This window comes from Streptomyces sp. AC627_RSS907 (genome assembly GCF_019049165.1).
Genome location: NZ_JAGMUE010000183.1, coordinates 2899 through 59812, shown reverse-complemented (window position 1 = coordinate 59812; position 56914 = coordinate 2899). Strand labels below are relative to the sequence as shown.

The window sequence follows — 56914 nt, the reverse complement described above, 5'->3', positions numbered from 1 at the left end:
CCGGCCGGCGTCGAGGTAGGTGAGGTGGTCGTCGTCGATGCCCTTGCGCATCTTCATCGTGACGGGCAGGTCGCCGGCGCCGCTCACGGCCTCGCGGAGGATGGCGCGCAGCAGGTTGCGCTTGTACGGGAGGGCCGATCCGCCGCCCTTGCGGGTCACCTTGGGCACGGGGCAGCCGAAGTTCAGGTCGATGTGGTCGGCGAGGTCCTCCTCCGCGATCATGCGGACGGCCTTGCCGACGGTCGCGGGGTCGACGCCGTACAGCTGGATCGAGCGCGGCGTCTCGCTCGCGTCGAAGTGGATCAGCTGCATGGTCTTCTCGTTGCGCTCGACCAGCGCCCTGGTCGTGATCATCTCGCTCACGAACAGGCCCTTGCCACCGGTGAACTCCCTGCACAGCGTGCGGAAGGGCGCGTTGGTGATGCCGGCCATCGGCGCCAGGACGACGGGCGGCGCGACGGTGTGCGGGCCGACCTGCAACGGCGGGGTGACAGTGCTGGGGGCGGGCGTGGTGGGCGTGGACATTCCCCCATTGTCCCGCACCCGGAACGGTGCCGGCCGCACCCCGGGCGAGGATCACGCCTGCCGCATCGCCCCGCCGGCGGCGCCGCACCGGCGGCCCTCCCGTGCCGCCGGTGCGGGACGGCGCGGCACCGACCGCGTCACCGCGCCGCCCCGACTCGCGTCCCATCCCGACTGGACGTACCACCCCGACTCGGCGTCCCACCCCGACTCGGCGTACCACCCCGACTCGGCGTCCCACCCGGACTCGGCGTCCCACCCCGACTCGGCGTCCACCGCCGAGGGCCGACCGGCAGGACCATGTCACCGCATCCCCCACCCTCGGCGTCCGCGGGCGGGGGCCACCGGCGGGATCCCGGCGCCGGACGCCCCGTCTCGCGGCGTCCGCCGCCGGGAGGTCACCGGCGGGACCGTCTCACCGCACCGCCTCCGGCAGCCGCTCCGTCACCTTCGGCCAGTGCCTCACGACCGCCTCCTCCACCCTCGGCAGCGCCCGCTGACCCGCCAGCGCCAGGGCGATCGCCGCGGCCACGCCCGCCCAGGCGAGCGGACCCAGCGGGGTGCAGCCGAAGAGCTGGCTGGCGCCCGGGGTCTGGACCAGGGCGACCAGCGCGGCGGCTGAGCCGAGCGAGGTGACCTGCACCAGGCGGCTGCCGCGCCGGTCGGCCAGGGTCTGGGCGAGCTGGGTGCCGACCACCGCGCACAGCGCCATCGTCGTGGAGCGGTGCCGCGAGCCCGGGGTGAAGCGGCCGAACAGCCAGGCCGCGGTCGCCCCGAGCGCCGTGGTCATGGCCCGGTGCCGGATCTGGCGGATCAGCGGGGCGCCCAGCACCGCCGTGCCGAGCGGCGCGCCCGCGTCGGCGTCCTCCTGCGCGGGGTCCCCCGTCTGCGTCACCGCCACCGCCATCGCGGGGAACAGGTCGGTGAAGAGGTTGACCAGCAGCATCTGGCGGGTGGACAGCGGGGCGGCGCCGCCGAGGACGGTGCCGAGGATGCCGAAGCCGACCTCGCCCGCGTTGCCGCCGATCAGGATGGCGATGGCGTCGGCGACGCTGTGCCACAGCGCCCGGCCCTCCCGGACCGCCTCCACCAGGACCAGCAGGTCGTCGCCCGTGACGACCAGGTCGGCGGCGTTGCGGGCGGCGGCCGAGCCGCGGGCGCTGATGCCGACGCCGATGTCGGCGGCCCGGATGGCGGCCGCGTCGTTGGCGCCGTCGCCGACCATGCCGACGACCCGCCCGGCGTCCCGCAGGGACTCGACGACCTGGAGCTTCTGCTCGGGCGCGACCCGGGCCACCACGTCCGCGTCGCGCAGCATGCGGGAGCGGGCCGAGCGGTCGGCGGCGGCCAGCTCGTCACCGGTGACCACGACCGCGTCCTCGGGCCAGCCCAGGTCGACGGCGATGGCGCGGGCGGTCTGCGGATGGTCGCCGGTCAGCACCACGGGCCGTACGCCCGCCTCGCGCAGCCCGCGCACCAGCGCCGGGGACGTCTCGCGCGCCACGTCGGCCAGGGCGAGCAGCCCCGCGAACTCCAGGTCCGACGGCTGCTGTTCGAGGACGTCGGCCGGCTTCTCGCCCCTGCGCAGGGGACGGGAGGCCACCGCGATGATGCGCAGTCCGTCGCGGGCCAGGGTCTGCGCCCTCTCGGAGGCCTGCGGCGGCAGGTCGGCGCAGGCGGGCAGCACGGTCTCCGGGGCGCCCTTGACCACCAGCACCGGCGCTCCGTCGCCGTCCCGTCCGACGGCGGCGGCGTATCCGCGCGAGGTCTCGAAGGGCAGGCCCTCGTCCTGCGCCCACCGGGGGTCGTCCCCGGCCGCGTCCAGGACGGCCTCGTCGGTGGCGTGGGTGGGCCGGGTGCCGTCGCCGTCCAGGCGGGGGCAGGCGCGCGCGGCGATCCGTACCGTGTCGGCGGCGTCCGGGTCGCCCGCCGTGCGGACCGTGCCGTCGGTCCCCGCGACCCGTGTCAGCCGCAGCCTGTTCTCGGTGAGCGTGCCGGTCTTGTCGAAGCAGATGGTGTCCATGCGGCCCAGCGCCTCCAGCGTGCGCGGGGTGCGCACGAGGACGCCCCGGCGGCTGAGCCGGCGGGCCGCCGCCAGCTGGGCCACCGTCGCCACCAGCGGCAGCCCCTCGGGCACGGCGGCCACCGCCACCGACACGCCACCGGCGACGGCCTGCCGGATCGGCGCTCCGCGCAGCAGCGACAGGCCGGTCACCGCGGCCCCGCCCGCCAGCGTGAGGGGCAGCGCCTTGCGGGTCAGCTCCTGGAGCCGCGCCTGCACTCCGGCCGCCGAGGGCGTACGGGCCGCCAGGGCCACCGCCCGCGCCGCCTCGGTGTGGTCGCCGATGTCGACGACGACGGCCCGGGCGCGGCCGGCGACCACGGTCGTGCCCTCGAAGACCATGCAGTACCGCTCGGCCACGGGCGCGCGGGGCACCGGGTCCACGCACTTGTCGACGGGCAGCGACTCCCCGGTCAGCGCGGACTCGTCCACCTCCAGCCCGTCCTCCCACAGCAGCCGGGCGTCGGCGGGCACGACGTCGTCCGCCTTCAACTCGATCACGTGGCCCGGGTGCAGCCGGGCCGCGTCCATGATGGTCGGCTCCCCCTCCCGGGAGGGCTCCTCGGTGACCCGCGCCTTCTGCTTCTGCTCCGCCAGCAGCCCGGACAGCGCCCGCTCGGCGCGCAGCCGCTGGAACCCGCCGACCAGCGCGTTCAGGTCGAGCGCGCCGACCACCAGCAGGGCGTCCACGACCGAGCCGAGGATCGCGGAGGCGGCGGAGCCGACGGCCAGCACGGGGGTGAGCGGATCGTCCAGCTCCCCTCGCACGGCCCGCGCCAGCTGCCACGACCAGCGTGCCGGGGCCAGCGCCCGCACCCGGCCGGCCCGTCCGGCGACCGCGCGCAGCCGGCCCGTGGCCTGCTCGACGACGGTCGGTTCGGGCTCCCTCTCGTGCTCCAGCTCCAGCCGCTCGCGTACGTCGCCGGGGTCCAGCGCGTGCCACGCCACCCGCGCCCGGGGGTGCGGCGCACGGGCCGTCGCCACGCCGAGCGCCGCGCGCGCCCCGGACAGCAGGGCCGCCGCCGCGCTCGCGTCGACCGGGGCGTGCCGCAGCCCGGGCAGCGCGGAAGCGGCGCCCCCGTTCCCGCCCTTGCCGCGTGCCTCGCCCACCGCCACCAGCAGCCCGGACAGCGCGGCACCGGACCGGGCCAGGGTCTGCGACCGGTGCCCGACCTTCCGGGCCGCCGGCACCGCGCGCAGCAGCCGCCACACGTCGGCCAGGCCGCCCGGCGCGAGGACGTCCGCGCTCCACGCCACGGGGCTGTCCGCGTCGGCCAGCGCGACCGCCACGTCCCCGCCGAGCAGCCCGGCGCACACCGCGTCGTCGTCACCGGGCCGGGGCCGTACGACGGTGATGACACCGCCCTCGGCCCGCAGTCCGTCCACGACCTCGCGCAACGGCCGCTCGGCGGACACCACTTGGTCCGCGAGGCCGGTGAAGTCGGCCAGTGCCGGGTCCTCCACCATCACCACGCGCAGGCCCGCGCGCCGCGCCGCGTCCAGTACCTCCTCCGTCCACGGGTCCGCGCCCGTGCCCGGCACCCGCAGCGCACTGGGATGCAGGACGACGGTGCCGGCCATCTCCAGCTGCCGCAGCCGTTCGGGGTCGCGTACGAGCACGCCCTTGCGGGAGAGGGCGGCGCTCAGCACGGCGTGGAAGGCGGCGGGACCGTAGCGCGCGGCCTTGGGCGAGCCGGCCAGCACCGCCTCGGCGGCCTCGGCGACGTCGTGCTTGACGAGCAGCGTGGCCACCGCGCCCGCCACGCTGCCGGTCGAGGCGTGGGTGGCGTACTCCTGGGCGGGCGAGGTCCGCAACGGCGGGCGCAGGGCGGGGTCCGCGGACAGGCTGCCCCGGGCCGGGACGCACAGCCGGTCGTGCACGACCTCGAAGGCCGCCGTACGGGCCACCGCCTCGGTGAGCTGGCAGGCGCGCAGCACGCCGTCGAGCACCAGGGAGGTGGGGCTCTGGCCCGCGCCGTGGACGGCCGCGTTGGCGACGGCCATCGCCACGTCCATGCGGCGGTCGCCGAGCCGTTCGCGCAGCCGGCGGCGGAAGGCGGGGTTCTCGCGCAGCAGCGTCGCCGCGGCCGTCACCAGACGGGGCGAGGGCGGCAGCCGCAGGCGTGCGGCGGTCACGGCGGCGGCGATGCCGAGCGCGTCGGCCCCGAGGGCGGTCGCCGCGACGCGGACCGAGGCCGGGTCGCCGGGGTGGAGCGGCTCCTCCACCGGGTCGCCCTCGCCGCCCCGGGTTCCCGCCCGGGCCAGTCCGTGTTCTTCGGCGAGCTCGACTGCCCGGTCCACCACCCGGTCGGTGAGTGCGTCCTCGGTCGCGGTCACGACCAGCCGGGCGAGGCCGGTGTCCCAGTAGGCGAGCACCACGTCCGGGTGCTCGGCCAGGGCCGCCGCCACCCGCCGTGCCACGCGTTCCGTGCCGCCCGCCCGGCGCACCGCGTCCGTCGCGGCCGGCCGGAGCGCGAGGTGCGCCCGGGGTCCCGCCCGCCAGTCCCGGGTGCCGCCCGGCAGCGCGGCGCGGACGACCCGTGCCGCCCGCCCCGCGAAGTCGGCGCCGCGTACACCCGCTCGTGCGGTGCCCGCCAGCGCGCCGGCCGCGGCTCCCAGGGCGGGCGCGGTGCCGCGTGCGAGCAGCCGCGGCCCGGCCAGCACGGGCCCGGTGACGGCACCCTGGGCGAGGGTCAGAAGTCCACCGGCCATCGTTGCCTCTCAGTCCGCCTTTCGCGTACGCGACGCGGAGGCCGTACGGCTGCGGCTCCCGGCCGGGCTCGCGGGCCGGGTCGAGGACGCCCTGGTCCCGGACTGGCTCCTGGCCCGGACGGGGGACGCGGTCTTCTTCGCGGTGGTCCTCCCAGCGGAGGACGTCTTCTTCGCGGTGGCCTGCTGGGCGGCGGCCTTCTTCGCGGCCGTCTGCCTGGCGGAAGCCTGCTTGGCGGTCGTCTGCTTCGCGGTGGCCTTCTTCCCGGTGGCCTTCTTCGTGGTGGTGGCCCGTCCCGCGGCCGCCTGCTTCGCCGTGGCCTTCTTCGCCGCGGCCTGCTGGGCGGTGGCCTGTGTGGCGGCGGTCCGCTTCACGGCGGCCTGCTTCGCGACGGCCTGTTTGGCCGCGGACTTCTTCGCGGCGGTCTGCTTGGCGGTGGTCGTCTTCGCGGTGGTCGTCTTCGCGGCGGTCGTCTTCGCGGTGCCGCCGCCCGGGGTGGTCTCCCCTGCCGCGGTGCTGCTCTTCCCGGCCGCGACGCCCTGCTGCGCCCGCGTCCGCACGGGGCTCCTGGCGGCGGCGCCCTGCGTCCCCGCGCTCTTGGTCACGGTGCCCTTCACGGTGCTCCGCGCCCCGGCCTTCTCGCCCTCCGCGGCGGTGCCGTCCCGGTCCTGCTCGCCACGGGGCCGCGTCAGCCACGCCACCGCCGCTCCGGTGACCGCCACCGGCCACTCCACCAGTCCGGCGATGCCCAGCACCCCGGCCCCCGTGTAGACGATCACCCGCCGTCCCCGCGGTGACACGGCACCGATCCTGTCCAACGTGCCCTCGGCGGCCCTGCCGACCGTTTCGGCGCCGGGCACCTTCCGCAGCACCGAGGCCGCCGCGTGCAACGGCCGCGGGAGCTTCTGCGCCGACTTCTGCTCAGCCATGACTGTTCGTCCTCGCCCTGTGCGAACTGTGGAAACCCTGGGAACATCACCTTCCGCACTTCTCCGGGTTCCCGCACTTCGAGCGCTCATCCCGACGACGCCGCGACCACTCGGCCATCGGCCGCCGGTTCTCCTCCGAGTGGGCGACCGGCCGAGGGGGCGGGACGCGCGCCCCCCGCGCCGGCGGCTCGGCGACGGCCGTGAAACGGCGATCGCCCACCCTACGGCCGACCGGAGTCGGACGGAGGGTGGGCGATCGCCCGGGGCCCGAGGACCGAACCCCCGGTACGGCGACGGCAGCGCGCGTCAGCAGCCGATCAGACGCGAGGCGAGGTACCCCTCGATCTGGTCCAGCGACACGCGCTCCTGCTTCATCGTGTCCCGCTCGCGCACCGTCACGGCGTTGTCGTCCAGCGTGTCGAAGTCGACGGTCACGCAGAACGGCGTACCGATCTCGTCCTGGCGACGGTAGCGGCGCCCGATGGCACCGGCGTCGTCGAACTCGATGTTCCAGTTCTGCCGCAGCGCCTGCGCGAGGCCCTTGGCCTTGGGCGACAGCTCCGGGTTGCGGGACAGCGGCAGCACGGCGACCTTCACCGGGGCCAGCCGCGGGTCGAGGCGCAGCACCGTGCGCTTCTCCAGCTTGCCCTTGGCGTTCGGGGCCTCGTCCTCGATGTACGCGTCGAGCAGGAAGGCGAGCATCGCCCGGCCGACACCGGCCGCCGGCTCGATGACGTACGGAGTCCAGCGCTCGCCGGCCTCCTGGTCGAAGTAGGAGAGGTCCTGGCCGGAGGCCTTGGAGTGGGCACCGAGGTCGTAGTCCGTCCGGTTGGCGACACCCTCCAGCTCGCCCCACTCGCTGCCGCCGAACTGGAAGCGGTACTCGATGTCGGCGGTGCGCTTGGAGTAGTGGGAGAGCTTCTCCTTCGGGTGCTCGTACCAGCGCATGTTCTCTTCACGCATGCCGAGGCCGGTGTACCAGTTCCAGCGCTGCTCCATCCAGTACTCCTGCCACTTCTCGTCCTCGCCCGGCTTGACGAAGAACTCCATCTCCATCTGCTCGAACTCGCGGGTGCGGAAGATGAAGTTGCCGGGCGTGATCTCGTTGCGGAAGGACTTGCCCATCTGGGCGATGCCGAACGGCGGCTTGCGGCGCGAAGTGGTCTGCACCTGGGCGAAGTTGGTGAAGATGCCCTGCGCGGTCTCGGGCCGCAGGTAGGCGACGGAGCCGCTGTCCTGGGTGGGGCCGAGGTGGGTGGAGAGCAGGCCCGAGAACTGCTTGGGCTCGGTGAAGGTGCCCTTGTTGCCGCAGTTGGGGCAGTTGAGGTCCGCGAGCCCGTTCTCCGGGGCGTGGCCCTTCTTCTCCTCGTACGCCTCCTCCAGGTGGTCCGCGCGGAACCGCTTGTGGCAGGAGGTGCACTCGGTCAGCGGGTCCGTGAAGGTGGCGACGTGGCCGGAGGCCACCCACACCTCGGGGGCCAGGATCACGGACGAGTCGAGACCGACGACGTCCTCGCGCGAGGTGACCATGTAGCGCCACCACTGGCGCTTGAGGTTCTCCTTGAGCTCGACACCCAGCGGACCGTAGTCCCAGGCGGCGCGCTGTCCGCCGTAGATCTCACTGCAGGGGAATACGAAGCCACGGCGCTTGCTCAGGCTGACGATGGTGTCGATCTTGTCGGCGGCCACGGTGCTCTCTTCATTACGACGACGGGCGACGAAGCGAGATGCTTCCAGAGAATGACTCAGGGTACCGGCGTGGCCCGCCCCCCGGCCAAATCGGGGGCACCCCTCTACCCGGTCCGGGGCTTGTTGACAACCGTTTCCACATTTGTTGAAAATGGGTGTCATGAACGTACGACGACGCACCATATCCGGCATAGCGGTCACCGCGGCCGCCGCACTCGGTCTCGGGACCCTCTCCGCCTGCTCGAGCGACAGCGCGGCAGCGGGCAACACGGACAAGTTCGACGTCGTCGCGTCGTTCTACCCCATGGCGTTCCTCGCCGAGCAGATCGGCGGCGACCACGTCAGCGTCACCAGCCTGACCCAGCCCGGCCAGGAACCGCACGACCTGGAGATCAGCGCCAAGCAGCGCGCGCAGCTGGAGGAGACCGACGCCGCGCTCTTCCTCAAGGGCCTCCAGCCCTCCGTCGACGAGGCCATCGCCCAGTCGGGCGCCAAGACGAAGATCGACGCGACCACGCTGACCACCCTGGAGGAGCACGGCGCCGAGGCCGGCGGTCACGCGGACGAGCACGGCCACGAGGACGAGCACGGTCACGCCGAGGGCGAGGGCGGACACGCCGAGGACGAGCACGGCCACGACCACGCCACGGAGGGCGGCAAGGACCCCCACATCTGGCTCGATCCGGTCAAGTACGCCGAGGTCGCCAAGGGCGTCGGCAAGGCCTTCGAGAAGGCCGACCCCGACCACGCCGCCGACTACCAGAAGAACACCGAGGCCCTGGTCAAGAAGCTCGGCGACCTGGACACCGCGTTCCAGACCGGCCTGAAGAACACCAAGACCAAGGTCTTCATCACCACCCACTCCGCCTTCGGGTACCTCGCCGAGCGCTACGGCCTGACCGAGGAGTCCATCAGCGGCCTCAGCCCCGAGTCCGAGCCCAGCGCCGCGCGGGTCAGGGAGCTTGAGAAGATGGCCAAGGCGGACGGCGTCTCCACGGTCTTCTACGAGACGCTCGTCAGCGACAAGACCGCGAAGACCGTCGCCAAGGACGCGGGTCTCAAGACGGACGTCCTCGACCCGATCGAGGGCATCACCGACAAGTCCCGCGGAGACGACTACTTCCAGGTCATGAAGGCCAACCTCGAGGCCCTGCAGAAGGCCTTGGGTACCACCAAGTGAGCGACCACCGGAGGGCGACGGCATGAGCGAGCCCGGCCATGAGCCTGTCATAGCGGAGCCTGTCATAGCACTGCGCGGCGTCCGCGCCGACCTCGGCTCGCGCCCCGTCCTGCGCGGCATCGACCTCACCGTGCGCCGCGGCGAGGTCGTCGCGCTGCTCGGCGCCAACGGCTCGGGCAAGTCCACGGCCGTGCGCAGCGTCATCGGCCAGGTGCCGGTCACGGCCGGGGAGGTCGAGCTGTTCGGCACCCCGCGACGCCGGTTCCGCGACTGGGCGCGCGTGGGCTATGTCCCGCAGCGCACCACGGCCGCGGGCGGCGTGCCCGCGACGGTGACCGAGGTGGTCTCCTCCGGCCGCCTCTCCCGGGCCCGCTTCGGCATCCTGCGCAAGGCCGACCACGAGGCCGTACGCCGGGCCCTCGACCTGGTCGGCATGGCGGACCGGGCCAAGGACTCCGTGAACGCCCTCTCCGGCGGCCAGCACCAGCGCGTACTGATCGCCCGCGCGCTCGCCGCCGAACCCGAACTGCTGATCATGGACGAGCCGATGGCGGGCGTCGACCTGGCCAGCCAGGAGGTGCTGGCCGAGACGCTCAGGAAGCAGGTCGCGGCCGGCACCACCGTCCTCCTCGTCCTGCACGAGCTGGGCCCCCTGGAGCCTCTGATCGACCGGGCCGTGGTGCTCCGCGACGGCTGTGTCCTGCACGACGGCCCGCCCCCGAAGGCCGTCGGCCAGCACGCGCTGCCCGGCCACGACCACGTGCACCCGCACGCCCCGGCGGGCGCCGAACCGATCCGCACCGGCCTGCTGAGCTGAGAAGGCGACGACTATGGAAATCCTGAACTACGCCTTCATGCAGCGGGCCCTGCTGGCCGCCGTCCTGGTCGGCATCACCGCCCCCGCCGTCGGCATCTACCTGGTCCAGCGCCGCCAGGCCCTCATGGGCGACGGCATCGGCCACGTCGCGATGACCGGCGTCGGCCTCGGTTTCCTGCTCTCCTGGTCCCCGGTGTGGATGGCGACACTCGTCTCCGTCCTCGGCGCGGTCCTCATGGAGCTGATCCGCTGGTACGGCAGGACCCGCGGCGACATCGCCCTCGCGATGCTCTTCTACGGCGGCATGGCCGGCGGCGTGATGTTCATCAACCTCGCCCCCACCGGCTCCAACGCCAACCTCACCTCGTACCTCTTCGGTTCGCTGTCGACGGTGAGCGAGTCCGACGTCACGGCGATCTGTCTGCTCGCCGCCTTCGTGGTGCTCGTCACCCTCGGCCTGCGCCGCCAGTTGTTCGCGGTCAGCCAGGACGAGGAGTTCGCCCGGGTGACCGGCCTGCCGGTGCGCGCGCTGAACCTGCTGACGGCCGTCACGGCGGCGGTCACGGTGACGGTCGCGATGCGCGTCGTCGGTCTGCTGCTGGTGTCGGCCCTGATGGTCGTCCCGGTCGCCGCCGCGCAGCAGCTCAGCCGCAGCTTCGCCGCCACCTTCGCGATCGCCGTCGCGATCGGCGTCAGTGTGACGATCGGCGGCACGGTCACGTCGTACTACCAGGACGTGCCGCCCGGCGCGACCATCGTGCTGCTCACCATCGGCGCGTTCGTTCTGCTGACCGTGCTGGCGGCGCCGCTGGCCCGGCGACGCGCGCGGGCGGCCGTCGCGGCGCGGCCCGCCGCGGATCCGGCGGAGTGCAAGGTTCCGGCCACCCGGGGGGCCGCCGACGAGATCGGCGTCTGACCGCCGGCGGGCCGGGCTGGCACAATGGCCCGGCAAGCCGCAGACGTGAGGAGGAATCCGGTGACGACCGCTGGACCGCCCGTGAAGGGCCGCGCCACCCGGCAGCGGGCCGCCGTGTCGGCGGCGCTGGAAGAGGTCGAGGAGTTCCGCAGCGCTCAGGAACTCCACGACATGCTGAAGCACAAGGGCGACTCGGTCGGGCTCACCACGGTCTACCGGACCCTGCAGTCCCTCGCCGACGCCGGTGAGGTCGACGTCCTGCGCACGGCCGACGGCGAGTCGGTCTACCGCCGCTGCTCCAGCGGCGACCACCACCATCACCTCGTCTGCCGCACCTGTGGCAAGGCGGTCGAGGTCGAGGGCCCCGCGGTGGAGAAGTGGGCCGAGGCCATCGCCGCCGAACACGGGTATGTCAACGTGGCGCACACGGTGGAGATCTTCGGCACCTGCGCGGACTGCGCGCGTGCCTCCGGCGGTTGAGCCGCCCGGGGCCCGGGGCTTGACCCCGGGTCCCTTTTCGGCTTGACGGTGTCGTCCTCAAGCGCCGGAGGGGCTGGTTTTCCCCTCCATGGCGAGGAGTTCCTCGTTGGGGATGGCTCCGCCGAAGCGACGGTCCCGCGACGCGAACTCCAGGCAGGCCCGCCACAGGTCACGCCGGTCGAAGTCGGGCCACAGCACGTCCTGGAACACCAGCTCCGCGTACGCGCTCTGCCACAGCAGGTAGTTCGACGTCCGCTGTTCGCCGCTCGGCCGCAGGAAGAGGTCCACGTCCGGCATGTCCGGGTAGTACAGGTACTTCGCGAGCGTCTTCTCGTTGACCTTCGCCGGGTCGAGCCGCCCGGCCCGCACGTCCTCGGCGAGGGCCTGCGCGGCGTCGGCGATCTCGGCGCGTCCGCCGTAGTTCATGCAGAAGTACAGGGTCAGCCGGTCGTTGTCCTTGGTCTGCTCCTGGGCGACCTGGAGCTCCTTGGCCACCGACTTCCACAGCTTGGGCATCCGCCCCGCCCAGCGCACCCGCACCCCGAGTTCGTCGAGGGTGTCGCGGGACTTGCGGATGAAGTCCCGGTTGAAGTTCATCAGGAAGCGCACCTCGTCCGGCGAGCGCTTCCAGTTCTCGGTGGAGAAGGCGTACAGGGAGATGTTCCCGACGCCGATCTCGATCGCTCCCTGGAGGACGTCCATGACCTGCTCGGCACCGACCTTGTGTCCCTCGGTGCGGGGCAGCCCGCGCTGCTTGGCCCAGCGCCCGTTTCCGTCCATGACGATCGCCACGTGCTCGGGCACCAGCTCGCCGAGCTTCGGGGGCCGCGCGCCGGACGGGTGCGGCTCCGGCGTCCTGTAGTCCCGGCGCTGACGCCCCAGGAACCCGCGTACGGCCATGTGTCTCTCGTCTCCTTCAGGATTTCTCGACGTATCGCAGGGAGCGCAGGCCGCGCTCCAGGTGCCAGTGCAGGTACGCGGACACCAGCCCGCTCCCTTCCCGGACGTACCGTGACTCGCACGCGTCCGCGGTCCCCCAGTCTCCCGTGAGCAGCGCCCCGAGCAGTTCCAGGGCCTGCGGCGAGGGTACGACGCTGCCGGGTACCCGGCAGTCGGCGCAGACGGAACCGCCCGAGCCGACCGAGAAGAACCGGTTCGGGCCCGGCATGCCGCACCTCGCGCAGTCCCCGAAGGTCGGGGCGTACCCGTTGACGGCGAGCGAGCGCAGCAGGAACGCGTCCAGCACGAGGTGCGGCGCGTGCTCGCCCCGGGCGAGGGTGCGCAGCGCGCCGACCAGCAGCAGGTACTGCTGCACCGCCGGCTCGCCCTCGTGGTCGGTGAACCGCTCGGCCGTCTCCAGCATGGCGGTCCCCGCGGTGTACCGCGCGTAGTCGGTGACGATGCCACCGCCGTACGGCGCGATGGTCTCGCTCTGCGTGCACAGCGGGAGCCCGCGCCCGACCAGCTCGCTGCCCTTCGAGAAGAACTGCACGTCGACGTGGGAGAAGGGCTCCAGCCGCGCCCCGAACTTCGACTTCGTCCGGCGCACCCCGCGGGCCACGGCGCGTACGCGTCCGTGACCGCGTGTGAGCAACGTGATGATCCGGTCCGCCTCACCCAGTTTCTGGGTGCGCAGCACGATGCCGTCGTCGCGGAACAGACTCATGCCGACCATTCTCGCGCATGCTTCAAGGCACCTCGCCACGGCTTCGGGCGTTGGTGTACGCCGTCGCCGCGCTGAGCCGCTCGGCCGGGGTGGCGTGGCGTACGTCACCCGGCGCCGCGTCCCACTCCCGGCCGCCGCCGTACGGCCGCATCTGCACGTACGGCCCCTCGTGCCCCATGACGACGCCGACCCGCCCGGTACGGGTGTCGACGGCGTAGGAACCGACCGGGACGATCATCGCAGGACCGCCGCGAGGCGCTGCGCGGTCTCGACGGAACACCGCCCCAATTCGATGAGCGGACAGGGGGCCTCCCGCGCAAGACTCACCGGGTCGAGCCCGAGTGACGGCAGAACAATTCCTGCCCTCGCGAGCGCTGCGCGCAATTCTTTCACCACTACCTCCGCTTCTTCGACGCAGAGCGCCGAGTGCCGTGCCTCCACCGTGGTCCCCTTCCCTTTGCGGTTTCACTCTTCGTGTCCCAAGAATGCCTCTCTGTATCTACACTCGACAGGAGTCTGTGCACTACAAGTACGGTTCAGCGCAGGGGGATTGGCTATGGCCAACGGTTCACGACAGGCGGCATGGGAATTCTTCGGGATTGAACTAAAACGCCGACGAGAGGACGCCGGAATCACCCAAGTCGAGCTGGGGGCACGGGTATTCGTATCCGGCGGATACATCGGCCAGTTCGAACAGGCTATTCGGAAGCCTCAGTTGGATGTGGCCCAGCGCATTGACGAGGCGCTGCAAACCGACGGTATTTTCGAGCGGTTGTGCCGGAAGCTGATCGACGATCCGCGGTATGCGGATTACTTCGCGGGGGTCGTCGAGCTGGAGCGGCTGGCGACGAGGATCTGCGAGTTCGCGCCGACGGTTGTTCCGGGCCTGCTCCAGACGGAGCAGTACGCACGGGCGGTGACGATCGCTGCCAACCCGTTCAAGTCCGACGCCTACGTCGACGAGATCGTCACCGCCCGTCTGGAGCGGTCACTGATCCTCGACGACGCCGCACGGCCCGAGTACTGGGTGACGTTGCACGAGAACGTGCTGCGGATTCCGGTGGGCGGTCCGCAGGCGATGGCGGCGCAACTGGAGCAAGTGGCACGGCTGATGCGGGAGCGGACGGCGGTGGTGACGGTGCTGCCGTACGCGGCGGGGGCGCATGCGGCCATGGGTGGGATGCTGAAGCTGATGCACTTCGAGGACGCACCTCAGGTCGCCTATACAGAGACGGAGTATTCAGGGACCCTTATCGACAATCCAGCCGTGGTGGTGCACACCCAGCGCACATACGATCTGCTCAGGGTCGCCGCGCTGTCGCCGGAGGCGTCCCTGGCCCTGATCGAATCGGCGGCGGAGGACTTCAGACGATGCGCGAGTTCGACCTGAGCAACGCCCGCTGGACGAAGAGCAGCTACAGCAACGGCCAAGGCGGCGACTGCGTCGAAGTCGCGTACGACTTCCCCGGCGCCGCCCGCTGGCGCAAGAGCAGCTACAGCAACGGCGAGGGTGGCAACTGCGTCGAGGTCGCCGACGGAGTCCCCGGCGTCGTGCCCGTCCGGGACAGCAAGGTGGCCGGTGGGCCGGTGGTCGTCGTCGGGTCGGCGGCCTGGACGGAGTTCGTACGCACCGTGGGGGCCACTCGCTTCCTTGCCAGTGTCGTGCCTCCGCGACCCGAGTAAAGGGCGCTGCGCGTCGCCTTCGGCGATGGGCCTGCGGCCCACCCTTGACTCGGCTCGCTCCAGCACGAGGGAGAAGCGAGCGAGCGGCCCGGAAAGACGGGTGGCCGAGGCACGTCGGCCCCTTCCGTCGGCCACCCCGTCCCCGGCGTGAGGGGTGCGCACCAGCGCCTCGCATGCACGCCGGGCCGCCTCAGCGTCCCACGGCCGGTGGGCGGCTGCGTCCGCGTCCCGGCGCGCGGAGCCCTCGCCCTCCCGGGGCCCCTCCCAAAAACCGATGACAAAATCGCGATTCTGTCATCGGTTTTCAACACGGGTCCCCCACCCCCTGCCATCCACCACCCACCGGGCGGCAGTCGCCAAGCCCGCCCGGCGTGCTGGCGAGGCGCGGACGCGCCCCTCACGCCGGGTGACGAGGCAACCCGCCCAAGGGACCGGCGGGCCCGGGACACCCACCCTCCCCGGCCGCCCGCACGCTTCTCCCCCGTGCTGGAGCGAGCCGAGTCAAGGGTGGCCCGCAGGGCCATCGGCGCAGCCGACGCGGAGCGGCAGCGGAGCGCCCTTTACTCGGCTCGCGGAAGCACGACACTGGCCAAGAAGCGGGCGGCCCCACGGCCACCCCGCCAACAGACGGTGCCGCCGCCCACGCCTCCCGATCCCGGCCCTTTCGATCTCACGGACGATGCCGACAACGCTCCCATGCGCGAGAGTTGTCCGCAGACCCGCAACGAATGAAGGGGGCACCCCATGTCGTACCCGGAGCCGCGCTACCTCGGCGAGAAGGGCGAGATCAACGCCGTGTTCAGGACGGCCGACACCCCGCCCGACGTCGTCTCCCCCGGTGGCACGACCACCCACTACCTCGCCAGTCACGCCTCCACCGGAGGCGAGTTCGGGTTGTACAAGGTGGACATGGGGCCCAAGGCACCCGGGGCCAGGACGCACTTCCACCGGAGCATCTCGGAGTCCTTCTACGTCCTGTCCGGCGAGGTCGAGCTCTACAACGGCGAGCGCTGGGTCACCGGACGCCAGGGCGACTTCCTGTACGTGCCGGTCGGCGGACTGCACGCCTTCAAGAACGACAGCGACGACCCCGTGTCCATGCTGATGCTCTTCTCCCCGGGCGCACCGCGCGAGGAGTACTTCGAGCGCGTCGCCGAGTTCGCGCAGCGCGGCGGCGAGGAGCTGAGGGAGTTCCAGGTCCGGCACGACAGCTTCTTCGTGTGACGTCCCGGGGAGAACCCCGACAGCCGTACGGGGGTAATCCCCCCTGCGTTTCAGGTTGTTGCCCGGATGGGGAGGGCCTCGGACATCCGCGAGGCTCGTCGCATGACGCAGCGCACGCGCACCATCCGCAACGCCGCCATCGTCGGCGTGTCCACGGCTCTCCTCGGCATCACCGCACCCGTGACCGCCTCTGCCACCGCCGGCCCGTCCGAGCCCCTCGCCTGGACGGCCTGCGAGGGCACCGGCCTCGACCCCCGTCAGCAGTGCGCCACCCTCCGGGTCCCCATGGACCACGCCGACCCGGACGGCCCCCGCATCGACATCGCCGTCTCGCGCATCCGGAGTGAGAATCCGGATGCCCGGCGCGGCGCCCTGATGCTCATCGCCGGCGGGCCGGGTGGCTCCAGCCTCAACGACCCCTCCGGTAAGGGCCAGAAGCTGCCGCAGAGCGTCCGGGACACCCACGACCTCATCGGGTTCGCACCCCGTGGGCTCGCCCCCTCCACCCCCGTCGACTGCGGGCTGGAACACGGCGACCTCGCCACCTCCAGGCTCCGCCCCTGGCCCGCCCCCGACGGCTCGGTGGACGCGAACATGGCCACCGCCCGCCGCATGGCCGACGCCTGCGCCCGCAACGGCGGCGAGCTGATCAAACACCTCAGCACCGCCAACGAGGCCCGCGACATCGACCTCCTCCGGGCCGCGCTCGGCGAGCGGAAGATCTCCGCGTGGGGGACGTCGTACGGGACGTACGTGGGGGCGGTGTACGCGCAGATGTTCCCGCGTCGCACCGACCGCGTGGTGCTGGACAGCGTCGACAACCCCGACCCCACCCGCCTCAACCGCGCCTGGCTGGCCGCGCACGAGCAGGGCGTCGACGACACCTTCCCGCACTTCGCGGCCTGGGCGTCCCAGCCCGGGAACCCCGACCGCCTGGCGCGCAGTGCCGCCGACGTGCGGCCGCTGTTCCTGCGGCTCGCCGCCCGGCTGGACCGGGAACCCCTGCCCTGGCCCGGAGCCAATCCGGAAGAGCTGAACGGCAATGTGCTGCGCCAGACCATGCTGGACAGCCTCTACTCCCCCAGCCGCTATCCGACGCTCGCCCGGCTGATGCGGGCCGCGCGGCAGGGCACCGTGCCGCCCGCGCCCGCGGTGCCGCCCGAGGCCGTGCTGCAGAACGTCACCGCCGTCGGCGCCGGGACGCTGTGCAACGACGTGGCCTGGCCCAAGTCCCAGGCCGTGTACGAGAAGGGTGTCGCCGAGAGCCGCGCCAAGTACCCGCTCACCGCCGGAATGCCCCGCAACGCCATGCTGTGCGCCGCCTGGCCGTACCCGCCCCGTGAGGCACCGGTGCGGATCACTGACGAGGGGCCGTCCAACATCCTGCTGCTCCAGAACGAGCGGGACGTCGCCACCCCCCTCGACGGCGCCCTGAAGATGCGGGAGGCACTCGGTCCGCGCGCGGTCATGGTCACCGTGAACTCCACCGGCCACAACCCCTACCTCGCCAACGGCAACGCCTGCGGCGACGACACGGCCTCCCGCTTCCTGGCGACCGGGCAGCGGCCCGCCACAGACACCTACTGCGCCTGACGGTCACCCGGCGTCACCAGGCCCGACTCGTAGGCCACGATGACCAGTTGCGCCCGGTCCCGCGCCCCCAGCTTGCCCATGATCCGGCTCACGTGGGTCTTCGCGGTCAGCGGGCTCAGTCCCAGGGAGTCGGCGATCTCCGTGTTGGTGAGGCCGCGCGCGACGAGGGCGAGCACCTGGCGTTCCCGGTCCGAAAGGCGTTCGGGGCCGCCGCCCGCCACCGGCGCCGACGGGCTGCGCAGAAACTGCTCGATCAGCCGGGCCGTCGGACCGGGCGACAACAGCGCGTCACCCGCCGTCACGACGCGGATGGCGTCAAGAAGTTCGGCGGGCCTCGTGTCCTTCACCAGGAAACCGGAGGCGCCCGCGCGCAGGGCCTCCACGATGTTCTCGTCGGTGTCATAGGTGGTGAGGACCAGCACCTTCACGCCCGCGAGATCCTCGTCGGCGGCGATGAGCCGGGTCGCCTCGATGCCGTCGAGGTCCGGCATGCGGACATCCATGACGACGAGGTCGGCACGTCGGGCACGGGCCAGTTCCACGGCCTGGCGGCCGCTGCCGGCCTCGCCGACGACCTCCATGTCGGGGGCCGACGCGATGAGCAGGGCGAACGCGGCACGGACCAGGTTCTGGTCGTCCGCGAGCAGTACGCGTATGGTCATCCGTCTCTCCCCGGAGTCATGGTCGTCGGCGCACCGACCGGTACGGGCGCGGCGGGCGTGGGCAGGACCGCCGTCACCTCGAAGCCGCCTCCCACGCCCTCGCCCCGCGGCCCGGCGTCGAGTGTGCCACCCACGCTGCGGGCCCGCTCCCGCATGCCGACAAGGCCGAAACCGGGGGTGCCGGCGGGATCAGGCCCCATGCCGTCGTCGGTCACGGACAGGTGCAGGCCGTCCCGCTCGGCATGCACCTCGACCCACACGGACGGTTCCGGTCCCGCGTGCCGCACCACGTTCGTCAGCGCCTCCTGCACGATGCGGTAGGCGGCGGCGCCGACCGCGGGCGGCACGTCACCGGCGCGCAGCGACAGCTCCACCCGCGCTCCCGCCACCCGGGCCGCCCGCGCCAGGTCCGGCAGGCCGTGCAGTCCGGGCAACGGGCCACGGGCGTCGGGCGCGTCCTGGGCCCGCAGAACCTCCAGCGTGGTGCGCAGTTCACCCCGCGCCGACCGGCAGGTCTCGGCGATGTCGTCGAGAGCCTTGGCGACGGCGGCCCGGTCCAGTCGCCCGGGGTCGGCGGTCAGCACATGGGCGGCGACCGACGTCTGCACACCGATGAGAGTGATGCTGTGCGCCAGCAGGTCGTGCAGGTCCCGGGCGACACGCAGGCGTTCCTCGGCGACGCGGCGCCGGGCCTCCTCCTCACGGGTGCGTTCCGCACGTTCGGCACGCTCGACGATGGAGGCGACGTACTGGCGGTAGTAGCGGACATCGATGCCGCAGAAAAGGATGGCGACGACCCAACCGGAAATGCGGATCAGCTCGACGGCCTGGTGGGCGTTGACGGTGAGCATGATGCTGACGGACACGGTGAGCACCGCGACACCGGTCACGACCGTGCGCAGGGGGCGGCCGGTCACGGCGAGCGTGAACAACGCGACGTAGGAGACGGGCCCTGGCGCGGCATGGTTGTTGTCCAGAGCGTGGTACGGCCCGACGAGGGCCACCACCGCGGCCAGCACCAGCAGAGGGTGACGGCGCCGCCACACGATCGGGACGTGCGCGGCGAGCAGCAGCGCCCAGCCCAGCGGGTCCGGGCGGCGGCCCTCGTCGGTGAACAGCGCCAGACAGACGGCACCGGCGAGGAGGACCACGGCGAGCACGGCGTCGTTGCGGGCGCCGTGCGGGACGGTGCGGGGATCGCGGTTGATCACGGCCATGATCCGCTCGCCCACACGGGGCCGGGCCGCCGAGGAAGGGGTGGTTGCCTGCACGCGCCCATCCTCCGCAACGGGCGCGCCCCTCCGGGAGAGGAGGGGCGCGCTCCGGTCCCCGGACGGGTCAGACACCGACCCGCTCCCGATCCCCCGCCGGCACCGGCTCCCCGGGAACCCGGGACAGCCGGCCCGGCCACCACACCCGGCGGCGCAACGCGACGCTCGCACTGGTGACCAGATAGGTGCGGACGAGGAAGGTGTCGAGGAGGACACCGACCGCGATGACGAAGCCCAGCTCGACCAGTTGCACCATCGGCATGCTGGCGAGCACCGCGAAGGTGGCCGCGAGGACCAGCCCGGCGGAGGCGATGACACCGCCCGTGGTGCGCAGCGCGGTCAGCGCGGCCTCAGTGGGTTCGGCCCCGCCGAGAGACTCCTCGCGCATGCGGTGCATCAGGAAGATGCCGTAGTCCACGCCGAGGGCCACCAGGAACACGAAGGACAGCAGGCCGAGGCCCGGATCGGTGCCCTCGAAGCCGAAGACCGGCCCGAAGACGAGTCCGCCGATGCCGAGGGCCGCACCCCACACGGCGACGACGGCGGCGACCAGGATCAGCGGCGCGACCAGCGACCTCAGCAGCACCACCAGGATCAGCAGCACGGACAGCAGCACGATCGGCACGACGACGACGGTGTCCCGGGCGTTGGTGTCCTCCAGGTCGATCTGCTGGGCGCTGGGGCCACCGACGTAGGAACCGTCGAGGGTGTCGCGCAGAGCCTCGATGGTGGCGGTCTCGGCCGCCGACTGGGGCGGGGCGGAGGCCAGTACGGTGAGCTCGGTCCAGCCGTCGCCGCTGCGGCCCCTCTCGGCGCTCTCGACGCCACGGGTGTCGCGGGCCGCGGCGAGGGCGGCGTCGGCGCGGCCGGTGGGGGCGATGACGGTGATGGGCTGGGTGCCGCTCTCCGGGTAGGCGGCGGCGAGCGTCTCCATCGCGGCGATCGCCTCGGGCCTGGTGGTGAAGGAGTCCTCCTGCTTGATCGAGCCGGGCAGGCTGAAGGACCCGAGCGCGAGCGCGCCGAGCAGGACGGCGCCACCCACGAGGACGGCACGGGGCCGGCGTTCCGCGGAGCTGCCCATGGCGGCGAACAGCGACCGGCGGGCCTTGGGAGCGCTGCCGTAGTGGGGGACGAGCGGCCAGAAGACACGGCGGCCGAGCAGCACCAGGACCGCGGGCAGCAGGGTCAGCATGGCGGCCAGCGCGCAGAGCACGCCGACGGTGCCGAGCGGGCCCATGCCCCGGCTGGAGTTGAGGTCGGCGGCGAGCAGGCACAGCAGTCCGGCGGCCACGGTGCCGGAGGAGGCGAGCACGGCGGGGCCGCAGCCGCGCAGGGCGGCGAGCATGGCGTCGTACGGCCGCTCGACGCGGCGCAGCTCCTCGCGGTAGCGGGAGACGAGCAGCAGCGCGTAGTCGGTGCCGACACCGAAGACGAGGATGGTCATGATGCCGGCGCTCTGCCCGGAGACGGACGTGCCGAACCACTGGTTGAGGCCGTAGGCGACGCCCATGGAGAGGTAGTCGGCGATTCCGGCGACGGCGAGCGGGACCAGCCACAGGAACGGGCTGCGGTAGATGAGGATCAGCAGCAGGGCGACGACGGCCGCGGTGGTGTAGAGCAGCGGGCCGTCGAGCGAGTTGTAGACCTCGGCGGCATCGGTGGCGAGCGCGCCCGCGCCCCCGACCTCGACGCCGAGCCCGTCACCTCCCTGAGCGACGTCGCGCACGGCGTTGACCAGCTCGTCGCGCGCCTCCTCGTCCTGGCCGGGCTCGTTGCTGGCGACCGGGTACATGAGGGTGGTGCCGTCCTCGGACGGGATGCCCGTCGGCCGGCCGGTCAGCCGGTGCGCGTCCGCGATCTCCTTGATCTGCTCGGCGGCGGTGGCCCGGTCGGCGGCGGTCAGTCCGGCGTCGCGGTGGTAGACGACGACCATCTCGGTGGCCTCACCGCCCGGCAGCCGGTCCTGGATCTTCGCGACCTGCGTCGAGTCGGCACTCGCCGGCAGGTAGTCGACGGCCCGGTCGCGCTGCACGTCCGACAGCTTCGACGCGAACGGCGAGGCGAGCGCCAGTACGGCGACCCACAGCCCGAGCACCAGCCAGGGCACGGCCCGCCGTCGCCTCCCGCTCGTTCCCCCACGTGTCCTCGCGGCCCCCATGAGACGCCGCCTCCCTCCGGTCGGTTGTCTGAGTCGTTCTCCAGACTCCCGGCGGCGGGGCGCCGACACGTCGGACGTGAGGCCGAATTGGCGGCTACCGCCCCGGGTGACCCGGGAGCGGCGTTACTCCCCGGGGAGTATCGGGCCACCGGCCCCGCGGGTCAGCCCCGGTCGACCATCCAGTTGCCGTCCTCCTCGGCGTCCACCCTCACCTCGAGTTCACGCAGGCCCATGCCCGCGTCCCACAGTTCCCGGAAACGCTTCAGCCGGTCCCGCACGTAGTCCTGGCGCGCGATGAGCCGGGTCCTGACGTTGACGTCGCGCAGGTCCTGCTCGATCTCGAACGACACCTCCTCGTCGTAGAGGATGAAGTCGTTGGTGGTGCCCCGCTGGAGGTGCGGGGGCAGTTCGGGCAGGACCGCCGCGCGTACGTCGATGCGCCGCAGCTCCTGCTCCTCGCACAGCCGCAGCAGCCGGTCGTCGAGCTCCCGCGCGCTCTCCAGCAGGAACAGCCGGCGCACCGACACGCCCTGCTCGTCGATCGCCTCCTGCTGGGCGTCCAGATAGCGGCCCGCGGGCTCGCTGTTCCAGAACATCCGGTCGACGGAGGTGCTGGTGGCGCAGATGGAGTGCTCGGCGGCACGGGTGAGGGTGAGCATCCAGTCGTGGTTCTCGCCGGGACACTCGGCGCTCAGGTTGGTGAGGTCGGCCATGTGTCCCACCACCCGCGTCATCTCCAGGTGGACGAAGGTGTGGAGGATCGAGGGGCCCGGCACCAGGACGTCGGCGAAGCCCTTGGCCAGTTCGGGCACACTGTCGATGCGGGCCCGGTCCAGCGGCGGATAGGGCTCGGTGGGCCGGTGCTCGACCTGGATGACGTGGCTCTCGACCAGTTGCTTCACGTCCTCGGTGTGCCGGGTCAGGCCGGTCTTCAGCTCGTCGTCGTGCCGGTTCAGACCGTCCCGCAGCTCGTGCACGGCGGTGGTGGTCTCGGCCAGCGCCTTCTCCACCCGCCGGGTGTGCTCCTCCGTCCCCGGGTCGTGCGGTCGCGGGGCCAGGCCGAGGACGTACTGGACGAGCACCACGGCGGCGGCGCAGAGCAGGCCGGCCGCGGCCTGCCGGAGCGCCCCGTCCTCCGGGCTCAGCAGCGCCATGACGCTCCAGGTGAGGGCGCCGGTGACCAGGCCGACCAGCAGCCTGCGCCCCCATGGGGACTCCCCCCTCGGGTCGCCGGGGACCACCGTGCGGGCCGTGTCGTCGGGTCGGGGTGACTGTGCCGTGCTCATCTCGCTTCTCCCCCCGTTGGGATACGCGTCGGATCGAGGTGCGGGGATGTGCGGTTCGGGCGCCGGTGTCCGGTCAGGGAGCCGGTTCCACCTCCCGGCGGGCCGAGGCAATGGTGTGCAGGGTGAGCTGGTCGCGGATGCGCTGCACCAGAGCCTGCCACTGCCGGGTGAAGCCGGGCCGTTCCTCCAGCGGATCCCACAGGGGGGCCAGTTCCCTGGCCACCCGGGCCCGGGGCATCCACAGGTGCAGCAGGTGGTCGACGGCCGGGCGCAGCGCCCTGACGACGGTGCCGGGCTCCTGTGCGTCCGCCGCGTCCAGGCGGATGCCGTCGAGCATGCGGACCACGGTGGTGAGCAGCCAGTCGTGCAGGGCGAGGTCGTCGCAGAGGAGGGCGAGGTCGGCGGCGCGGGTGCCTTCGGGCACGCGGAGCCGTACGGTGCGCAGTTCGTCCTCGGCGAGGGTGAAGCGCTCGATCGACGGGCCCTCGTCCGGGGCCGCGGGCAGGGCCGCCCAGCGCAGCCGGGTGGGGCGGGACCTGAAGGGCGGGCGCTGGTCGAGCAGGGGGTGGCGCAGCAGCCGGGTGAGCAGCCCGTCGGCGATCAGTCCGACGTCGAGGTCGCCGTGCCGACCACCGCCGAGCACCCCTTGTGCGACCGCCTCGTGGGGCAGCTTGCCGAGCGGCTCGACCACTCCGGGGCGTACCAGGTACTCGCCCCAGGGCCGCCGCTGGTCGGGGCCGGTGGCGGGCAGCCGGAAGTGGGCCGAGGTCTGCAGGACGCGCCCCTCGGTGAGCGCCGCCCGCGCGGTGACCGTGCCGACCGCGCGTATCCGGGCGCCGTTGGAGCTGGGCAGCGGACAGTCGACGCCGGTGAGAGTGTCGGGTGAACGCGCGTAGAGGTTGGGGCGTTCGGAGAGCAGCACGCGTTCGTCGGCGCGCAGGCCGAGGAGCTGGGCGGCGGCGCGGATGTCGAGGGCCTGCCGGGTGGGCAGCAGGCAGGTGCGGATCTCACCGCAGGCGAGTACGGCGCGCGGGGTGCTGTGCCGCGGCGCCATGTCACAGCCCCGGGTAGTAGACGTAGGAGACGCGGTCCGCGACCGAGTCCGGGACGGCCGTGCGCTCCCGGCCGGAGCGCTCGGCGACCTGTTCCAGCGCCCCGGGGTCGACCTCGATCTGGTCGAGGATCACGCGGACGGCGTGCTCGACGGGGAGGAACCGGGTGGGCAGCACCGAGCAGGTCCGGTAGGCGGCGAAGGGGTCCGCCCCGGGGTTGAGGCGGACCAGGGAGGGCAGTTCGTCCCAGTCGTCCGGGAAACCGGCGGCGGTGTGCGGCTGGGGGACGAGGACGGCCTCGCCCTCGTTGCGCAGCAGTCCGAGGCGGGCGAGCTGCCACACGGCGGCGAGGAAGGGACAGGACCAGGTGCGGTGCCCCTCGGCGTCGTCGCTCCACAGTTCGACGTCGAGGAAGACGGAGTGGCGCCGGGCCGCGGTCTCCCGGGGCGGCTGCCAGGCGGCGGCCCGTTTCATCGCCTGCGGGGCGCGGGCGACGGGGCTGCGCTCGCCGTTGGCCAGCCATCCGGTCTGCGCGACGGGCGGGCGCAGGCCGTAGCTGCCGGGCGGGGGCGACTCGACGATGCGGCCGGCCACCGCCTCGGCGACCGGCACCTTGCCGGTGACGGCGCAGCCGGACTCGCGCGCGAGGTAGTCGACGGTCAGCCCGGCCCGCTCGGCCTCCGCGAGCAGCATCGGGACGACTTCGGCGGGGGTGGAGAAGCGGGTGAAGTAGTCGTCGATGAGGAAGCAGGTGCTGATCCGGGCGCGCTTGCCGCCGGCGCGGGCGGTGGCGGCGGTGCGTGCCGCCTGGGCCCAGGGGCGTACTTCGGCGAAGTGCGCGCGCAGCCGCTCCGGTCCCGCCTCGAAGTCCTCCATGTAGAGGTGGCCCAGCTCCAGGGAGAGGTGGGCCAGCGGCACCGACTGGGTGCGTGGCTCGGCGGCGGTCTCGCGGAACACCGCGTCCGTCATGGCCGCCCCCAGTACGAGTCGTCGGTCAGGCGCCGGGCGATCTCCTCCAGCGCCTCCAGGGTCTCCTTGTTGGCGATCTGGGTGGAGAGCACGTCCTCTTCGGTGATCAGTTGTTCGCGCCACTGGAGTATGGGCTCCAGGGGTACGACGCCGAGGACGACGCTGTCGCCGATGCGGTGCTCGGCGGCGAGCCGGCGCAGGGCCTCGTCGCAGGCCTGCATCCAGGCGGCCTGGGCGGGCGAGCCCTGGGCCCACAGCGGCGACTCGGGGTCGGGCACGGCCGCCCGTACGAAGCGGATCGCGGCCCGCAGGGTCTCCTCGTCGTGTCCGCGCTCGACGCCGCCGCCGATGATGCCGTGTTCCTTGTGGACCAGTCCGGAGGCGGCGATCACGTGCTGCCGCGTCCAGCGGTGGAAGACGAGCCAGCGGAAGGGGACGTTGCGCATCCGGGGGTGGGCGGTGGCCGCGAGGACCATGTCGACGGCGTAGCTGCGGCCGGCGCTCAGGTCGACGACGGTCAGGTCGAACTCGCCGTTGAGCCGCAGCAGCAGGTCGATGCACCGCTCCAGGGCTTCCTCGCCGGTGGCGAACTCGCCGCCGCCGGCGTCGCCGGGGAACAGGACCAGGCGGCCTGACTGGTTCGGGCGGACGCGCAGCAGGGGGTGCTCGGTCTGCCGCCAGACGTCGATCCTGGCCGGTTCCGCCGCCTCGCCCTCCAGGTAGGAGTGGAGGCCGCGTTCCTCGGTACCGCGCATCGCGCCGGGCACGTCGAAGACGGCGGCGGCGGTGGGCGAGCCGAAGTCGAAGTCCACGTACGCCACGTGGTCCCCGGTCAGGGCACGCTGGTAGGCCAGGTTGGCGCTGGTCACCGAGCGTCCCGTGCCTCCTTTGTCGGAGGCGGAGAAGACGAGCACGCTCACACCTCCTGCGCCGCGGCGCCCCTGGCCTGGGCCAGCGTGTCGAGTTCCTGGAGCACGGGCAGGGCCAGGGCGAAAGCGGTGGCGGGGCGGTCGTCGACCAGGCTGCGGGCGTGGTCGAGGCGGCTCTCGATGCTCCGCATGGCCTGGGCTCTGCTTCCGTGGGCGGCGGCGGACGCCTCCAACTGCTCCTTGCCGAACAGGTGGGTGGCCTCGCTGAGCAGTTCGCGGGCCAGCTCCGCCAGCTCGGGGCTGCGGATGGGCTGTTGCTCGTACAGGTTGCGGGCGGCCACGAGGCATTCGGTGACGCGCTCGGTGATGCTCCAGGACATGCGCAGGCCGACGTTGCGGGCGTCGGGGTAGACGGCCTGCACGTTGTCCCAGAGGCCGGCGCCGTCCCCCTCCTCGATGCGCCGTGCCCACAGGTGCTCGAAGGTCTGCTCGGACAGGCGCAGCAGGCGGTCCTGCGCGCCGATGTTCCGGGAGAGTTCGGCGAGTTGGATGCTCCGCTTGAGGAGCTGTGCCGAGAAGTCGGTCATCCGCCACAGGAGGAGCCCGCCGGAGCGCTCGGATCCGGCGAGCGGCATGGTGACGCCGGGGTGGTGCAGCCGAATGGTGCGGTCCTCCCTGGTCATCCGGCTGGTGACCCGGCCCCGGTCGGCGAGGCGCTCCATGACGGCGACGGTGCGGGTGAGGTCGTCGTCGGTGGCCTTCCGGCGGACCAGGTCGTGGACGAGGATGGCCGCGACGGTCAGGGAGAAGTACTCGGACTCCAGCCGCAGGCCGGTGGTCTGCCAGGGCAGGTCCTCCAGGGGCCAGCGGTCGGCGCCGAAGCGGGCGATCGCGGACCAGTACTGCTGGCTGAGTTCCCAGCGCAGGCGCAGTGCCTCGGCGAGTTTCTGCTGGTCGGCGTCGAGCAGGCCGAGGGTGAGGGTGCGGTCGGAGAAGAGGTCCTGGATACCGTCCAGGGCGACCACGGTGAAGTACACGTAGGGCAGCCGGTCGGCGATGCCGTCGGGCTGGCCGGGGACCTGGACGTCCAGGTCGGTGACCTTGGGGGCGTCCTGCACGATGCCCCAGGCCCAGCCGCACTCGAAGAGCTGGCTCTCGTCGCGGATGCCCTCGTCGACCTGGATGCCGCGGGTGAGGCTCTCGATGATGGTGGCGCGCAGGGGCCGTAACCTGCGGGAGAACTGCTGGAGGACGACACGGTCGGACTGTCTGCCCTGTCCGATGACCTCGATCAGCCGTCGGCCCTGTTCGGACTCGGAGTCGAAGACGTTGACGGTGAAGGAGCGCAGCAGGCTGATCATGGCGGCGGTCAGCCGGGCGTTCGTGGCCTCCCGCAGCTCGGCGATCGCCTTGCGCACCTCGGGGCGGGTCGTGGTGCCCTCGTAGACCTTGAGGAACCCGAGGGTGGCGAGGCAGAGCGTGACGGACATGGAGTAGGAGTCGACCACGCCCAGCTGGCTCTGCTCGTGCGTGATCGCGCCGTCGGGTTCGGCGGGCCGGAAGTAGTGTCCGCCGGCGAAGGTGGGGCTGTCGTCCGTCCCGGTGTGGGTGCGCATGAACTGGGTGAGCGCGGTGATCAGGTTGGGCGGGATCTCCAGGCGGCTGCCGACCCGGTCGAGCGCGCGCAGGACGTCACGCTCGGTGGTGTCCGGTTGGTCGAGGCGGAAGGCGGGGACCTCGGTGGCCGGGTAGAGCAGGCAGAGCAGACGCTCGGCGTCGGCGACGCTGCTCAGTCCGTCGGTGTCCCCCCAGGTGAGCTTCCCGTCTTCGAACGAATGACGGGCCATCGCCTGCCAGATGTCCAGCAGGTGCTGGCGTGGCTTGATCTGCATCCCCGCACCCCTCGCACAGATCTCGTTGCCCTGTGTTGAGCTTGTCCCCGTTCCTACGGGGTGGCAATCTCCGCGTTGCGCCGTCCCAGAGCCAGGAGCATTCCCTCGTGTCCCGGCCGCACCACGTGGTGCAGGTCGTGGACTTCCAGCTCTCCCGTGTACTTCTCCAGGCTCCCCCTGACCCGGTCCTCGTTCACCCGGTAGGCCGGGTACTGGTGATCGCCGACGCGGTAGCCGACCGACTCCTTCATGAACGCGGCGGCGAAGGGCGCCCCTTCACCGAGCGCGTTCATGAAGCACCGCACGCCCCGGTGGAACTCGTCGGGGCACTCGGACATCGAGTCGGCGACGAAGAACATCGTCCCGATGTCCCAGCGCCGGTGACCCTCCTCCAGGTCGAACAGGTTGCCGCGCTCCACCCGGACGATCTCGCTGACGCGGCTCCTCGGTTCGACGGCGCGGTAGGCGGGAGACTCGCGCAGCACCTCCCAGAACGCGTCCCACGCGTCGGCGTACCCGCCCGGGGAGACCTGCTTCTCGAGGTACTCGACGTTCGGGTGCGCGTACTCCAGCAGCAGCACCTTCTCGCACCAGGGCAGCATGGAGAGCGCGGGGTAGAGGTTCGCGCCGGCGCCGACGTCGACACCCCGCGCGGAACCCGGAGCGGTCCCTGCGAAGCAGCGGTCGAAGTAGTCGCGCATCAGCCGGACGATGAGCAGGTCGACGTCGAGCGGCGTCCGGTAGTTGTTGTCGACGTACACCTCTGGATCGAACTTCGACCAAGGTGCGTCGGCGTTGCGATCCATAGTCACCCTGCCGCGTTCTCTTCGATTCCGGACCAGCTCCAGTGCCGTGCACGATAGGCCACCAGGACACGACGAGACAGCCGGGAACACGCCAGTCCTCATCCGCCGGGCGCACGTCGGGCGCATCGTCGCACACCCGAACTCGCCCTTGCACGAGGGAAGTTGGACGCCCACTCTAGCCAGAAGGAGTAACCGGCCGCCATACGAAGCCGCGTACTCCTGGGGAATGAACCGCGCATGCGCCGAGTTGACTTCGCACGTTCTGACTGGGGGTGGCATGACCGCCGAACCGCTGGAACGCTCCGTGGGCGGCCACGAGCAGCTCACGGGCCCCGGCCCGTACCCGGACACCCTGCCGCTCGCCCTGCGGACGGCACGGGAGTCCGATCTGCCCGAGCTGCGGCGACTCGACGAGGAGGTCTTCCAGGAGTTCGCCTATCCCGGCTTCCTCCTGCGCCAGTTCTTCGACATGCACGAGGAGCACTTCCTGGTGCTCGACGACGGCGCGGGCCGGCTGCGCGGCTACGTGCTGGCCGCCACCAGGGCGCTCGGCCGGGACAGCTGGATCCTGGGCCTGTGCGTGACCCAGGACCGCCGGCGCCACGGGCTGGGCCGGGAGCTGATGACGGAGGTCCTGGCCCGGCTGCGCCGGGACGGCATCCAGGTGGTGCGGCTCACCGTGGAGCCCGCCAACCTCGCCGCCATCCTGCTCTACCGGTCCCTCGGCTTCCGCCCCGAGGAACCCGACGGCGGTCTGCGCCCGGACTACTTCGGCCCGGGCATGCACCGCCAGATCATGCGGCTGGACCTTCCCGGCGGCCCCTGACCCGGGCCCGGACGGCGACCGGGGGGCGGCCGGGGGGCGACCGGGGGCCGGTAGGGCGACCAGGACGGCGGCTAGGAGGGCGTGCCCGCCGACTCCAGCAGTCGCGTCACGTCGGCGGAGCAGATGGTCAGGGCGGCGCCGACCGTCGCCAGGGCGTCGCGTTCGGCGGGGGTGTAGGGACCGTCGGCCAGGGCGATGCGGGCGCCCTGGAGCAGGATCGACTCGCGGCCGAGGGCGGCGAGGTGCGGGGCCAGCGGGTCCAGCGCCTCGTGGAGCTCTATGGCCAGGCCGGGCACGCAGGGCTCCCCCCGGACCCGCCCGGTGTCCGCCTCCAGCGCCTCGACCAACGCGTTCAGCTGGTCCTCGGTGCAGTCCTCGAAGCCGGCGGCGCGCACCGCGGCGGCGGCGGTCTCCAGGGACGTGCGGGAGCAGGTGCCGCCCGCGGCGAGGACCGCTAGGGCGACGGTGTGGACGGCGTCGCGGAGCATGGCGGAGAAGCGGGTGGTGGTCGGGTGGTCGAGCACGTCGGTGCCGTAGTGGCGCCGGCAGGCGGCGCACTCGACGGTCGGCGCGGACTCGCCGCGCGGCAGCACGGGCACGCCGAGCAGGGTGAAGCGGCGGCGGCCGGTGAGCCGCTGGTAGTTGCGGTCGCCTCCGCAGCCCGGGCAGAAGAACTCGCCGTCACCGACGGGTGTCCACGCGGTGCGGGTGCCCAGGATGCTCGGCAGCCGGGCAGATCGGCTGTTTCGTCTCCGTCCAGGCAGCACGTCGCACCTCCGTAACGGCGCGACAGCATCGTCGCGCTGGCGTGATGTTAGCCACATCACCGACGTGGAGTCAGTACCCAGGAAGAGACCTTTCCGTGACCTGCGTGCGGAGATGGCCGGTATACGACGGGGCCCCGCCCGCCGTTTTCCGGCGAGCGGGGCCTCAAACCGCCGATTCGGCTGGTCAGCGAGACGCGCGGTTGACGGCGGAGACGACCGCCTTCAGCGAGGCGCGCGTGGTGTTCGCGTCGATTCCGATGCCCCACAGGACCTTGTCGCCGACGGCGCACTCGATGTACGAGGCGGCCTGCGCGGAGGCGCCCTCGCTCATCGTGTGCTCCTGGTAGTCCAGCAGGCGTACGTCGACGCCGACGCCCTGCAGCGCGTGGAAGAACGCCGAGATCGGGCCGTTGCCGGTGCCGACCAGGGTGGTCTCCACGCCGTCGACCGTGGCGTCGACGGTGAGGGTGTCCACGCCGTCGCGGTCGGTCGTGGTCTGGCCGTTCGCGACCTGGATGCGGCCCCAGGGGTTCTCCGGGTTGGGCAGGTACTCGTCCTGGAAGACGTCCCAGATCGCCGTCGGCGTGATCTCGCCGCCCTCGGCGTCCGTCTTCGCCTGGATGATCTTCGAGAACTCGATCTGCATCCGGCGCGGCAGGTCCAGCTTGTGGTCGTTCTTCAGGACGTAGGCGATGCCGCCCTTGCCGGACTGCGAGTTGACGCGGATGACCGCCTCGTAGGAGCGGCCGACGTCCTTCGGGTCGATCGGCAGGTACGGGACCGCCCACTCGATGTCGTCGACGGTGACGCCCCTGGCCTTCGCGTCGGCCTCCATGGCGTCGAAGCCCTTCTTGATGGCGTCCTGGTGGGAGCCGGAGAAGGACGTGTAGACCAGGTCGCCCACGTAGGGGTGGCGCGGGTGGACCTCCATCTGGTTGCAGTACTCCCACGTGCGACGGATCTCGTCGATGTCGGAGAAGTCGATCTGCGGGTCGACGCCCTGGGAGAACAGGTTCATGCCCAGGGTGACCAGGTCGACGTTGCCGGTGCGCTCGCCCTGCCCGAACAGGCACCCCTCGACGCGGTCGGCGCCGGCCATCAGGGCCAGCTCGGCCGCCGCCACCGCCGTGCCGCGGTCGTTGTGCGGGTGGACGGACAGGCAGACGTACTCGCGGCGGGACAGGTTGCGGCCCATCCACTCGAAGCGGTCGGCGTGCGTGGACGGCGTGGAACGCTCCACGGTGGCGGGCAGGTTGAGGATGATCTCGCGGCCGGGACCGGGCTGGTAGGTGTCCATCACCGCCTCGCAGACCTCCAGGGCGAAGTCCAGCTCGGTGTCGGTGAAGATCTCCGGCGAGTACTGGTACCCGAACTCCGTCTCCGGGCCCAGCAGCTTCTCCGCGTACTCCATGACCAGCCGGGTGCCGTCGACCGCGATCTGCTTGATGTCGTCCCTGGAGCCGCGGAAGACGACCCGGCGGAAGACCGGGGCGGTGGCGTTGTAGAGGTGGACGGTGGCCCGCCGGGCGCCCTTCAGGGACTCCACCGTGCGCTCGATCAGGTCCTCACGGGCCTGGGTCAGCACGGAGATCGTCACGTCGTCCGGGATGGCGCCGGGCTCCTCGATGATGGAGCGTACGAAGTCGTAGTCGGTCTGGCCGGAGGCCGGGAAGCCGACCTCGATCTCCTTGTAGCCCATCTTGACCAGCAGGTCGAACATCGCGCGCTTGCGGGCGGGCGACATGGGGTCGATCAACGCCTGGTTGCCGTCGCGCAGGTCGGTGGAGAGCCAGCGGGGCGCGGCGGTGATCCGCTGGTCCGGCCAGGTGCGGTCGGGGATGTCGACCTGCTCGTAGCCGCGGTACTTGGTGGTCGGCATGGGGCTGGGCTGCTGGCGGTTGGCCATGATGGCGTGGGCTCCTCGTGATGTCCGCGGTGTGCGCGACGTCCGCGACGTCCGCGTGTTCCGGAAGGACGGCCGACGGCACCACCAAGCTCCGCGGGGAGGGAGTCGGCCTCTACAGGCCCTCGCCGCGGCAGCTAAGGAGAAGCAGCCCGAAACGCATGATGCTCAGCACCTTAACCGAGCCACGCCGGTCACGCGGGTCCGTATCAGTATGCGGGACCACGGAGGGAACCGGGACAAAAAGTGCCGTATACCACTCACCGCCCCCCGCCGCGCCTCATTGCCATCCCATTTCATCAATCATGGTTGCGGGTGGTGACAGGACGGTCACCCAGTGCGAGTGTGCTGAGCATGACGACCACCGGGGGCTTCATGCCCGTCTTCTGCACCATCGTGCCGCCCCACGTCCTCGACCGGCTCGCCCAGAACGAGGACCCCGTGCTCGCCGGGCCGGCCCGCCGCACCCTCCAGCGTGACGCCTTCGAGCGCACCCGCCGCGGTCTGACCACGGTCATCGGCGCCCCCGCCGTGGCCCCGCGCGCCGGCGCCGAACCGGAGAAGCCGCACCGCACGATCTACGACGCCCGGCACGGCACCGACCTGCCGGGCAGGAAGGTGCGCGGCGAGGGCGAGGAGCCCGGCCAGGACGCCACCGTGAACCGCGCCTACGCGGGCCTGGGCGCGACCTTCGAGCACTTCCTGAAGGTGTACGGGCGCAACTCCATCGACGGCGCCGGGATGCCGCTGGACGCGACCGTGCACTACGACCGCGAGTACAACAACGCCTTCTGGAACGGCGAGCAGATGGTCTTCGGCGACGGGGACGGGGAGATCTTCCTCGACTTCACCATCCCTCTCGACGTCATCGGCCACGAGCTGACCCACGGCGTCACCCAGCACACCGCCAACCTGACCTACTACGGCCAGCCCGGCGCCCTCAACGAGTCGGTGTCCGACGTCTTCGGCGCCCTCATCAAGCAGTACTCGCTCGGCCAGACCGCCGCCGAGGCCGACTGGCTGATCGGCGCCGGCCTGCTCGCCCCGCGCGTGACGGGAGTGGCGCTGCGCTCCATGAAGGCGCCGGGCACGGCGTACGACGACGACGTCCTCGGCAAGGACCCGCAGCCCGCGACGATGGACGACTACGTGCGCACCGGCCGCGACAACGGCGGCGTCCACATCAACTCCGGCATCCCCAACCACGCCTTCTACCTCGCCGCCACCGCCCTCGGCGGGCACGCCTGGGAGCGGGCCGGTCAGGTCTGGTACGACGTGCTGACCGGCGGCGAGCTCGCGCAGGACGCGAAGTTCGCGGACTTCGCCGCGCTGACGGTGAAGGCCGCCCGGGAGCGGTACGGGGACGCGGACGAGCTGGACGCGGTGCGCAAGGCCTGGGAGCAGGTCGGGGTGCGCACGCAGTAGTTCCGTACTAGACACGGACCCATGCGGATTCAGGTGAGGCGCACAGGAGGCTTCGCGGGCATCGAACGCCACGCGGAGGTCGACACCGCCGGACGCCCCGACGCGGCCGAGTGGCACGCCCTGGCGGAGCGGTCGGTCGCCGACGGACGGGACACCCCGCCGGTCGGGGTGCCGGACGGGTTCAGCTACCAGATCACGGTGGACGGGAGGACGGTGTACGCCGCCGACCCCCGGCTGACGGACGAGCAGCGCAGGCTGATCTCGCGGGTGCTGAAGGAGGGGGCGTAAAGCCGGGTCGCCGCACGGGCGTTGACTTCCGTCGTCCGCCGTACGGATGATCCGCGCATGGCGACGAACCCGGTACCCCGGTTCCCGGACGGCTTCCTGTGGGGGGTGTCGACCTCGGCGCACCAGATCGAGGGCGCGGCGGACGAACGGGAGCCGTCCGTGTGGGACGTCTTCACGTCCGAGCCGGGGCGGGTGAAGGACGGCTCGACGGCGGCGGTGGCCTGCGACCACTACCACCGCTACCGCGAGGACGTGGCCCTGCTGGCGGACCTGGGCGTGGGCGCCTACCGCTTCTCCGTCTCCTGGCCCCGGGTGAACTCGCCCGGCGGCCTCGGCTTCTACGACCGCCTGGTGGACGAGCTGTGCGCGGCGGGCGTACGACCGGTGCCGACGCTCTTCCACTGGGACCTGCCGGCCGGTCTGGACTGGCTCGAGCGGGACACGGCGTCCCGGTTCGCGCAGTACGTGTCGGTGGTCGCGGACCGGCTGGGCGACCGGGTCGGCAAGTGGATCACCCTCAACGAGCCCGCGGAGCACACCCTGCTGGGCCACGCCCTCGGCACGCACGCGCCCGGCAGAGAGCTGCTGTTCGACGCCCTGCCGGTCGCCCACCACCAGCTCCTCGCGCACGGCCTGGCGGTACGGGCCCTACGCGCCGCCGGCGCCACGGACATCGGCATCGCCAACTCGCACGCGCCGACCTGGCCGGCCTCGGACGAACCGGCCGACCGGGAGGCGGCGGAGTTCTACGACGTCCTGCTGAACCGGCTGTTCTCGGACCCGTTGCTGCTGGGCCGGTATCCGGACGGCGTCGGCGAGCTGATGCCGGACGATGCGGACGCCGACCTGCCGGTGATCGCCGAACCGCTGGACTGGTACGGCGTGAACTACTACGCGCCGGCGCGGGTGGGCGCCCCGCAGGGCACGGAGAGCGAGTCCGGCGGTGTGACGCTGCCGGCCGCACTGCCCTTCTCGGTGCGCGCGATCGAGGGGCGGCCGGTGACGGACTTCGGCTGGCCCGTGGTCCCCGAGGGGCTCACGGAGCTGCTCACCGGCCTCGGCGACCGCTACGGCGACCGGCTCCCGCCGGTCGTCGTCACCGAGAACGGCTGCTCCTACGAGGGCCTCGACGACCAGGACCGCATCGCCTACCTCGACGGCCACGTCCGCGCCGTGCACCGGGCGCTGGAGGCGGGCGTGGACGTGCGCGGCTACTTCGTGTGGTCGCTGCTGGACAACTTCGAGTGGGCCGAGGGGTACGCGCGCCGGTTCGGACTGGTCCACGTGGACTTCGCGACGCGGGAGCGGACGCCCAAGGCGTCGTACCGCTGGTACCGGGACCTGGTCCGCGGCCGGCGGTGAGGTCCGGCCGGACGAGCCGGTCGGATAAAAAGACCTCGGCGCTGTCGGCGGGGAGTCGTACGCTGGATGACAGCAGACCACATCCGTCACGCGGCGCACGCCGCAGAGGAGGACGTGCAGGCCTAGAGCGCCGGCCCATGACTCAGACACCCTCAGCTCACTCCCCCGCGCAGGGGCAGGCGAGAGCACAGATCACCGTCCCCGCCCAGCACCCCATGGTGACCGTTCTGGGCTCTGGAGACTCCCTCCTGCGCGTGATCGAGAAGGCCTTCCCGGCGGCCGACATCCATGTCCGGGGAAACGAGATCAGCGCGGTCGGCGCGGCTCACGAGGTCGCCCTGGTCCAGCGCGTGTTCGACGAGATGATGCTGGTGCTCCGCACCGGGCAGCCGATGACGGAGGACGCAGTGGAACGCTCGATCGCCATGCTGAAGGCGAGCGAGAACGGGGAGAGCGACGGCCAGGAGACCCCGGCCGAGGTGCTCACGCAGAACATCCTGTCCTCGCGCGGCCGCACCATCCGCCCCAAGACGCTGAACCAGAAGCGGTACGTCGACGCGATCGACAAGCACACCATCGTCTTCGGCATCGGCCCCGCGGGCACCGGCAAGACCTACCTGGCGATGGCCAAGGCGGTGCAGGCCCTGCAGTCCAAGCAGGTCAACCGCATCATCCTGACCCGGCCGGCGGTCGAGGCCGGCGAGCGGCTCGGCTTCCTGCCGGGCACGCTGTACGAGAAGATCGACCCGTACCTGCGCCCGCTGTACGACGCGCTGCACGACATGCTCGACCCGGACTCGATCCCGCGGCTGATGGCGGCCGGGACGATCGAGGTCGCGCCGCTCGCCTACATGCGGGGAAGGACGCTCAACGACGCCTTCATCATTCTCGACGAGGCCCAGAACACCAGCCCCGAGCAGATGAAGATGTTCCTCACCCGCCTCGGCTTCGACTCGAAGATCGTCATCACCGGTGACGTGACGCAGGTCGACCTGCCCGGCGGGACGAAGTCCGGTCTGCGGCAGGTGCAGGAGATCCTGGAGGACGTCGAGGACGTCCACTTCTCCCGGCTGACGTCCCACGACGTCGTACGGCACAAGCTGGTGGGCCGTATCGTCGACGCGTACGAGCAGTACGACAGCAGGAACGGCACCGAGAACGGCGGCCACAACGGCGGCCGGACACCGAGAAGCGGTGCCAAGGCCAAGGGGAAGTAGACCAGCACGACCATGTCGATCGACGTCAACAACGAGTCCGGAACCGAGGTCGACGAGCAGGCGATCCTCGACATCGCCCGCTACGCGCTCGCGCGGATGCGCATCCACCCGCTCTCCGAGCTCTCGGTGATCGTCGTGGACGCCGACGCCATGGAGCAGCTCCACATCCAGTGGATGGACCTGCCCGGCCCGACCGATGTCATGTCCTTCCCGATGGACGAGCTGCGTCCGCCGTCGAAGGACGACGACGAGCCGCCCCAGGGGCTGCTCGGCGACATCGTGCTCTGCCCGGAGGTCGCCGCCAAGCAGGGCACCGAGGCACCGACGCGGCACTCCATGGACGAGGAGCTCCAGCTACTCACCGTCCACGGGGTGCTGCACCTGCTCGGCTACGACCACGAGGAACCGGACGAGAAGGCCGAGATGTTCGGACTGCAGGCCGCCATCGTGGACGGCTGGCGTGCGGAGAAGGGCCTGACCGGCCCGTCCCCGGCCCCGACCGTCTCATGAGCCTCCCCCTCGTCGCAGGCGCCGTCGCCCTGGTGGTGATCGCCTGGCTCGCCGCGTGCGCGGAGGCGGGGCTCGCCCGGGTCTCCAGCTTCCGCGCCGAGGAGGCGGTACGGTCCGGGCGGCGCGGCGGTGAGAAGCTCGCCAAGGTCGCCGCCGACCCGACGCGCTACCTCAACGTCGCGCTGCTGGTCCGCGTCGCCTGCGAGATGGCCGCCGCCGCGCTGGTCACGTACGCCTGTCTGCAGCAGTTCGACGGCACCGGCGAGGCGCTGGTGATCGCCATCGCCGTCATGGTGCTGGTCTCGTACGTCGCCGTCGGGGTCTCCCCGCGCACCATCGGGCGCCAGCACCCGCTGAACACGGCGACGGCCGCGGCGTACGTGCTGGTGCCGCTGGCCCGGATCATGGGGCCGGTCCCGTCGCTGCTGATCCTCATCGGCAACGCGCTCACCCCCGGCAAGGGCTTCCGCCGCGGCCCCTTCGCCTCCGAGGCGGAGCTGCGCGCGCTGGTCGACCTCGCCGAGAAGGAGTCCCTGATCGAGGCCGAGGAGCGCCGCATGGTGCACTCGGTGTTCGAGCTGGGCGACACCCTCGTACGGGAGGTCATGGTCCCGCGGACCGACCTCGTCGTCATCGAGCGCTACAAGACCATCCGCCAGGCGCTCACCCTCGCGCTGCGCTCCGGCTTCTCGCGGATACCGGTCGCCGGTGACAGCGAGGACGACATCGTCGGGATCGTCTACCTGAAGGACCTCGTGCGCAGGACGCACATCAGCCGGGAGGCGGAGAGCGACCTCGTCTCCACGGCGATGCGGCCCGCGTTCTTCGTGCCCGACACCAAGAACGCCGGTGACCTGCTGCGCGAGATGCAGAAGGAACGCAACCACGTCGCTGTCGTCGTCGACGAGTACGGCGGCACGGCCGGCATCGTCACCATCGAGGACATCCTGGAGGAGATCGTCGGCGAGATCACCGACGAGTACGACCGGGAGCTCCCGCCCGTCGAGGAACTGGGCGAGGACCGCTTCCGGGTCACCGCCCGGCTCGACATCGGCGACCTGGGCGAGCTGTACGGCCTGGAGGAGTTCGACGACGAGGACGTCGAGACGGTGGGCGGTCTGCTGGCGAAGGCGCTCGGCCGGGTGCCGATCGCCGGTGCCTCCTCGGCCGTGGAGCTGCCCGACGGCCGCGAGCTGCGGCTGACGGCGGAGGCCGCGGCCGGCCGCCGGAACAAGATCGTGACGGTGTTGGTGGAGCCGGCGGCCGGGGTGAAGGCCTCCGAGGAGGCTGTGCCGGAGTGAGTCCCGAGGAGCTGCGCGGGTTCTGCCTGTCCTTCAATGCCGCGGTGGAGGATTTCCCCTTCAATCCGGAGACCTCCGTCTTCAAGGTGCTGGGCAGGCTCTTCGCCCTGACGGCCCTCGACGCGCGTCCGCTCACGGTCAACCTCAAGTGCGACCCGGACGACGCGATCCGGCTGCGGTCCGAGTACGCCGGCCTGATCGTGCCCGGCTACCACATGAACAAGCGGCACTGGAACACGGTGACCGTCGACGGCGGGCTCCCGGACCGTCTCGTCCGGGAGCTCGTGGAGGACTCGTACGACCTGGTCGTCGCCGGCCTGCCGCGCGCGCAGCGGCTGCGCCTCGACCGTCCCTGAGCCTCCCGCCGGACCCCGGCGGCGGGATGCCGACGGCGGGCGCGGCTCCGTATGCTCACCCCCATGACCGAGACCTCTGCCCTCGACCCCGAGGACCGCAAGATCATCACTCTGGCCCGTTCCGCCCGGGCCCGCAACGGTGTGCCCGAGGGGGCCGCCGTGCGCGACGAGACCGGCCGCACGTACGTCGCCGGCACGGTCGCCCTGGACTCCCTGCGGCTCAGCGCCCTGCGCACGGCGGTGGCGATGGCGGTGGCGTCCGGCGCGACGTCGTTGGAGGCGGCGGCCGTGGTGACCGGCGCGGAGTCGGCGTCGGACGAGGACCTGGCGGCGGTGCGGGACCTGGGCGGGGCGGGGACGCCCGTGCTGGTCGCCGCACCGGACGGCACGGTCCGTGAGACGGTGGGCGCCCGCTGACCCTCCCCCCGGCCCCGTGGACGGCGGTGGTACGTCGGGGCTCCGGGGATCAGGGACAATGGGCGCCATGAGCGTTCGTACCCAGTCATCCGAAGAGCCGGCCGAGGCTGTCCACCGGGCCGGCTTCGCCTGCTTCGTGGGCCGTCCCAACGCGGGCAAGTCCACCCTCACGAACGCTCTGGTCGGGCAGAAGGTGGCGATCACCTCGAACCGTCCGCAGACCACCCGGCACACCGTGCGGGGCATCGTGCACCGCCCGGAGGCCCAGCTGATCCTGGTGGACACCCCCGGGCTGCACAAGCCGCGCACGCTGCTGGGCGAGCGGCTGAACGACGTGGTGCGCACGACGTGGGCCGAGGTGGACGTCATCGGCTTCTGCCTGCCGGCGAACGAGAAGCTGGGTCCCGGTGACCGCTTCATCGCCAAGGAACTGGCCGGGATCAAGAAGACCCCGAAGGTCGCGATCGTCACCAAGACCGACCTGGTGGACTCCAAGACCCTGGCCGAGCAGCTGATCGCCGTCGACCAGCTCGGCCGGGAACTGGGCATCACCTGGGCGGAGATCGTCCCGGTGTCGGCGACGGCGAACCAGCAGGTCGACCTGCTCGCCGACCTGCTGACCCCGCTGCTGCCCGAGGGCCCCGCGCTCTACCCCGAGGGCGACCTGACCGACGAGCCCGAGCAGGTGATGGTCGCCGAGCTGATCCGGGAGGCCGCGCTGGAGGGGGTGCGGGACGAGCTGCCGCACTCCATCGCGGTGGTCGTGGAGGAGATGCTCCCGCGCGAGGACCGGCCCGCCGACAAGCCGCTCCTGGACATCCACGCCAACGTCTTCATCGAGCGCCCCAGCCAGAAGGGCATCATCATCGGCCCCAAGGGCAAGCGCCTGAAGGACGTCGGCATCAAGTCCCGGAAACAGATCGAGGCGCTGCTCGGCACCCCGGTCTTCCTGGACCTGCACGTGAAGGTCGCGAAGGACTGGCAGCGGGACCCCAAGCAGCTGCGGCGACTGGGCTTCTGAGCGCACGGACCGCGCCCCGCCGCCCGGCACGACCCACCGCGGCCGCGGCGGCCGGGCTTTTCCGAAGCCGGGCGGCGGCGTGAGGTCGGGCCGGGCGGCGGCGTGAGGTCGGGCCGGGCGGCGGCGTGACCGGCCCCGGCATGACCGGTCAGGCCGGGCGGCGGAAGCCGATGGTCGGGACCGCGCGGCGCCGGGGCCACGGGCCGACGGGCTCGTCCGGGACCAGGTCCGCCAGGAACGCGTACCGGCGCAGTGCCGTCGGGTCCTGGCCCTCGACCGACTGGACCTGGTGCCACCAGGCCGCGATCTCGGACCAGCCGGGCGCCGACAGCGAGCCGCCGAACTCCTGGACGGAGAGGGCCGCGGTGAGGCCGGCGAAGGCCAGGCGGTCGGCCAGCGGCCAGCCGGCCAGGGTGCCGGTGACGAACCCCGCGACGAAGACGTCCCCGGCTCCGGTCGGGTCCAGCGCCTCCACCTCGATGGCCGGGACCTCGGCGCTCTCGCCCGTGCGCCGGTCCACCGCGTACGCGCCCTCCGCGCCGAGGGTGACCACCGCGAGCGGCACGTGCTCGGTCAGGGCGTGCGCGGCGGCGCGGGGGCAGGTGGCGCCGGTGTAGCGCATCGCCTCCTCCGCGTTCGGCAGGAAGGCCTCGCACAGCGCGAGGTCGGGCAGCCCCGCCAGGTCCCAGGCCCCGGTGTCGTCCCAGCCGACGTCGGCGAAGACCCGGGTGCCCCGCGCCGCGGCCTGGGCGATCCAGGGGGCGCGGACGCCGGGCGTGAGGGAGGCGACGGCGGCACGCGCGCGCGGGGGGCACTCCGGGGACGGTTCCTCGGGCGGCGGCTCGTGGCCGTGGGAGACCATCGTGCGCTCCCCCTCGTACGCCATCGAGACCGTCACCGGCGAGTGCCAGCCGGGCACGGTGCGTGAGGTGCTCAGGTCGATGCCCTCGCCCTGGGCGAGCGCGTCCCAGCAGTAGTCGCCGTAGTGGTCGTCGCCGAAGGCCGCGGCCAGCGAGGTGCGCAGGCCGAGGCGGGCCAGCGCGGTCGCCATGTTCGCCACGCCGCCCGGACTCGACCCCATGCCGCGTGCCCAGGACTCGGTCCCGCGCACCGGGGCGGAATCGAGCCCGGTGAAGACGACGTCCAGGAAGACGGTGCCGGTCAGATACACGTCCCAGGGCGGGTCCTGCGGCCCGCGCAGGGCGGCGAGGGGATCGACGTGGGCGTGGCGGTGCCATCCCTCGTCCGGGACGTGGCGGTGCGTTCTCTCGTCGGCCGGCATGGCGGGCATGGCTGGCACGTCGGACGCGGTGGACACGGTGGACGCTGTCACGGTGCGCTCCCTGGCATGGTGCGGATCAGGCCAGTGTGCACCACGCCACCGACAACCCGGCGGCGTTCGCACCACACCGCCGGGCCGGAGGGGAAGCGCCGTCCGGGCCGTCGGTCACCAGCGCGGGACGGACGGGGTGACCCACTCCGGGTCGGCCACCCGCATCGCCGCGGCGTCGTCGCGGTCCCGCAGTGTGCCGTCGTCGTCGAGCCAGCGTCGGTGGAGGAACGCCAGCTTGTCGCGGTCGAGTTCGACACCGAGGCCGGGGGCGTCGGAGACGGTGACCTTGCCGCCGTCGAAGGCGAGCCGTTCGGTGAGGACGTCCTCGGACTGCCAGGGGTAGTGGGAGTCGCAGGCGTGGTGGAGGTCCGGGACGGTGGCCGCCACGTGGGTCATGGCGGCGAGGCTGACGCCCAGGTGGGTGTTGGAGTGCATGGAGACGCCCACGCCGAAGGTGCGGCAGACGGCGGCGAGTTGCTGGGTGTTGCGCAGCCCGCCCCAGTAGTGGTGGTCGCTGAGCACGACCTGCACGGCGTTCCTGGTGAACGCCTCCGGGATCTCGGCGAACGTCGTCACGCACATGTTGGTGGCCAGCGGCACCCCGGTCCTCGCGGCGACCTCGGCCATGGCCGGGGTGCCGAGCGCCGGGTCCTCCAGGTACTCCAGGACGTCCCCGAGTTCCGCGGCGACCCTGAGGGAGGTCTCCACGGACCAGGCGCCGTTGGGGTCGAGACGCAACGGGCGTCCGGGGAAGGCCTCGGCGAGCGCCCTGACGGCGGCGATCTCCTCGTCGGGCGGGAAGACGCCGCCCTTGAGCTTGAAGGAGGTGAAGCCGTAGCGGTCGGTGAAGGCGCGGGCCTGCTCGACGACGCCCGCCGGGTCGAGGGCGGCGCCCCAGTCGTCCTTCTCCGAGGGCACGCCCTCGGGGTGGCCGGCCCACTTGTAGAAGAGGTACGCGCTGTACTCCACCGCGTCCCGGACCTTGCCGCCCAGCAGCGCGTGCACGGGCAGGCCGAGCGCCTTGCCGAGGGCGTCGAGACAGGCGACCTCGAAGCCGGAGACGACGGACAGGCGCAGCTTGTCGGCGGTCTGGACACCGCGCAGGCCGCCGACGTCCACCTGCCCGGAGACCCGGGAGGCGTCGACCGCGACCTCGTCCACGGTGGTGAACAGCCCGTTGAGGTCCGAGGCCTGGCGGCCGACCAGCCCGTCGGCGAGGGGGCGGGCCAGCTCCAGGTACCTGGCGTCGCCGTACGTCTCGCCGACGCCGGTGATCCCGTCGGCGGTCTCCACCTCGACGATCAGCCGGGGGGTGTACGGCTGGTGGACGCCCTGCGTGTTGAGCAGGGGCGGGTCGGCGACGAGGATCGGCGTCAGACGGACGCCGGTGATCGTGAGATCGCGGGTCACAGCGCACTCACCCACCCATCTCCCTGTAGGAACGCCATCCATGCATGCAGATGGAGGTTAGATAGGTGAACGGTTGGCGTCAATGGGGCGGTGCGGACCCCTGGCGGGGGCAAACGCTGCTACCCACCCTTCCGACTCACAAACCCAGAAGTGATACGGATCACTTCCCCGTGCCTGTCTCGCCCCTCCCCGCGCTTGATACAAATTGCCCGCGCGTTCCTGTCCGTCGACGGTCGTCGCCCCCTCCCCTCCCCAGTCCCTTTCGCATGCCCTGGGAACGCCCGTGCTCGCCCCCCGCACCACCCCCTGGCCCCTCGTCGCCCTTTTCACGGCCGGGTACCTTCCTCCGTATCTGCTGCCCACCACCGTCGGCAGGTTCGACACCGGTCTGGCGCTGACCACCACTCAGGCGGGCGCGGTCGGCAGCGCGCTGCTGCTGAGTTCGGCCGCCGCGGGCTTCCTGCTCGCCTCCCGGGTGGAGCGGATCGGCGCACGCGCCCTCGCCCGGTCCGGGCTCGCGCTGGCCGTCCTCGGGTACGGGGGCGCCGCGCTCACCACCGCCGTCCCGGCCGTGGTCGCGGGCGCGATGGTGGGCGGTTTCGGGACCGGTACGGCCACCACGGTCGCCGCCACCCGGATCGCCGCGGAGCGGGACCCGCACCGGGCCTCCACCCTGGGCCTGTTGAGCGTGTCCGCGCTGGCCGGCGTGGTGTACCTGACGGTGCCCCACCTCGGTCGCGCGCACGGGCTGCCGCCGGCCGCGATCGCGCTGACCGCTCTCGCGGTGTGGCCGCTGACCGGTCGCCTCCCCGGTGGGACCGCCGCCTCGTCGACCCCGCACGACACCGCGGCTCCGCTCCCCCGTCGCCGCTCGGGCGCCGTGCTCGCCGCCGCCGTGCTGTGCTGGTCGCTCGCGCAGAACTCCCTGTGGGGCGTCAGCGGTCGCATCGGGCTGACGCAGGCGCACCTCGGCGACGCCGCCCTCGGCCTGGTCTTCGCCGTGGCCCTGGGCGCCGGACTGCTGGGCGTGCTGGCGGCCGGGGCGCTCGGGGCGCGGCTCGGGCGGGCGCTGCCCGTCGGCGGCGGGACGGTGCTCATCGCCGGCTGCATCGCGGTGAGCGCGTCCGCGACCACCCCCACGGCCTTCGCGGCCGGGGAGATCGCCTGGAACACGCTGTACCCGGTCGTGCTGTCGTACCTGATCGGCCTCGCCGCCTCGCTCGACCCGCGCGGCCGGTGGGCGGTGCTCGTCGGGTCGGCGTCCTCGCTGGGCACGGCGGCCGGGCCGCTGACGGGCAGTGTGCTGTCGGCGCAGGCCGGTTACGCGGGCATGGGCCTGGTCCTGGGCGCCGGTCTGCTCCTGGTCGCCGTGCCGATGACCGCCGTCGCCCTGCACACCGGCGGGCGCCCGCTGCTGCCCGGCACGGTCCGCCGCCGCGGCGGCACCCCGGCCGCCCTGGTCGCCGCCGCCACGGGCACGCCGAGCGGCGCGGTGCCGGAGGTCGGGGCCGTGGAGCAGCCGGTCGTGGAGATCGACGTGGACGCCCCGGCCCCGCCCGTCCGGCGTGCCTACGACACGGCGGGACCCCGGCAGACGGCGGCCGCACCGGGGTCCGGGACGGGCTGAGTCACGCGGCGGGGAACTCGTAGGCCTCCACCTCGGCGAGGTACCGCGCCCGCGACTCCTCGTCGTCGTCCAGGAAGGAGGCGAGGAAGGAGTTGCGGGCCAGTTCCCGCAGCCGCTCCTCGGTGAGGCCGAGGGCCTGGCGCACGGCGTCGAAGTTGTCGCCCGCGTAGCCGCCGAAGTAGGCCGGGTCGTCGGAGTTGACCGTGCACATCAGGCCCGCGTCCAGCATGGCGGGCAGCGGGTGGTCGGCGAGGGTGTCGACCGTGCGCAGCCGGACGTTGGACAGCGGGCACAGGGTCAGCGGGACGCGGTCGCGCACCAGCCGCTCGACCAGGGCCGGGTCCTCCACCGAGCGCAGGCCGTGGTCGATCCGCTCGACGCCCAGGACGTCCAGGGCCTCGGTGACGTACTCCGGCGGCCCCTCCTCGCCCGCGTGCGCGACCCGGCGCAGCCCGAGGGCGGCGGCGGCCTCGTACACCTCGCGGAACTTGACCGGCGGGTGGCCGACCTCCGCGGAGTCCAGGCCGACGCCGGTGATGCGGTCGAGGTACGGCTTCGCGGCGTCGAGGGTCGCCAGCGCCGACTCGGCGGACTCGTCGCGCAGGAAGCACATGATCAGCCGGGTGGAGACGCCGTGGTTCTCGCGGCTGCGGCCCAGCGCCCGCCACAGGCCCTCGACCACCGTGCCCGTCTCCACGCCCCGGGCGAGGTGGGCCTGCGGGTCGAAGAAGATCTCCGCGTGCCGCACGCCCTGCGCGGCGGCGCGGGCGAGGTAGGCGTTCGCCAGGTCCTCGAAGTCCCGCTCGGTGCGCAGGACGGCCATGAGTTCGTAGTACAGGTTCAGGAAGGACTGGAGGTCCTCGAACCGGTACGCCTCGCGCAGCGCGTCCGTGTCCGCGTACGGCAGGGACACGCCGTTGCGGGCGGCCAGCGCGAAGGCCAGCTCCGGTTCCAGGGTGCCTTCGATGTGGAGGTGCAGTTCGGCTTTGGGCAGGGGCATCAGAGCATCGTACGGCGGTTTCACCGACGTTTCGGAACCGGGACTCTCAGTAGGTCGTGGGCCACGGTCAGCTCACCCTCGAAGCCGGCCGCCCGTGCCTGCCGCTCGAACTCCTCCGGGTCCGAGTACCGCTGGCTGAAGTGGGTCAGGACGAGGTGGCGCACGCCGGCGTCCCGGGCGACCCGCGCCGCCTGCCCGGCGGTCAGGTGACCGTGTTCGGTGGCGAGCGCCTCGTCCTCGTCGAGGAAGGTCGACTCGATGACCAGCAGGTCGCAGCCCTCGGCGAGCGCGTGCACCCCCGGGCACAGCCGGGTGTCCATGACGAAGGCGAACCGCTGGCCGCGGCGGACCTCGCTGACCTCGTCGAGCGGAACGCCGTTCAGCGAGCCCTCGCGCTGGATGCGGCCCACGTCGGGGCCCTTGATGCCGTGCGCGGCCAGACGCTCGGGCAGCATGCGGACGCCGTCGGGCTCGGTGAGGCGGTAGCCGTACGACTCGACGGGGTGGGACAGCCTGCGGGCGTCCAGGGTGTAGGCCGGGGTGACCGCGAGGACGCCGTCCGTGTCGACCGGCGCCTCGGTGAGGGCGACCGTCTCGCGGTAGGCGGTGGCGTACCGCAGGCGCTGGAAGAAGCGCCGGCCGGAGCGCGGGTAATGGGCGGTGACCTCGTGCGGCACCTGGTCCAGGTTGACGCGCTGGATGACGCCGGCGAGGCCGAGGCTGTGGTCGCCGTGGAAGTGCGTGACGCAGATCCGGTTCAGGTCGTGCGCGGCGGCACCGGCGCGCAGCATCTGGCGCTGCGTGCCCTCGCCGGGGTCGAACAGGATGCCCTCGCCGTCCCAGCGCAGCAGGTAGCCGTTGTGGTTGCGGTGCCGGGTGGGGACCTGGCTGGCGGTGCCGAGCACCACCAGTTCGCGTACGGACATCGTGGCCTATCCGGGGGGCCATTCGAGGCCGCGGCCGCCGAGGACGTGGGCGTGGGTGTGCCAGACGGTCTGGCCCGCGCCGCTGCCGGTGTTGAAGACGGTGCGGTAGCTCTCCAGCTTCTCCTGCTCCGCGACCGCCCGCGTCTCGCGCAGGACGTCCGCGGCCAGCTCCGGGGCGCCGGCGGCGAGCGCGGCGGCGTCCCGGTAGTGCGCCTTGGGGATCACCAGGACGTGGGTGGGCGCCTGGGGGTTGATGTCCCGGAACGCGACGGTCGTGTCCGTCTCGCGGACGACCGTCGCCGGGATCCGACCCGCGACGATCTTGCAGAACAGGCAGTCGTCCTGTGGCTCGCCCGCCATGGGGCCTCCTTACGCCGGTATTCTTCTGCGGGCATCGTATCCACCCGGCCGCGGGCAATCGCGCCGCCGGGGGCGGCACGGGTGGGCGCGGGCGGCGCCCCGCCGCGCCGGGCTGCGCACCCACCCCCGGCCCGCTCGGACCCCGCGCGGCTACAGCGACGGCAGACCCGGTGGCGTCCTGGCGGGTGCCGACTCCAACGCCTCCAGCGCCAGCCGGATCGCCTCGTCCAACTGGGGGTCGCGGCCCGCCGCGTGGTCCTGGGGGCGCTGGGGGACCTCCACGTCGGGGTCGACTCCGTGGTTCTCGACGCCCCAGCCGAGGCCCTCCAGCCAGATCGCGTACTTGGGCTGGGTGATCAGCGTCCCGTCGACCAGCCGGTAGCGGCTGTCGATGCCGATGACACCGCCCCAGGTACGGGTGCCGACGACCGGCCCGATACCGAGCGCCTTGATCGCGGCGTTGACGATGTCGCCGTCGGAGCCGGAGAACTCGTTGGCGACGACGACGACCGGGCCGCGGGGCGCGTCCTGCGGATAGCTGGTCGGCCGCATGCCGCGCGGCATGTCCCAGCCGACGATCCGCCGGGCCAGCTTCTCCACGACCAGCTGGGAGGTGTGCCCGCCCCGGTTCTCGCGGACGTCGACGACCAGGCCCTCCCGGACCACCTCGACGCGCAGGTCGCGGTGGATCTGGGCCCAGCCGGGCGCCTGCATGTCGGGAACGTGGAGGTAGCCGAGCCGGCCGCCGGACGTCTCGTGGACGTGGGCGCGGCGGTCGGCGACCCAGGCGTGGTAGCGCAGCGCCTCCTCGTCGGCGAGGGGGACGACGACGGCGTGCCGCGGTTCGCCGCCGCCGGCCGCGGAGATGGTCAGCTCGACCGGCTTGCCCGCGGTGCCCACCAGCAGCGGGCCGGGGCCGGTGACCGGGTCGACGGGCTGTCCGGCGACCGCGACGATCGCGTCCCCGGCGCGCACCGCGACGCCGGGCGCGGCGAGCGGGGAGCGGGCGTCGGGGTCGGAGGTCTCCGAGGGCAGGACGCGGTCGACGCGCCAGGTGCCGTCCTCGTGCCGGGAGAGGTCGGCGCCGAGCAGGCCCTGCCGGGCGCCGCCGCCGTGGCCGCCGCGCGGGGTGACGTAGGCGTGCGAGGTGCCGAGCTCGCCGTGCACCTCCCAGAGCAGGTCGACCAGGTCGTCGTGGGTGGCGAGGCGGTCCAGGACGGGCCGGTAGCGCTCCAGGACGCCGTCCCAGTCGACGCCGTTCATGTCGGCCCGCCAGAAGTGGTCCCGCATGACGCGGCCGGTCTCGTCGTACATCTGCCGCCACTCCGCGGCCGGGTCGACGGTCTGCCGGACGCGGGTCAGGTCGACGGTGACGTTGGTGTCGCTGTCGTCGTCGCCGGAGGCCCGCCGGTCGCTGGGCACGACCTTGAGCCGGCCGTCCGTCCACAGCAGCACCCGCTTGCCGTCGCCGCTGACCTCGAAGTGGTCGGCGTCGGTGGCGAGGTGCTCGACGCGCTGCTGGGCGAGGTCGTAGCGCTCCAGGTCGGTCTGCGGGTCCGGGTCGTCCGGGGTGGCGCGGGAGGCGCCGAGGACACCGGTGACGGGGTGCCGCAGCCACAGGACGCCGTCCTTGGCGGCGCGCAGCCGGGAGTAGCGGGCGGCCTCGACCGGGAAGGGCACGATGCGGTCGGCGAGGCCCTCGATGTCGATCCGGGTGGCCGGGGTGCCCTCGCTGTCGGGGGTCTCGTCCCGGTCGGGCGTCTCGAAGGGGCGGCCGTGGCGCTGCGGACCGAAGGGCGACGGGGTGGTCGCGGCCAGCGTGATCAGGTACGGGCGGGCGCCCTCGACGAAGGCCAGGTCGAAGACGTGCTCGTCGTAGACCGGGTCGAAGGAGCGGGTGGAGAGGAAGGCGAGGTGCTTGCCGTCCAGGGTGAACGCCGGCGAGTAGTCCTTGAACCGCAGGGGCGTCGCCTCGCTCACCGACAGGTCGGTGGTGTTGGCGAGCCTGAGCTGACGCAGCGGTGCGGGGCCCGGGTGCGACCAGGCGAGCCAGGCCGAGTCGGGCGAGAAGACCAGCCCGGACACGTCGCCGTCCTCGCTGCGGTCGACCTCGCGGACCTCGCCGGTCTCGCGCTCCACGAGCAGCACCCGCCCGTCGTGCGAGGCGACGGCGGCACGGCTGCCGTCGGGCGCCATGGCGAGGACGAGCACCCGGCCGAGCTGTCCGGCGGCGACGCGGCGCGGCGTGGCGCCGGGCGCGAGCCCGGTGGCGGGCGCGAACTCCAGGGCGTCGTCGCCCTCGGCGTCCGTCACCCACACCACCCATTCCTCGCCGTCGGCACGGAAGGCGCGCGGCAGCCGGTTCCGTACGCCGGGCGTCACCGCGAGCGCGCGGGCCGGGCCGGAGCGGTGGGTGACCCAGTGGACGCCGCCGCGTACGGCGACGGCGCTGCCGCGCGCGGTGTGGTCGGGGGAGGCGGAGCCGAACCAGCGGGCGGCGTTCACCGGGTACGCCTGGAGGTCGACGCGGGAACCGCCGAGCCGGATGTCGAGCCGGCGCGGCTCGGCGCCGTCCAGGTCGTCGAGGGTCCACAGTTCACCGGCGCTGGAGTACACGACGCGGGTGCCGTCGGTGGCGGCGTGCCGGGCGTAGAAACCCCCGAGGGGGGTGTGCCGGCGCAGGTCGGAGCCGTCGGCGAGGGAGGAGTAGAGGGCGCCGGTGCCCTCGTGGTCGGAGAGGAAGGCGATCCGGTCACCGACCCAGAACGGGTACTCGATGTTGCCGTCGAGGTCGCCGTGCAGCCGGACGAACTCGCCGTCGTCGGTGGCGTCGATCCACAACTTGCCCGCCGTGCCGCCCCGGTAGCGCTTCCACCAGGCGGCCTCGCGGCCCATCGACGCGGACAGCAGCACGGTGCGCGGGCCGTACGCGACGTCGCCGACGGGCCCGTACGGCAGGGTGGTGGCCGGTCCGCCGTCGAGCGGGACGGCGCGGGCCCAGCTGCGGCGCAGGCCGGCCTGCCCGTAGGCGCTGAGGGCGAGCACCTGTCCCTCCGGGGTCCAGCCGCGTACCTGGGTCTTCGCACTGCCCCAGTACGTGAGGCGTTCGGCCGGGCCGCCGTCGGCGGGCGCGATGTGCACCTCGGGGGCGCCGTCGCGGGTGGAGGACCAGGCGACGGTGGTGCCGTCGGGCGAGATGCGCGGGTGGTTCACCGGCACGTTGTCGGCGCTGACCCGCCAGGCCCGGCCGCCGTCGAGCGGGGCGAGCCACACGTCGTCCTCGGCGGTGAAGGCGACCAACTCGCCGTGCGGGTGCGGAAAGCGGAGGTAGGCAGGCGCTGCGGGCTGTGTCACCCCCTCAGCCTATGCAGGGGCGGTGCCCGCCGACAGAGGTTCGGATCACATACCGGCCACCAGCGGCGGACTACTTGCCCTGCACCGGCCGGCAGTGCGGGTCGTCCGGGCACCAGATGGTCCGGGTGACGGTCACGGTGGGCCCCGGTACGCGCGGGGAGGGCCGGTTCGCGGGCGGGGTGCTCGCGGCGTCGCAGTTCCCCAGCCCCTTGACGTGGAACCACTGCTTGCCGTCCACCTCGGCGGTGAGATCACCGCGCACGCAGGCGCCGTCGACGACCCGGGTCACCTTGCCGTCGACGGTGATCTCCTGTCCGCCGTCGGTCTTTCCCTGGCAGTCGACGGAGGCGACCGTGTCCTCGGCGGCGGAGGCGCTCCGGCCGGAGTCCCCGAAGGAGGCCGTGCAGGTGAGCCACCGCACGGCCGCGTCCCGTCGGTCGAGTTCACGCGTCACGGTCAGGTCGGTCGTGTACGCCACGGACGCGGTGCTCAGCCCGGCCGGATCACACGCGACGACACCGCCGACGGCGACGACCGCGCCGCCCGCCGCCAGCACGAGGCGCCGCCCGCGCGGCCGGCTCACCCTGTGCGAAAACCGTCTCAACGCCCCCATGCACGGCAGACTGCCACCAGCGGCGGCCTCGCGGTAGGGCGCATACGGCCACTCCTCACCACCGTCGGCCGCGGGGGGCGACGACCGCGGGCCGGGCACGCTCGTCGTGGACGTACGGGCGCGCGGGCGCGTGCCCCGGGAGCCACCGGCACGAAGGGGGCGGTGACGGCGTGCGCACGCCGTACGGTGACGGCGTGCGCGCTCCCCCGTAGTCCGCCCCGGGCGACGGCACCCCTCCCGGGTGGGCGAGACGTCGGCGTCCCGTCAGGACCAGCGGCCGGTGCGGGCCAGGAGCACGGCCGTCGCGGCGGTGCCCGCGGTGGAGGTGCGCAGCACGCTGCGTCCCAGGCGGTAGGGCCTGGCCCCGGCCTGCTCGAACAGCGCCAACTCCTCGGGGGATACGCCGCCTTCGGGGCCGACGACCAGCACGATGTCACCGGTGGCGGGGAGTTCGGCGGCGGCCAGGGGTTCGTCACCGCTCTCGTGGAGTACGGCGGCGAAGTCGGCGTCGGCCAGAAGTGAGGCAACCTGCTTGCTGCTCGCCGCGTCCGCGACGTCGGGGAAGCGGACCCGGCGGGACTGCTTGCCCGCCTCCCGGGCCGTCGCCCGCCACTTGCCGAGCGCCTTCAGACCGCGGTCGCCCTTCCACTGCGTGATGCAGCGGGACGCCGCCCACGGCACGACCGCGTCGACGCCGACCTCGGTCATGGTCTCGACGGCCAGCTCGCCGCGGTCGCCCTTGGGCAGGGCCTGGACGACGGTGATACGGGGCTGCTCCGCGGGCTCCTCGTGGACGCTCTCCAGGCCGGTGACGACCAGGCGGTCCTTGCCCTCGGCGGCCTTGACCACGCCCTCGGCCCAGCGGCCGCGTCCGTCGGTGAGGACGACGTCCTCGCCGGACCGCAGCCGCTTCACGGAGACGGCGTGCCGCCCCTCGGGGCCGTCCAGGACGTACTCCCCCGCGGGCAGGTCCCCCGGCTGGAGGGAGTCGACCACGAACACCGGTGCCGTCATCGGCCCGTTCCTCCCGTCACGCACTCCGACAACGCCGTCCCGGCGGCGGCGAGTTCGGCCGCCAGCACCTCCACCAGCTGCCCGGCGGGCAGGTCCCGGGCCATCCGGTGGCCCTGCCCCGCCCAGAGCGCCATGCCCTGCGCGTCGCCCGCCCTCGCCGCCGCCTTGCGCAGCGGCGCGGTGAGGTGGTGCACGTCCGGGTAGGCGGCGGGGGCGTACGGGCCGTGCTCGCGCAGGAAGCGGTTGACCAGCCCCCGGGCGGGTCGGCCGGAGAAGGCACGGGTCAGCTCGGTGCGGACGAACAGGGGGTTGGTCAGCGCGTCCTTGTGCAGGGCGTGCGCACCGGACTCGGGGGTGGCGAGGAAGGCGGTGCCGAGCTGGGCCGCGCACGCGCCGGCCGCGAGCACCGCGGCGATCTGACCGCCGCGCATGATGCCGCCGGCGGCGATGATCGGCAGGCTCACCGCCTCCCGGACCTGGGCGACCAGCGACAGCAGTCCGGTGCCGGCGCCGCCGGTCTCCGGGTGGTCCCGGTAGGTGCCCTGGTGTCCGCCGGCCTCGGCGCCCTGCGCGATCACCGCGTCGGCGCCGGACCGCTCGACGGCCCGGGCCTCCTCCGCGGTGGTCGCCGCGACCAGGGCGAAGGTGCCGACGCGGTGCAGGGAGTCGACGACCTCACGGCTCGGGACCCCGAAGTGGAACGACACCACCGGCACCGGGTCGTCCAGCAGCACCGCGAGCTTGGCGTCGTATCCGTCGTCCCGGCCGCAGCCGGGGTCGCCGAGCTCCGTCTCGTACCAGGCGGCCTCGCCGGCCAGTTGGTGGGCGTAGACGCCCACGGCGGAGGGGTCGGCCGTCTCGGGCTGCGGCATGAAGAGGTTGACGCCGAAGGGCCGGTTCGTCAGTCCCCGCAGTTGCTTGATCTCCTGGTACATGCCGTCCGCGGTCTTGTACCCGGCGGCCAGGAAACCCAGCCCTCCCGCCTCGCAGACGGCGGCGGCCAGCCCCGGCACGGAGACGCCGCCCGCCATGGGCGCCTGCACGATCGGACGGGGGAAGAGATCGGTCAGTGCGGAGGACATGACCGCATGGTGTCACGTCCTCCGAACAAGTCCGAAACCGGGCTTCCGTCGGCATACGCCAGGAGCATCCGCATCGCGAAACCCCTGGCACCACCCGACCGAAGCGCCCGTCAACGCCCCTCGAACGCGTCCGTCAACGCCCCTCGAACGCGTCCGTCAGCGCCCGTTGAACGCGTCCTTCAGCCGGGAGAACAACCCCTGCTGACCGGGCTGGAACTGGCCCTGCGGCCGTTCCTCACCGCGCACCTTGGCGAGCTCCCTGAGCAGGCGCTCCTGCTCGGGGTCGAGCTTGGTCGGGGTGGTCACCTCGACGTGGACGATGAGGTCGCCCCGGCCGCCGCCGCGCAGGTGGGTGACGCCGCGGCCGTGCAGCGGGATCGACTGTCCGGACTGGGTGCCCGGGCGGATGTCGACCTCCTCCACGCCGTCGAGCGTCTCCAGCGGCACCTTCGTGCCGAGGGCCGCCGCCGTCATCGGGATGGTGACCGTGCAGTGCAGGTCGTCACCGCGGCGCTGGAAGGTCGAGTGCGGCAGCTCGTGGATCTCCACGTACAGGTCACCGGCGGGGCCGCCGCCGGGGCCGACCTCGCCCTCGCCCGCGAGCTGGATCCGCGTGCCGTTGTCGACTCCGGCCGGGATCTTCACGGTCAGCGTGCGCCGGGAGCGGACCCGGCCGTCGCCCGCGCACTCCGGGCACGGGGTCGGGACCACGGTGCCGAAGCCCTGGCACTGGGGGCAGGGGCGGGAGGTCATGACCTGGCCCAGGAAGGACCGCGTGACCTGCGACACCTCACCGCGTCCGCGGCACATGTCACACGTCTGGGCACTCGTGCCCGGCGCCGCGCCCTCGCCGTTGCAGGTGTTGCAGACGACCGCGGTGTCGACCTGGATGTCCTTGGTCGTACCGAACGCGGCCTCGTCCAGCTCGACCTCGATGCGGATCATCGCGTCCTGGCCCCGGCGCGTGCGCGAGCGCGGCCCGCGCTGCGACGCCGTACCGAAGAACGCGTCCATGATGTCCGAGAAGTTCCCGAAGCCGCCCGCGCCGAAGCCGCCGGCCCCGCCGCCGCCCGCCTGCGAGAGGGGGTCGCCGCCGAGGTCGTAGACCTGCTTCTTCTGCGGGTCCGACAGCACCTCGTAGGCGGCGTTGATCTCCTTGAACCGCTCCTGGGTCTTCGGATCGGGGTTGACGTCCGGGTGCAGCTCGCGGGCGAGCCTCCGGAACGCCTTCTTGATCTCGTCCTGGGACGCGTCGCGGCGTACGCCGAGTACGGCGTAGTAGTCCGTGGCCACCTACGACTCCGCCAGGATCTGTCCGACGTACCGTGCCACTGCGCGTACCGCTCCCATCGTTCCCGGGTAGTCCATGCGGGTCGGTCCGACCACGCCGAGCTTGGCAACCGCCTCGCCGCCCGAACCGTAGCCCACCGACACGACGGACGTTGAGTTGAGTCCTTCGTGGGCGTTCTCGTGACCGATACGGACGGTCACGCCCGGATCCTTCGCCTCGCCGAGCAGCTTGAGGAGCACGACCTGCTCCTCCAGCGCCTCGAGGACGGGCCGGATCACCAGGGGGAAGTCGTGCCCGAAGCGGGTCAGATTGGCGGTGCCGCCGATCATCAGCCGCTCCTCGTTCTCCTCGACCAGCGTCTCCAGGAGAGTGGAGAGCACGGTGGAGACCGTACCGCGGTCCTCGGCCTCGAAGGCCTCCGGCAGATCCTCGACCAGACTCGGGACGTCCGAGAAACGGCGGCCCGCGACCCGGCTGTTGAGCCGCGCGCGCAGGTCCGCCAGGGACGCCTCGCCGAACGGCGCCGGGCAGTCGACCATCCGCTGCTCGACCCGCCCGGTGTCCGTGATCAGCACGAGCATCAGGCGCGCGGGCGCCAGGGAGAGCAACTCCACGTGCCGCACGGTCGAGCGGGTCAGCGACGGGTACTGCACGACGGCGACCTGCCGGGTGAGCTGCGCGAGCAGCCGCACCGTGCGGGCCACCACGTCGTCGAGGTCGACGGCGCCCTCCAGGAAGTTCTGGATGGCACGCCGCTCGGGCGCGGTCATCGGCTTGACGCCGGCCAGCTTGTCGACGAAGAGCCGGTAGCCCTTGTCGGTCGGGATGCGCCCGGCGCTGGTGTGCGGCTGGGCGATGAACCCCTCGTCCTCCAGGGCCGCCATGTCGTTGCGCACGGTGGCCGGGGAGACGCCGAGGTTGTGCCGCTCGGTGAGGGCCTTGGAGCCGACCGGCTCCTCCGTGCCGACGTAGTCCTGGACGATGGCGCGCAGAACCTGGAGCCTGCGTTCACTGAGCATCGGCGCACACACCTCCAGAGTCGTCCGCCCGGTGTCCTACCTGTCTGTCCTGGCACTCACAGCGGGCGAGTGCCAGACTTCCCCGGCCCAGTGTACGGCCGTGGGGTACGCCTCCGGCAAGGCCGGGGGCACGCCGCCGTGACCGGGGGCGTCGCACCGCTAGCGTCGTCGGCATGACGGTGACTTGGGAGGACCTGGGATGGGAGCGGCTGGCGGCCGGGGTGGGGCGGTGCCGGCTGCCGGTCTGGGACTGCACGGCGGGGCTGGTCCTGGGCGCGGGCGCGGCACTGGTGGTCGACACCGGGTCGAGCCTCGGTGAGGGCGCCCGGTTGCGCGCGCAGGCGCAGGAGCTCGCCGGTCACCGTGTGACGCATCTCGCGCTGACCCACCCGCACTTCGACCACGTCTTCGGGGCGGCGGCGTTCGCGGGCGCGGAGGTGTACGGCGCGGTGGGCACGGACGCCCTGTTCGCGCGGGGCGGACAGGGGCGGGAGGCGCTGCGCTCGGACGCGGTGGCGGAGGGGCTGGCCGCGCGGCGGGCGGAGGAGGCGGCCGACGCGCTGGTCCCGGTCCGGCACGAGGTGTGCGGCGAGTGGACGCTCGACCTGGGCGGCGGCCGGCAGGTCCTGCTCGCCGACGTGGGCCCCGGGCACACGGCCCACGACCTCGCCGTGCTGGTGCCGGGCGACCCGGAGGTGGTCTTCTGCGGCGACCTGGTCGAGGAGTCCGGCCGGCCGCAGGCGGGCCCCGACGCCGTACCGTCGCACTGGCCCGCCGCGCTGGACCGGCTGCTCGACCTCGGGGGCGAGGACGCGCTGTACGTCCCCGGTCACGGAGCGGTGGTGGACGCGGCGTTCGTCCGGGCCCAACGGGACGCGCTGGCCGCCCGGTTCGGCGTGTCGCGCTGATCACGGCGCGCCCACTCCTCGTATCGTCGTCAGAATGCGCCAGTACTCCGCCGACCTGACCCCTCCGTGGAAGAAACCGCAGCCGGTACCGGAGGTCCCGGCCGACCCCGGCCTGGTGGTCGAGGAGCCCGGCACCGGGTTCTGCGGCGCGGTGACCGGCTGCGAGGCGGGCACGGTGACCCTGGAGGACCGCTTCGGCAAACGCCGGGTCTTCCCGATGGAGCCGCGCGGCTTCCTGCTGGAGGGACGGGTGGTGACGCTGGTGCGGCCGTCGTCCGGTCCGGTACGGCCCACCCGGACGGCGTCCGGTTCGGTGGCGGTCCCGGGGGCACGCGCGCGGGTGGCCCGCGCCGGGCGCATCTACGTCGAGGGGCGGCACGACGCCGAGCTGGTCGAGAAGGTGTGGGGCGACGACCTGCGCGTCGAGGGCGTGGTCGTGGAGTACCTGGAGGGCGTGGACGACCTGCCGTCGGTCGTCGCCGACTTCGCGCCGGGGCCGGACGCGCGACTGGGCGTCCTGGTGGACCACCTGGTGCCGGGTTCGAAGGAGTGGCGGATCGCGGAGTCGGTGACGAGCGAGCACGCGCTGGTCGTCGGCCATCCCTACATCGACATCTGGGAGGCCGTGAAGCCGTCGTCGCTCGGCATCGCCGCCTGGCCCCGGGTGCCGCACGGCCAGGACTGGAAGACGGGCGTGTGCCGGGCCCTGGGCTGGCCGACGGAGAACACCGGGGCGGTCTGGCAGGCGATCCTGGCGCGGGTGGGGTCGTACAGGGACCTGGAGCCGGAGTTGCTGGGCAGTGTGGAACGACTCATTGATCACGTGACCGTGTCTTGAGCGTCGTCCGGTCGTTGACGGACCGGGCCTGGTGGGCTGCTCTCCGCAGTGGCGGAGAGCAGCCCACCAGGCCCGGTCCGTCGATCAGCTCGTCCACACGGCCGAGCACGTCCTGTCCCCCGCCGAAGCGGGGATGACCCCTCAGTCCACCAGGTCCCGCACCACCGCGTCCGCCAGCAGCCGCCCGCGCAGCGTCAGCACCGCGCGCCCGTCCTCGTACGGCCCCTCCTGGAGGAGCCCGTCGGACAGGGCCCGGCGCGACGCCGCGAGCCCCGCCTCACGCAGCAGCGACAGCGGGACGCCTTCCCGG

At 72.7% G+C, this 56914-nt stretch carries 51 protein-coding genes and 1 pseudogene (1 of these 52 cut by a window edge); 21 read left to right on the top strand and 31 right to left on the bottom strand.

All coding sequences use genetic code 11. The features are described 5' to 3' along the window. From dusB to KUM32_RS31010, 4 genes are all read right to left on the bottom strand, one after another. Nucleotides 1-525, bottom strand: partial view of a tRNA dihydrouridine synthase DusB gene (gene dusB, locus KUM32_RS31025; protein WP_217145290.1) — the 5' portion only. The gene continues 642 nt to the left of window position 1, outside the view; 525 of the gene's 1167 nt are visible here — the first part of the coding sequence; its start codon is at nt 523-525; the stop codon falls past the left edge of the window. Nucleotides 526-937: 412 nt separating this feature from the next. Then, nucleotides 938-5296: a cation-translocating P-type ATPase gene (locus tag KUM32_RS31020; RefSeq protein WP_217145289.1), complete on the bottom strand. Its 4359-nt coding sequence runs from the start codon at nt 5294-5296 to the stop codon at nt 938-940. Between the two features lie 9 nt (nt 5297-5305). After that, nucleotides 5306-6223 carry a hypothetical protein gene (locus KUM32_RS45065; protein ID WP_308408759.1) on the bottom strand — a complete coding sequence of 306 codons (918 nt, stop codon included), beginning with the start codon at nt 6221-6223 and terminating at the stop codon, nt 5306-5308. Between the two features lie 306 nt (nt 6224-6529). After that, nucleotides 6530-7912 (bottom strand): glycine--tRNA ligase, encoded by a 1383-nt coding sequence (locus KUM32_RS31010; RefSeq protein ID WP_217145288.1) that lies wholly within the window; start codon nt 7910-7912, stop codon nt 6530-6532. 160 nt (nt 7913-8072) lie between these two features. On the opposite strand from KUM32_RS31010, the gene KUM32_RS31005 reads away from it, so the two are divergent. Genes KUM32_RS31005 through KUM32_RS30990 form a run of 4 tightly spaced genes read left to right on the top strand, consistent with a single transcriptional unit; the run spans nt 8073 to nt 11305 of the window. Beyond that, the gene (locus tag KUM32_RS31005) at nt 8073-9092 is read left to right on the top strand and encodes a metal ABC transporter substrate-binding protein (RefSeq protein WP_217145287.1); all 1020 of its coding nucleotides are present in this window, start codon (nt 8073-8075) and stop codon (nt 9090-9092) included. 22 nt (nt 9093-9114) lie between these two features. Then, nucleotides 9115-9909, top strand: coding sequence for a metal ABC transporter ATP-binding protein (locus KUM32_RS31000; protein WP_217145286.1), 795 nt, complete (start codon nt 9115-9117; stop codon nt 9907-9909). A gap of 13 nt (nt 9910-9922) precedes the next feature. Further along, entirely contained in the window at nt 9923-10825 is a 903-nt protein-coding gene (locus KUM32_RS30995) for a metal ABC transporter permease (protein WP_217145285.1), read from the top strand. Nucleotides 10826-10885: 60 nt separating this feature from the next. Continuing rightward, the gene (locus KUM32_RS30990) at nt 10886-11305 is read left to right on the top strand and encodes a Fur family transcriptional regulator (RefSeq protein WP_217145284.1); all 420 of its coding nucleotides are present in this window, start codon (nt 10886-10888) and stop codon (nt 11303-11305) included. Nucleotides 11306-11362: 57 nt separating this feature from the next. Here KUM32_RS30990 and KUM32_RS30985 read toward each other — a convergent pair whose 3' ends face one another. Genes KUM32_RS30985 through KUM32_RS45060 form a run of 4 tightly spaced genes read right to left on the bottom strand, consistent with a single transcriptional unit; the run spans nt 11363 to nt 13412 of the window. Then, nucleotides 11363-12205 carry an isoprenyl transferase gene (locus KUM32_RS30985; RefSeq protein ID WP_217145283.1) on the bottom strand — a complete coding sequence of 281 codons (843 nt, stop codon included), beginning with the start codon at nt 12203-12205 and terminating at the stop codon, nt 11363-11365. A gap of 16 nt (nt 12206-12221) precedes the next feature. Next, entirely contained in the window at nt 12222-12971 is a 750-nt protein-coding gene (gene recO / locus KUM32_RS30980) for a DNA repair protein RecO (protein ID WP_217145282.1), read from the bottom strand. A gap of 22 nt (nt 12972-12993) precedes the next feature. Continuing rightward, a complete protein-coding gene (locus KUM32_RS30975; RefSeq protein ID WP_217145281.1) occupies nt 12994-13209 on the bottom strand; it encodes a hypothetical protein in 216 nt (71 codons plus the stop codon). Beyond that, nucleotides 13206-13412, bottom strand: a complete 207-nt coding sequence (locus KUM32_RS45060) for a hypothetical protein (protein WP_308408758.1) — start codon at nt 13410-13412, stop codon at nt 13206-13208. Before KUM32_RS45060 ends, KUM32_RS30975 begins: the two co-directional genes overlap by 4 nt. 115 nt (nt 13413-13527) lie before the next feature. Here KUM32_RS45060 and KUM32_RS30970 point away from each other — a divergent pair, with 115 nt between their 5' ends. From KUM32_RS30970 to KUM32_RS30955, 4 genes are all read left to right on the top strand, one after another. Beyond that, entirely contained in the window at nt 13528-14361 is an 834-nt protein-coding gene (locus tag KUM32_RS30970) for a helix-turn-helix transcriptional regulator (RefSeq protein WP_217145280.1), read from the top strand. Next, entirely contained in the window at nt 14343-14654 is a 312-nt protein-coding gene (locus tag KUM32_RS30965; RefSeq protein ID WP_217145279.1) for a DUF397 domain-containing protein, read from the top strand. The genes KUM32_RS30970 and KUM32_RS30965 overlap by 19 nt, the downstream gene beginning before the upstream one ends. Nucleotides 14655-15398: 744 nt before the next feature. Next, the gene (locus KUM32_RS30960) at nt 15399-15878 is read left to right on the top strand and encodes a cupin domain-containing protein (protein WP_217145278.1); all 480 of its coding nucleotides are present in this window, start codon (nt 15399-15401) and stop codon (nt 15876-15878) included. 102 nt (nt 15879-15980) lie between these two features. Continuing rightward, nucleotides 15981-17471 carry an alpha/beta hydrolase gene (locus KUM32_RS30955; RefSeq protein WP_217145277.1) on the top strand — a complete coding sequence of 497 codons (1491 nt, stop codon included), beginning with the start codon at nt 15981-15983 and terminating at the stop codon, nt 17469-17471. Here the strand turns inward: KUM32_RS30955 and KUM32_RS30950 are convergent. The 9 genes from KUM32_RS30950 to KUM32_RS30910 form a co-directional block, all read right to left on the bottom strand. Continuing rightward, nucleotides 17459-18133: a response regulator transcription factor gene (locus tag KUM32_RS30950; RefSeq protein ID WP_217145276.1), complete on the bottom strand. Its 675-nt coding sequence runs from the start codon at nt 18131-18133 to the stop codon at nt 17459-17461. The genes KUM32_RS30955 and KUM32_RS30950 overlap by 13 nt on opposite strands. After that, nucleotides 18130-19350, bottom strand: a complete 1221-nt coding sequence (locus KUM32_RS30945) for a sensor histidine kinase (RefSeq protein ID WP_217145331.1) — start codon at nt 19348-19350, stop codon at nt 18130-18132. Before KUM32_RS30945 ends, KUM32_RS30950 begins: the two co-directional genes overlap by 4 nt. 121 nt (nt 19351-19471) lie before the next feature. Further along, a complete protein-coding gene (locus KUM32_RS30940) occupies nt 19472-21562 on the bottom strand; it encodes an MMPL family transporter (RefSeq protein WP_217145275.1) in 2091 nt (696 codons plus the stop codon). Between the two features lie 161 nt (nt 21563-21723). After that, nucleotides 21724-22848: a hypothetical protein gene (locus tag KUM32_RS30935; RefSeq protein WP_217145274.1), complete on the bottom strand. Its 1125-nt coding sequence runs from the start codon at nt 22846-22848 to the stop codon at nt 21724-21726. A 73-nt stretch (nt 22849-22921) separates the two neighbouring features. Beyond that, nucleotides 22922-23902 carry an SCO2521 family protein gene (locus KUM32_RS30930; RefSeq protein WP_217145273.1) on the bottom strand — a complete coding sequence of 327 codons (981 nt, stop codon included), beginning with the start codon at nt 23900-23902 and terminating at the stop codon, nt 22922-22924. 1 nt (nt 23903) lies between these two features. Beyond that, a complete protein-coding gene (locus KUM32_RS30925) occupies nt 23904-24869 on the bottom strand; it encodes an SCO2522 family protein (protein WP_217145272.1) in 966 nt (321 codons plus the stop codon). Beyond that, on the bottom strand, nt 24866-25783 hold the full coding sequence (locus KUM32_RS30920) for an SCO2523 family variant P-loop protein (RefSeq protein ID WP_217145271.1): 918 nt from the start codon (nt 25781-25783) through the stop codon (nt 24866-24868). The genes KUM32_RS30925 and KUM32_RS30920 overlap by 4 nt, the downstream gene beginning before the upstream one ends. A 2-nt stretch (nt 25784-25785) precedes the next feature. Beyond that, a complete protein-coding gene (locus KUM32_RS30915; protein ID WP_217145270.1) occupies nt 25786-27630 on the bottom strand; it encodes an SCO2524 family protein in 1845 nt (614 codons plus the stop codon). Nucleotides 27631-27683: 53 nt separating this feature from the next. Further along, on the bottom strand, nt 27684-28436 hold the full coding sequence (locus tag KUM32_RS30910) for an SCO2525 family SAM-dependent methyltransferase (RefSeq protein WP_217145269.1): 753 nt from the start codon (nt 28434-28436) through the stop codon (nt 27684-27686). Between the two features lie 277 nt (nt 28437-28713). Here KUM32_RS30910 and KUM32_RS30905 point away from each other — a divergent pair, with 277 nt between their 5' ends. Beyond that, nucleotides 28714-29262, top strand: a complete 549-nt coding sequence (locus tag KUM32_RS30905) for an N-acetyltransferase (protein WP_217145268.1) — start codon at nt 28714-28716, stop codon at nt 29260-29262. Nucleotides 29263-29333: 71 nt separating this feature from the next. Here the strand turns inward: KUM32_RS30905 and KUM32_RS30900 are convergent, their stop codons facing one another. Beyond that, nucleotides 29334-30029 carry a TerB family tellurite resistance protein gene (locus KUM32_RS30900; RefSeq protein WP_217145267.1) on the bottom strand — a complete coding sequence of 232 codons (696 nt, stop codon included), beginning with the start codon at nt 30027-30029 and terminating at the stop codon, nt 29334-29336. Nucleotides 30030-30213: 184 nt separating this feature from the next. Beyond that, nucleotides 30214-31935, bottom strand: a complete 1722-nt coding sequence (gene leuA, locus KUM32_RS30895) for a 2-isopropylmalate synthase (protein WP_217145266.1) — start codon at nt 31933-31935, stop codon at nt 30214-30216. Between the two features lie 351 nt (nt 31936-32286). On the opposite strand from leuA, the gene KUM32_RS30890 reads away from it, so the two are divergent. From KUM32_RS30890 to era, 9 genes are all read left to right on the top strand, one after another. Next, complete coding sequence (locus KUM32_RS30890; RefSeq protein ID WP_217145265.1) at nt 32287-33357, top strand: M4 family metallopeptidase; 1071 nt, start codon at nt 32287-32289, stop codon at nt 33355-33357. A 21-nt stretch (nt 33358-33378) separates the two neighbouring features. Next, nucleotides 33379-33645 (top strand): protealysin inhibitor emfourin, encoded by a 267-nt coding sequence (locus KUM32_RS30885; protein ID WP_217145264.1) that lies wholly within the window; start codon nt 33379-33381, stop codon nt 33643-33645. Nucleotides 33646-33702: 57 nt separating this feature from the next. Continuing rightward, nucleotides 33703-35007, top strand: a complete 1305-nt coding sequence (locus KUM32_RS30880) for a GH1 family beta-glucosidase (protein ID WP_217145263.1) — start codon at nt 33703-33705, stop codon at nt 35005-35007. A 137-nt stretch (nt 35008-35144) separates the two neighbouring features. Continuing rightward, nucleotides 35145-36224 carry a PhoH family protein gene (locus KUM32_RS30875; protein ID WP_217145262.1) on the top strand — a complete coding sequence of 360 codons (1080 nt, stop codon included), beginning with the start codon at nt 35145-35147 and terminating at the stop codon, nt 36222-36224. Between the two features lie 12 nt (nt 36225-36236). Further along, nucleotides 36237-36734: an rRNA maturation RNase YbeY gene (gene ybeY / locus KUM32_RS30870; protein WP_217145261.1), complete on the top strand. Its 498-nt coding sequence runs from the start codon at nt 36237-36239 to the stop codon at nt 36732-36734. Further along, nucleotides 36731-38035: a hemolysin family protein gene (locus tag KUM32_RS30865; protein WP_217145260.1), complete on the top strand. Its 1305-nt coding sequence runs from the start codon at nt 36731-36733 to the stop codon at nt 38033-38035. The genes ybeY and KUM32_RS30865 overlap by 4 nt, the downstream gene beginning before the upstream one ends. After that, the gene (locus KUM32_RS30860; protein ID WP_217145259.1) at nt 38032-38391 is read left to right on the top strand and encodes an MmcQ/YjbR family DNA-binding protein; all 360 of its coding nucleotides are present in this window, start codon (nt 38032-38034) and stop codon (nt 38389-38391) included. Before KUM32_RS30865 ends, KUM32_RS30860 begins: the two co-directional genes overlap by 4 nt. 63 nt (nt 38392-38454) lie before the next feature. Continuing rightward, nucleotides 38455-38808: a cytidine deaminase gene (locus tag KUM32_RS30855; protein ID WP_217145258.1), complete on the top strand. Its 354-nt coding sequence runs from the start codon at nt 38455-38457 to the stop codon at nt 38806-38808. Between the two features lie 67 nt (nt 38809-38875). After that, a complete protein-coding gene (gene era, locus KUM32_RS30850; protein WP_217145257.1) occupies nt 38876-39829 on the top strand; it encodes a GTPase Era in 954 nt (317 codons plus the stop codon). A 148-nt stretch (nt 39830-39977) separates the two neighbouring features. Here era and KUM32_RS30845 read toward each other — a convergent pair whose 3' ends face one another. Beyond that, entirely contained in the window at nt 39978-41111 is a 1134-nt protein-coding gene (locus tag KUM32_RS30845; protein WP_254406395.1) for a carbohydrate kinase family protein, read from the bottom strand. A 165-nt stretch (nt 41112-41276) separates the two neighbouring features. Then, nucleotides 41277-42572: a glucarate dehydratase family protein gene (locus tag KUM32_RS30840; protein WP_217145255.1), complete on the bottom strand. Its 1296-nt coding sequence runs from the start codon at nt 42570-42572 to the stop codon at nt 41277-41279. A gap of 283 nt (nt 42573-42855) precedes the next feature. Between KUM32_RS30840 and KUM32_RS30835 the strand changes: the two genes are divergently transcribed. After that, complete coding sequence (locus tag KUM32_RS30835) at nt 42856-44199, top strand: MFS transporter (protein ID WP_217145254.1); 1344 nt, start codon at nt 42856-42858, stop codon at nt 44197-44199. A gap of 1 nt (nt 44200) precedes the next feature. Here KUM32_RS30835 and KUM32_RS30830 read toward each other — a convergent pair whose 3' ends face one another. The 9 genes from KUM32_RS30830 to hrcA form a co-directional block, all read right to left on the bottom strand. Then, nucleotides 44201-45199 (bottom strand): adenosine deaminase, encoded by a 999-nt coding sequence (locus KUM32_RS30830; protein WP_217145253.1) that lies wholly within the window; start codon nt 45197-45199, stop codon nt 44201-44203. A gap of 20 nt (nt 45200-45219) precedes the next feature. Continuing rightward, on the bottom strand, nt 45220-46125 hold the full coding sequence (locus KUM32_RS30825; RefSeq protein WP_217145252.1) for a ribonuclease Z: 906 nt from the start codon (nt 46123-46125) through the stop codon (nt 45220-45222). A gap of 6 nt (nt 46126-46131) precedes the next feature. Continuing rightward, a complete protein-coding gene (locus KUM32_RS30820) occupies nt 46132-46485 on the bottom strand; it encodes a histidine triad nucleotide-binding protein (protein WP_217145251.1) in 354 nt (117 codons plus the stop codon). A gap of 150 nt (nt 46486-46635) precedes the next feature. Next, nucleotides 46636-49839: a S41 family peptidase gene (locus KUM32_RS30815; RefSeq protein WP_217145250.1), complete on the bottom strand. Its 3204-nt coding sequence runs from the start codon at nt 49837-49839 to the stop codon at nt 46636-46638. Nucleotides 49840-49909: 70 nt separating this feature from the next. Next, complete coding sequence (locus KUM32_RS30810; protein ID WP_254406388.1) at nt 49910-50452, bottom strand: hypothetical protein; 543 nt, start codon at nt 50450-50452, stop codon at nt 49910-49912. Nucleotides 50453-50716: 264 nt separating this feature from the next. After that, nucleotides 50717-51466 (bottom strand): 16S rRNA (uracil(1498)-N(3))-methyltransferase, encoded by a 750-nt coding sequence (locus tag KUM32_RS30805; RefSeq protein ID WP_217145249.1) that lies wholly within the window; start codon nt 51464-51466, stop codon nt 50717-50719. Next, a complete protein-coding gene (locus KUM32_RS30800; protein ID WP_217145248.1) occupies nt 51463-52548 on the bottom strand; it encodes a nitronate monooxygenase in 1086 nt (361 codons plus the stop codon). The genes KUM32_RS30805 and KUM32_RS30800 overlap by 4 nt, the downstream gene beginning before the upstream one ends. Before the next feature lie 156 nt (nt 52549-52704). Continuing rightward, complete coding sequence (dnaJ, locus tag KUM32_RS30795) at nt 52705-53841, bottom strand: molecular chaperone DnaJ (protein ID WP_217145247.1); 1137 nt, start codon at nt 53839-53841, stop codon at nt 52705-52707. Next, nucleotides 53842-54858 (bottom strand): heat-inducible transcriptional repressor HrcA, encoded by a 1017-nt coding sequence (gene hrcA, locus KUM32_RS30790; protein WP_217145246.1) that lies wholly within the window; start codon nt 54856-54858, stop codon nt 53842-53844. A 173-nt stretch (nt 54859-55031) separates the two neighbouring features. Here hrcA and KUM32_RS30785 point away from each other — a divergent pair, with 173 nt between their 5' ends. Beyond that, on the top strand, nt 55032-55766 hold the full coding sequence (locus KUM32_RS30785) for an MBL fold metallo-hydrolase (protein ID WP_217145245.1): 735 nt from the start codon (nt 55032-55034) through the stop codon (nt 55764-55766). Nucleotides 55767-55800: 34 nt separating this feature from the next. Further along, nucleotides 55801-56604 carry a DUF3097 domain-containing protein gene (locus KUM32_RS30780; protein WP_217145244.1) on the top strand — a complete coding sequence of 268 codons (804 nt, stop codon included), beginning with the start codon at nt 55801-55803 and terminating at the stop codon, nt 56602-56604. A gap of 141 nt (nt 56605-56745) precedes the next feature. Here KUM32_RS30780 and KUM32_RS44060 read toward each other — a convergent pair. Further along, nucleotides 56746-56914, bottom strand: a pseudogene (locus KUM32_RS44060) (coproporphyrinogen III oxidase); the annotation flags it as partial.

Bases quoted from the DNA above. Each gene is read 5' to 3' on its own strand.
- KUM32_RS31020 (WP_217145289.1), bottom strand. From the start codon at position 5,296: ATGGCCGGTGGACTTCTGACCCTCGCCCAGGGTGCCGTCACCGGGCCC.
- KUM32_RS45065 (WP_308408759.1), bottom strand. From the start codon at position 6,223: ATGGCTGAGCAGAAGTCGGCGCAGAAGCTCCCGCGGCCGTTGCACGCG.
- KUM32_RS31005 (WP_217145287.1), top strand. From the start codon at position 8,073: ATGAACGTACGACGACGCACCATATCCGGCATAGCGGTCACCGCGGCC.
- KUM32_RS31000 (WP_217145286.1), top strand. From the start codon at position 9,115: ATGAGCGAGCCCGGCCATGAGCCTGTCATAGCGGAGCCTGTCATAGCA.
- KUM32_RS30995 (WP_217145285.1), top strand. From the start codon at position 9,923: ATGGAAATCCTGAACTACGCCTTCATGCAGCGGGCCCTGCTGGCCGCC.
- KUM32_RS30985 (WP_217145283.1), bottom strand. From the start codon at position 12,205: ATGGCCGTACGCGGGTTCCTGGGGCGTCAGCGCCGGGACTACAGGACG.
- recO (WP_217145282.1), bottom strand. From the start codon at position 12,971: ATGAGTCTGTTCCGCGACGACGGCATCGTGCTGCGCACCCAGAAACTG.
- KUM32_RS30975 (WP_217145281.1), bottom strand. From the start codon at position 13,209: ATGATCGTCCCGGTCGGTTCCTACGCCGTCGACACCCGTACCGGGCGG.
- KUM32_RS30970 (WP_217145280.1), top strand. From the start codon at position 13,528: ATGGCCAACGGTTCACGACAGGCGGCATGGGAATTCTTCGGGATTGAA.
- KUM32_RS30965 (WP_217145279.1), top strand. From the start codon at position 14,343: ATGCGCGAGTTCGACCTGAGCAACGCCCGCTGGACGAAGAGCAGCTAC.
- KUM32_RS30960 (WP_217145278.1), top strand. From the start codon at position 15,399: ATGTCGTACCCGGAGCCGCGCTACCTCGGCGAGAAGGGCGAGATCAAC.
- KUM32_RS30955 (WP_217145277.1), top strand. From the start codon at position 15,981: ATGACGCAGCGCACGCGCACCATCCGCAACGCCGCCATCGTCGGCGTG.
- KUM32_RS30950 (WP_217145276.1), bottom strand. From the start codon at position 18,133: ATGACCATACGCGTACTGCTCGCGGACGACCAGAACCTGGTCCGTGCC.
- KUM32_RS30945 (WP_217145331.1), bottom strand. From the start codon at position 19,350: ATGGCCGTGATCAACCGCGATCCCCGCACCGTCCCGCACGGCGCCCGC.
- KUM32_RS30940 (WP_217145275.1), bottom strand. From the start codon at position 21,562: ATGGGGGCCGCGAGGACACGTGGGGGAACGAGCGGGAGGCGACGGCGG.
- KUM32_RS30935 (WP_217145274.1), bottom strand. From the start codon at position 22,848: ATGAGCACGGCACAGTCACCCCGACCCGACGACACGGCCCGCACGGTG.
- KUM32_RS30930 (WP_217145273.1), bottom strand. From the start codon at position 23,902: ATGGCGCCGCGGCACAGCACCCCGCGCGCCGTACTCGCCTGCGGTGAG.
- KUM32_RS30925 (WP_217145272.1), bottom strand. From the start codon at position 24,869: ATGACGGACGCGGTGTTCCGCGAGACCGCCGCCGAGCCACGCACCCAG.
- KUM32_RS30915 (WP_217145270.1), bottom strand. From the start codon at position 27,630: ATGCAGATCAAGCCACGCCAGCACCTGCTGGACATCTGGCAGGCGATG.
- KUM32_RS30910 (WP_217145269.1), bottom strand. From the start codon at position 28,436: ATGGATCGCAACGCCGACGCACCTTGGTCGAAGTTCGATCCAGAGGTG.
- KUM32_RS30905 (WP_217145268.1), top strand. From the start codon at position 28,714: ATGACCGCCGAACCGCTGGAACGCTCCGTGGGCGGCCACGAGCAGCTC.
- leuA (WP_217145266.1), bottom strand. From the start codon at position 31,935: ATGGCCAACCGCCAGCAGCCCAGCCCCATGCCGACCACCAAGTACCGC.
- KUM32_RS30890 (WP_217145265.1), top strand. From the start codon at position 32,287: ATGACGACCACCGGGGGCTTCATGCCCGTCTTCTGCACCATCGTGCCG.
- KUM32_RS30885 (WP_217145264.1), top strand. From the start codon at position 33,379: ATGCGGATTCAGGTGAGGCGCACAGGAGGCTTCGCGGGCATCGAACGC.
- KUM32_RS30880 (WP_217145263.1), top strand. From the start codon at position 33,703: ATGGCGACGAACCCGGTACCCCGGTTCCCGGACGGCTTCCTGTGGGGG.
- KUM32_RS30875 (WP_217145262.1), top strand. From the start codon at position 35,145: ATGACTCAGACACCCTCAGCTCACTCCCCCGCGCAGGGGCAGGCGAGA.
- ybeY (WP_217145261.1), top strand. From the start codon at position 36,237: ATGTCGATCGACGTCAACAACGAGTCCGGAACCGAGGTCGACGAGCAG.
- KUM32_RS30865 (WP_217145260.1), top strand. From the start codon at position 36,731: ATGAGCCTCCCCCTCGTCGCAGGCGCCGTCGCCCTGGTGGTGATCGCC.
- KUM32_RS30855 (WP_217145258.1), top strand. From the start codon at position 38,455: ATGACCGAGACCTCTGCCCTCGACCCCGAGGACCGCAAGATCATCACT.
- era (WP_217145257.1), top strand. From the start codon at position 38,876: ATGAGCGTTCGTACCCAGTCATCCGAAGAGCCGGCCGAGGCTGTCCAC.
- KUM32_RS30845 (WP_254406395.1), bottom strand. From the start codon at position 41,111: ATGCCGGCCGACGAGAGAACGCACCGCCACGTCCCGGACGAGGGATGG.
- KUM32_RS30830 (WP_217145253.1), bottom strand. From the start codon at position 45,199: ATGCCCCTGCCCAAAGCCGAACTGCACCTCCACATCGAAGGCACCCTG.
- KUM32_RS30825 (WP_217145252.1), bottom strand. From the start codon at position 46,125: ATGTCCGTACGCGAACTGGTGGTGCTCGGCACCGCCAGCCAGGTCCCC.
- KUM32_RS30820 (WP_217145251.1), bottom strand. From the start codon at position 46,485: ATGGCGGGCGAGCCACAGGACGACTGCCTGTTCTGCAAGATCGTCGCG.
- KUM32_RS30810 (WP_254406388.1), bottom strand. From the start codon at position 50,452: ATGGGGGCGTTGAGACGGTTTTCGCACAGGGTGAGCCGGCCGCGCGGG.
- KUM32_RS30805 (WP_217145249.1), bottom strand. From the start codon at position 51,466: ATGACGGCACCGGTGTTCGTGGTCGACTCCCTCCAGCCGGGGGACCTG.
- KUM32_RS30800 (WP_217145248.1), bottom strand. From the start codon at position 52,548: ATGTCCTCCGCACTGACCGATCTCTTCCCCCGTCCGATCGTGCAGGCG.
- hrcA (WP_217145246.1), bottom strand. From the start codon at position 54,858: ATGCTCAGTGAACGCAGGCTCCAGGTTCTGCGCGCCATCGTCCAGGAC.
- KUM32_RS30785 (WP_217145245.1), top strand. From the start codon at position 55,032: ATGACGGTGACTTGGGAGGACCTGGGATGGGAGCGGCTGGCGGCCGGG.
- KUM32_RS30780 (WP_217145244.1), top strand. From the start codon at position 55,801: ATGCGCCAGTACTCCGCCGACCTGACCCCTCCGTGGAAGAAACCGCAG.